The sequence below is a fragment of the Bacillus sp. FSL K6-0073 genome (assembly GCF_038006085.1).
GTDB lineage: Bacteria > Bacillota > Bacilli > Bacillales > Bacillaceae_G > Bacillus_A > Bacillus_A cereus.
In genome coordinates this window covers 1-57,671 of the sequence record NZ_JBBOUN010000005.1, presented here as the reverse complement: position 1 = coordinate 57,671, position 57,671 = coordinate 1, and the positions used below count along the sequence as shown (strand labels likewise).

The window sequence follows — 57,671 nt, the reverse complement described above, 5'->3', positions numbered from 1 at the left end:
ACCAAAGAGAAAACAAATTCTAGAAGCTACTATTAATGCCCAGGTATCTCAAAACTATCAAGATTGCCAAGAGTGGATCAATGAGACCCTACGAATAATGGCTAAAGGTACAAAACACGAAAAAGATGTAAATTGGGCTTTAGAAGTATGCAATACCTATAGAAGTTTATGGATAAATCAAAGTACACATACAAAAGGAGAAATGCAAAATGAACTACACTAAAACTAATATAACTGACGAGAATATTGAAATGTTAAAAACATTGTCCCATCCAATCCGTGTTGAAATTATAACTATTCTTATGAAACATAACACATTGAATGTTTCAGAGCTCGTTAATAAATTACAAATACCACAATCAACAGTTTCACAGCATCTTTCTAAAATGAAAGGAAAAATAGTAGGCTGCGATAGAAAAGGTTTAGAGGTGTATTACCATATAAGTAACCCTATAGTCCCAAAGATCATTGAAATTTTACTACCTAACAATAAATAAATTGACTATGACAGGAGAATTAAAGTATGAACATATTAATAGAAAATCAAAATTCAAATTATTTCTTTGATTTATTTTTCAAAAATCACCCTATAGAAAATGATGTGTTTGTTATTGAAGCAAACGATAAATATTTCTTCTTTGAACATGATACCGTTATTGATATGATTAAAAGTTTCGCACCAAAAGACCAGGATTACATTAGAAGACAGCTACAACTATACAATTACTTAAACCAAGATCTTAGAATCTGCTTAATGCAAATTGCATCTGACTACATAAGACGACTTATAGGAAACCATAAAAAAACAGACTGTAAGATCCTACCCCTACAATCTGTCATTCATTGCAATTAAAGAATATGGAAATCTCTAACGCAATATACGCAAATAAATTATACTATAATCCTATATAACTTGTAACTAAAAGGAGTCGAATATATCGACTCCTTTTTTTACCTATTTCTTAACTTCTGCCCATTTATAGTTAAATTCTCCACCAAAATCATTTGTCACAATACCCTTTACAGAAGAACGTTGTAAATATGATCTGCCTTGCTGATAGAAAGGCGCTACAGCTCCATCTTCTAATAAGATTTTCTCTGCTTGTTTCATTGCTTTCCAACGTGCCTTTTCATCACCAGCAAAATCCATTTTCACTTTATGAATGAGTTCATCATATTGTTTATTTGAATATTTATCAAAGTTATATGTACTATCTGTCGTAAATAAGTCTAAAAACGTAATAGGATCAGGAATATCTGGCCCCCATACATCTACACCTATGTCATAATCGCTACTTAATAACAATTCAATTTGTTGTTTACGTGGCTGCGGTTTAACATTCACTGTTAATCCACTCAAATTCTTTTCAAGCTCACCTTTTAAATACTCTGCATTTCTCTTTGCTAATGCATTGTCACTTGTTAGCAATTCTAATATTACTTCCTCTTTCCCTAGTTCTTCCTTGGCCTTTTTCCAATATTCCTTCGCTACATCCACATCATATTTCACTAAGTTCCCATTCTCTTTCCGGAAGTCTTTTCCGTCCGGTCCTTTTGCGAAATTAAGCGACACAATCCCTTCCGCTGGAAGCGAACCATTGTTTAGCACAGTTTCTGTAAAGGCCTTTTTATCAAACGACTTACTAATTGCCAACCTTGCATACTTATTTTTTAACACTTCGTTTTTTTGGTTCATACGTAAAAACTGCATAGTTACTTCAGAACGCTCTCTGAAGTCAGGGCTATTTCTATATTTGTCTACAAAATCTCCTGTAAGCCCTACACGATCTATTTGACCTGATTCATATAAATTAATTTCTGTTGACTTATCTTTTATAATATCAAAGTTGATTTCGTCTAATTTAACTGTTTTTTCATCCCAATAGCTTTTATTCTTCTTAAATCGAAAACCCTGCTCATGCTTCCAATTTTCTAAAATAAATGCTCCATTATAAATTAACTGGTCCGCTTCTAGACCATATTGATTCCCTTTTGATTTAAAATACTTCTCGTTTATTGGTAAAAATGTTGGAAACGTTGTCAAATTTATAAAGTATGGAACGGGTTGTTCTAATTGTACTTCTAATGTATTATCATCTATTGCTTTTACCCCTAGCTGATCTACAGGTAACTCTTTACTGTTTATTTTCTTTGCATTCTTTATATCAAAAAATAAAAACGAGTATTCTGCCGCTGTATCAGGATTCACAGCTCTTTTCCAGGCAAAAACAAAATCTTGAGCTGTAACAGGCGTACCATTTGACCATTTCGATTCTCTCATGTGGAATGTGTACGTTTTTTTATCTTCACTTACATCATAAGATTTCGCCACACCAGGAATTAATTTATTGTCTTTCCCTAGTATATACAGACCTTCAAACACATTACGCATTACATTCATTGATTCACTATCAGTTGCCTTTGTTACATCCATTGTTGGGATCTCCGCTATATACGGTAAATTAATGGATTGTTTTGTCTCTTTCTTGTCAGTTGCCTTTGCTGTATTTTTAGTCTCTTCCTCTCCACTACAAGCAGTTAATAGAAAACTAGCACATAAAACAGAAGCAACAACCGATGTAACCTTTTTAAACATCTTACTTTCTTCCTCTCTACATGTATGGTTTATATAATTAAATTATCTATATATGGAATTTTACAGAATATTAGAAGAGATTTTCCTCTTCTCTAAACGTACTTCAGAACCTTTTCTCATATATTTTGCATCTAAATAATAAACCTCTTATTACTTTAACACTAAAAACGTAGCACTCTAGGGATTATTGTGTCAATCACTAAAATTAATTTTCTGTATGGTACGTGAAATTATATATACGATATGAAAAAGGCGAGGTAAGTGAATGCTATACCAAAAATAAAAACACGAATAGCCCAGTATCAATTTAGGGCAACTGAACCAGGCAATTTTCACATATGTATTGTTAACAATTTAAAAAACAATAATATCCCTATTGTGACATTTTTTCAAACACTTGATGTATATAGGCGCACCAGGCTATGTATGTGTTGATTATTCGTGGACGATCTCCTGTTCCTTCTCGACTGAATACACTATGATCAGTAGTTTAACCAATCGAAATTTATGCATAAAAAAGTTTCATTTAACCGCATTATAATTATTCTCAATTTTCTTTCGTTTTATACATCTGAATTTTAGATGCGGTAAGTTATGTGTAATTTGATAACACAAATACGTATTATTGTTTATAAATTCGCTTCTACCAACTCTTTTATAACTTGCAACTCCGCCTCCTGCTTGAATTCTTCTAACTTTGCAAAAATAGTTTCTTCCGTGAATTTTATTTCAGTGCCTTTTATTTCTTTCATCCACATTTGAAACATATTATTAGAACGATTCCGTGATTCTTCAAGAATATAGTTTTTATTCTCTTCTAACAAATCATCAAACTCTCTTTCCCATTGCTCATCTAAAGATTTTTGAACCTTTCCAGGAGTTAGACCCAAATGTTCCAATAATCCAACAGCCTTATCTCCTAAAATTAAACGCTCTATTCCATTAACTATTTCTTTTATTTCAGGATCTTTATCCATTTGCTTATATTTAATATTGATAACATCATTATCTTTCACCAAAAAGAACGCCCCCTTCTTGATTAATAGTTCAACATACAAATGTAAATCTCCTATATTAGAATCCCTTTTCAAGATAAATTAAAAACGATCCACAAGAGAGTATTATATAATTTCTCCCTACAAATTCTGCACATTCATTACCAAAGGTACTCATTTCCAAAACATCCACCATGACTTCTTTTTCAAATTAGCTGCCGCTATTTCTTTCTGTGCCGATACAATAGTACGTTTTGCTTCTTGTATCTCTCTGACCATCTTCATAAGATTATCGTCCCTTAACTCTAACCTTTTTTCTATCCTTTCTTCTCGTTCCTTCCGATCTTTCATATCTTCCTTTATTAATCTATTTCTTTCTTTAATGTCCTCTTCAATTAATTTATTCTTTTGATCTATACGATCACCTAGTCTCTTTTCCATTTCTAATAGATTTGCTTGCTGCAACTTATTAATTTCTTCTATCATAGCGCTATATTGTTGTTGAAATTGATATTGCATTTGATAAGGAACTGGATCTGATCCCTGGGACTCCTCCTTCTTATTAGCGATTCCAAACTGCTTAGCAATCATTTTCGCAGCTTTTTCTAAAGTCATACCATCTTGCTTACTCAACTCTACTAACTGTTCAATAAGTACAACGTCAAACTCTGTATATTCCCTTCTACCTCTACTATCCTTTCTTACATCATACCCTTCACGTTCAAGAACATCCGAATACTTTCTAAGCGTGCTACCTTTCACCCCTAAACGACTATAGACCTCACTGCTGGTATATACTATTTCTGCTTCTGACATAGCGCTACGCCACCTCCTATAAGGAGAATTCCATGTTAAAGGGTTAATACCTCTTAAAATTCATCGACGAAGCTCGCACGGTCTTTGCTAGGTTTTGTCGGAATAAAGGAATTTGAAAATAAATAAATTTTTTTAGATTTTCACTTAAAATCTATCGACAGAATGAGTATAATCCCAAACATGCGATAAAAAAGGAGGAAATACTATGAAAAAGAAAAAGGCAAATAAAAGAAAGAACAAATTAAACGTTAAAATTCGTTTTTGGGGATTTGAATTCTTCTTTAAACATACATCTTAACTAAACATTTATATTTAAATTAAGTAGTCAACAAATAGTTTGCGAGATATTGATAACAGGAGATTTACGTGGTTTTTACGCTTCGGTAAGTGGCAATAAAATGCGGTTAGATCCTCTACATACAAAATTAACTTAAAATCTTAACTATCTATTTTTTGTACAAGATTCTCAAAAAAGATGGAGTGAAATCCCAATTCACTCCATCTTTAGCAACAACTTTTTCGTATCTCAATATCAGTTTTAAGGCATTAATTCTGCCATTGTAATACTCCCTGGTTTCTTATAATAAAAAGAAGGAACTAAAGAAGAATATACAGGTCTTCCCTTCTTCTTATTTTTATCATGATAGACTTTAAACCAATACATAATCGGATATTCTCTTGGTTGTATTTTCTCCCCAAAGAGTTCCGATTCCAACATATCATTGACCCTCGTATCAGAGAACTCTACTTCAGGTGTTTGTAGCGCATTAGCATGTTCACTAGGAATATGCTCACAAATTTCCCCTCCACCACTAGCAAGCATGAGAGAATATGAATCGTGTGTAGTACCAAAAACTCTACAGACCATTGGTCTTTTGTTATATACCATGCAACTGCCTTCTGTAATATCTAACAAAGGACAAAGGAATGGAAGTCTCACTGTTTTTGAATATAGATTACTATCTTTCAACATTACATCCTGTCGAAAACTCGCATCCTCTTCTAATCTATTATATAAGTCTGGATGCCTAATTTTTAATAACTCTAAGTCTTCTAAAGATCTTTCGAATATTTTTAAAGAAAATTCCAATCCAATGTTACGCAATTCTTCTAACACTACTTCAAATTCCAACATAGATATAGCAAACACATCGTAACAGCAATTGTAACATCCTTTTCCACATGGATGATTTTTAAATTCCTTATGATGTTCCCTATATTCTGAAATGATGTTATCTATCTTTATATACCTCTTATATAGGTTAGCCACACAACTATCTTGCTCTACATTTGAATGGCACTTCTTTTGCTTTTTACCACTCCCACAAAAGCACGCATCATTTCTACCCAACTTATATTCCCCCTTTTCCCCTTGATTCTATTCCCTTATAACTCCAAACATATCAATTATACACCTTTTTTTAAAAATTAAGAAAAAAGAAAAATTCACAATTAAAGTGTCGTTTTTTGGGGATTTAGGCTCTTTTTCAAATATACTTCTTAATTAAACATTTATATTTAAATAATATTTGTAAAACCTCTTCATAAAGGAACGTAGGTTCGTGTATAATAAGAACAGACGTTCTTTATTTGAGGAGGAATCCCGATGTATGACTATTCAATCCTACCGAATAGAATCATCTTATGTGTTGATTTACGCAGCTTCTATGCTTCAGTGAGTTGCATCAAAATGGGACTTGATCCCATGCATACAAAGTTGGCTGTAGTCGGCGATGTAAATAGAAATGGTTCAATCGTTCTTGCTGCAACACCCCCTTTAAAAGCGTTGGGTGTAAAAAAGATGGCGAGGCTTTACGAGATTCCTCGTCGTAAAGATATTCTAGTTGTAAATCCAATTATGGGAACTTATATTAAATGCTCCAACTACATAACAAAACTAGCTTTACAATACGTTCCTATTGAGGATTTTCACCAATACAGCATCGATGAATTTTTCATGGATATTACCGATAGCATTCATTTATTTGCCAACGATCCATACGAATTCGCTATGAAGTTCAAGCGTGAAATATATGATCATACACGAGTTGAATGCACCATCGGAATTGCTCCTAACCCACTTATGAGTAAGATTGCTTTAGACATTGAAGCTAAGAAGAACAAAAATGGAATTGCTTTTTGGAAGTACGAGGATGTACCTACAAAACTTTGGAGCATACGGCCCCTTAATAAATTTTGGGGCATATCATATAAAACTGAAGAAAAGTTAAATCGAAAGGGAATACATTCTATTGGAGATCTAGCCAATTATCCTCTTAAATACTTAAAGCAGAGCTTCGGCAAGATTGGAGAAGAATTACACTTACATAGTCACGGAATTGACTTTAGTCGTATTTCAGAGAAATATATTCCTGCCACAACTTCTATTGGTAAAAGTCAAATTCTAATGCGCGACTACACAATAGAAGAATTTCCGATCATCCTGCTGGAACATATTGAAGAAGTTTGCTATCGGCTTAGAAGACAAAACAAACTTGCTCAAACTGTTCATTTTTCTATCGGTTATAGCAAAAGTTATACAGGCGGTATTAGGAAAACACATACTTTAAACCGTCCTACAAATCTAACGATGGATATATACCACATGTGTACATACTTTTTACATCAACAATATACTGGCGAACCCATTCGCAGCATAAACATAACCTTAACAAACCTAATTCAAGAAGGGGAAGAACAAATTTCTCTTTTTGATAATGTCACGAAACGAGAACAAGAAGTGAAGTTAACAAAAGTAATGGACGAAATACGCACAAAATTTGGGAAGAACAGTATTTTACGCGGGATTTCCTACACGCATAGCGCTACAGCTAGACACAGAAATACACTAATAGGAGGCCACAAATCATGAATAATGCTAATATGCCAAAGGGAAGAGGAATGATAAAATTCACTCCGTTCGTTAACTCTACTATAATAAAAAGCGAATAGTATGTTTAATATACGAGCCTATTATTCTTTTTTATCACATTATATAATGATTAACTATATGTTAGTAATTTAGTATGTTATGTTTAAAATGTAAGGTGGGTTTTGTAACCGGAGGATAACTTCTATAAGGTAGGTGTAAAAATAATTGTAAGATTCAGTATGAAATCTAGAGGAGGAATTCTATGCGTGTACAAGAGATTTTGCTTGAGAACAGTAAGAAATATATGCTAATTGATGAAAAAGGGATTCCGATTGTTCCAGTAGTAAAGTATCTCAAATATTTGGACAGTACAGGTAAAAGTAGGAATACTCAAAAGACATACTGTTATGCCTTAAAACAATATTTTTTATATTTAAGAGAAACCGAGAAAAATTACAAAGAAATAAAACTAGAAGACTTAGCAGATTTTGTTGGTTGGTTACGTCATCCGTATACTAGTTTAAATGTAGCATCTATTACTCCTGTGAAATCAAAAAAGACTGAAAAAACAGTAAACTTAACCGTTACTGCTGTTACAAATTTCTATGATTATTTATACCGTAACGAAGAAATATCAAAAGACATGAATGAAAAACTAATGCGTCAGATTTATGCAGGAGGAAGAACACGATATAAGAGTTTTCTACATCATATTAATAAGAATAAGCCCTCTATTCGGAATGTATTAAAAGTAAAAGAGCCTCGTAAAAGAATTCAAATACTAACAAAAGAGCAAGTGCGACAAACTTTCACAGCTACTACAAATATACGAGATGCTTTTCTTATTCAACTTTTGTTTGAAACGGGATTACGTATTGGAGAGGCTCTTTCTCTATATTTGGAAGACTTTATATTTGACTACAAAAAAGGACATCGGATTCGCTTGAGGGATCGAGGAGAATTAGAGAATGGTGCAAAGCTCAAAACAGGAGAACGAGAGATATTTGTATCACAACACCTTATGGATTTGTATGATGATTATCTATATGAAATTATTGATGAACTGGATATTGAAACAAACTTTGTCTTTATTAAGCTACGTGGAAGAAATATGGGTAGACCTATGAATTATAGCGATGTAGAATCCCTCTTTAAACGATTGCGAAAGAAAACAAAAATTGATATTCATCCTCACTTGTTACGACATACACATGCCACCATATACTACCAAGAGACAAAGGACATCAAACAAGTACAAGAGAGACTAGGACATGCTCAAATTCAAACAACAATGAATTTGTATCTCCATCCTTCGGACGAAGATATCCGTAAGGATTGGGAAAAAGCACAATATGCATTTAAAATCGATGAAAAAAGCTGAAGGTGGTAAATATGAAGCGAAAACGACAAATAAATATAGGAGAAGTAAATTTTCATGAACGATTGAAGTATGAGCTTTCTAGTTATATAGAAAAAACAATCCAATCTGATGGATCTGTTACCACTAACCGTGTGGACAATCCCTATTTTTTAATGAATAACAATTGGAATATCAAATTTTTAAAAAGTATCCCTCAATTTCGGAAAATGGCGGATAATTACAAGGGGAAACGTCGAAATGTACATTTTCGAATAAATAGTCCAACTGTTAATCTTGAAATAAAATATGTATGGTATCAAAAATTATTCAAAGAACAGTGGGCACTAAGTAGCGGTTTTAATCAAAAAGCCGCACTTTTAACGAAATTATCCATTTTTCTTAACGAAAAGTACCCTTACCTTCCCTCTTTATTTGATTTGGATATGGAGAGGGCTGAACGGGAATGGTTGTTTTGGTTAGAACAACATGGAATTCCCACAACAAAGACATCAAAGACCACAATGTTCGACGAATATACACATAAATCCCCCGCAGCAACCTATTTTCGTATCATTCATTCCAACTTCTTGGTGTTAGCAGATTCGCGTAATGAATGGGAAAAAGATCGTTGGGATGTACGGATATTACATAGCCAATATGGGATATACTACAGCAAAAGTTTAACCGCACATTTTCTTGATTTTACTGGAATAGAACCAATGAAAATAAGACATAGTACCAAAAAGTATATTAAGCAACGTTTAATGGGACGACAAGATCTTTCATTCGCTACAGCAAGAGTTTATTCAAGAACTTTAACTAAATTTTTTTCTTTCATATTTTCATTAGAACCAACATGGAATGATTTGAAAGGTCTCAAACGATCTCACATGGAGCTATATATTCAATGGTTTCATGAAGATACCAAAAATAAAAAAATTGAAAATCCAGAAAGATATATATCAGAAGGTTTAAAGATTATCAGTAAGTTTTTAGGAGATATTCAAAAATACGAATACGACATTGCCCCAACTACAAATGTAAGATTATTAATTTTCCCAGGAGATAAACCAAAAGTGAAAAAAAAGCCCTATGGGCAAATTGATTATATTCCTGACTTTGTACTGGAACAATTATTCGCTCATCTTAACGAACTACATAAAGACATCATACCGGTGGTATGGGTAGCGTTTAAAACAGGCCTTCGCATTTCAGATGTATTAGAACTTACAACAGATTGCCTTGTACAATTGAATGGTAAATATTCTATTGTAACTGATATTGAAAAAACGTTTGTACAAGGTCATCGAATCCCAATTGATGAGGAGCTCGCAAAAATTCTTTCGGTTTTAATTTCAAATTCCAAAGAAAATAGCACACAAGATAATAATCCAGAAAAATACATTTTTGTACGATATCAAGGGATACGAAAAGGTAAGCCCTATACACAAGCATGGATTCGAAAACATTTGAATGAATTAGCAAAAAAGAAAAATATTGTAGATGAAAATGGTGATATCTTTCGTTTTAAGACCCACCAATTTCGTCATACGTATGCTGTAAAGTTATTGAATGGAGGTGCAGATATTTTAACGGTACAGGAATTACTTGCTCATGCTTCCCCCGAAATGACTTTACGATATGCTAAGCTATTAGATGAAACTAAACGAAAAGCATTCGAATCTGTTATAAATCAAGGAGTCTTCAGCTTTGACTTGAACGGTGAGGTACAAAAAATTAATGCTGGTGAAGATATTCCTAAGGATATATTACAAGCACTCTGGCAAGAGCATAAACTAAATGCAATGGATAATCCTTATGGAACGTGTCATGCACGATTAAAAGGAGATTGTCCACATATGGAAGCTCCACCTTGTTTGACATGCAATAGTGGTAGCCCTTGCAAAGACTTGGCTATTGGATTTTCAGAACTGGATATTGAAAAATATGAGTTACACATAAAAACAACAGCAAGAGCTGTAGAAGTAGCTAAACAGCATAATCGTGAAGATATGATTGAAAAGCATGAACGAAATTTACACCGATATCAAAGGATTTTAAACAATATTCGAGAAGGGAATATTATATTTGGTCGACAAAATCGCATAAAACGAAAGTATGGTGTGAAACATGACTAGTTATGATCGTACAGAGCAGTTAAAAGCAATTCATGCATCCAGAAAGGCAATTACTTCTCAAAAGGTTGATGAAGCGATTCAAAGGCTCTTACGAGCCAATCAGAATATTAATTTTAATAGCGTAGCAAATGAGGCAGGTATCGCTAAAGCAACCCTGTATAATAATCAGAAATTTCGTAAACGAATTGAAATCCTACGCCAACAACAAGCGAAAATCCTTACATCGAAACAAATAAAACGTGAGATAAGTGATAGCAATAGAGATGTAATTATTGAATCGTTGAAGCGAAGACTGAAAAAAATGGAAGAAGAAAATAAACAACTGAGAAATCAACTAAAGGTGGCATACGGAGATATATATAAACAGATATAAAAAGATAAAGAGATTTTATTTTTAAAGCACATTTACGAAACTCAGATTTAATTATAATACTTATTTCATACTAGAAATTCTACTATTAGTTAAATCTTTATAGGGTCATATTATTTTATTTCATAATTCGAATACCTTTATTAATATTAGCCCTAATTTTATTTGTGTTTAAATTTCTTGAATAACATATACTGTAACGAAAATATTATATTTTTTACAATGTTTTGTACCTATCATTGTCTTTTGATGAAATTTAGTTTTCGTCAAAAGACAGTTGAAATTTTAAGGGATGATTTAAAAATGAATAGATGGCTTGCTTTAGAATTAGAAAAACTTGTAGAAATTAACAAAACTCCTCATTCTGCAAAATGGCAAACTACGCCACCTTTTTGTTTATTTAATTATGATGGAAAATTATTAACCTTAGCAGGTAACACTAAGAAAGGCCAATTTACTACTCCTTTTTTTATAGTCAAAGCAGTAGATACTAAAAAAAATTGTGCCTTGCTGGAATTATTATTTCCATTTCCGATTATAGAAAATAAACACAACCAAAAATTTCCGCTAAATAAATTTTGCTGTGTGAAAAAATTATTCCATACAAAAAGTAAATTATTTGTAAATCTTGCTGACTTTTGTGGTTTGACTTTTGTAGAAATTCCAGTTTTCGATTATTTGACAAAATCAAGAGTGATAAAAGATAGCTTTTGTTTAGCTTTTTGTTTATCACAAAATTGTCCACCTCAAAACATATGGGAAACAAGCAAAAAACATCTAAATAATATTACCACTATAACAAGTTCTTATAACTATGGAACAGATTCAGAATTACAAATGTTTTTATATACTAAAACCAAAACTTATAAAATGTTTATCCCGAAAGGACATTGTCAATCTCTTACTATATCAGATTTGAAATATATTGAAATTCTCACTCCACAAAAATTTGTCGCGGGTACTATACAAATACAACTTAATTATTGTTATAAGGAAAAATACTATTTCTAAAAACATAACAATTACAAATTATTGTAATTGTTATGTTTTTTATTTTATCCATGTCCACAATCTAAAAAAGGACATACACTATTAATAAATTAATTGGACTATTCATTAAAAAGGAGCGTTTATAAATTGGCAAATAGACTAAATTTCACTGGACCACTTGGATGTTGTGGTATTAGTGGGAAAACAGGCCCCACTGGACCAACAGGTCCTACTGGAGTAACGGGTTCCACTGGACCAACAGGTCCTACTGGAGCAACAGGTTTCACTGGACCAACAGGTCCTACTGGAGCAACAGGTCCTACCGGAGCAACAGGTCCTACTGGAGCAACAGGTCCTACCGGAGCAACAGGCCCTACTGGAGCAACAGGTCCTACCGGAGCAACAGGCCCTACTGGAGCAACAGGTCCTACCGGAGCAACAGGTCCTACCGGAGCGACAGGTCCTACCGGAGCAACAGGCCCTACTGGAGCAACAGGCCCTACTGGAGCAACAGGTCCTACCGGAGCAACAGGTCCTACTGGAGCAACAGGTTCCACTGGACCAACAGTAACCACTAACTCCATGTTTGCCTCTAATACAATTGGTAGCGTTATTAATGTCGCTTTAGGTAGCGCTACGAGTATTCCTCTTCCTAATAATCAAAACTTAGATGGTTTTACAGTCAATGGTACAAATACCACTTTTACAGTGCCTCAATCAGGGAGATATTATATTACTTATCAAATTAATACTACAGCTGCAGTAGGTATTGGTGCTGGTTCAAGAATTTTATTAAACAATACTACTCCTATTCCTGCTTCTATATTAAGACCAGCTCTAAGTGTATCCGCTTTTAACAATGATGTTATAGTTAATTTAAATGCTGGAGATACAATCCAATTACAATTATTTAGTAGTATTCTTTTAGTTGCTACACTTCTGTCGATTGGAGGATCGGTTGGAGCTGCCTTAACAATCATTAGGGTTTCGTAATATGTATCTCTAACAAAACTTCTTTTAAACCGTAAATTTAATTGTCCAAACAAAATAGAAAAATCAAACATATAATAGTGTATCTTGTTCATAAATTTAGGAGGGGTTCATGTTGGCGCAAATAGGAAATTGCTGCACTGAACAATTATGCTGTGTAAATGATGCTGTATGTTGCACTATTATTTTAGATGATACCGGCGGTACCGCTTTACCTATTTGGGATGATGCTACTACTTTTGTAATAAATGGGACAATTATGGTGGAAAATAACGGAACAGTTGGAGTTGGACCAACAGCTGCTCTCACTGTAAACGGAACAGCTGTTGGAGGATTTGTAGTTGCACCAGGTGAATGTAGATCCATTACGATGAATGATATAAATTCCATTGCAATTGTGGGAGCCGGAACAGGTACATCTAGTGTTAAAATTTCTTTCTCGATAAATTATAAATTCTAATATAATGAGAGATAAAAGATGATACATGTTAGTCATGACTAACATGTATCATCTTTTAATTTTCGTGACTTTTAACAAATTAGGTCTTGATAACCTTTCGCAGCAATTCCTGAACAGTTTGCTGGGATACGTGAAATCATCAAGGAGAAAAACAAAGTAACACGGCCGATCTTAACAGATGAAGAAAAAGAACTAATTGAGAACATGTTATTATGTTCCTTATTATCTGAAGAAGAAATACTAATTACATATTATGAGGATGGTTATTTGCTCTCTAGCTATATGACTGTTGTTGATATTGATCCACCAAATAGCGCTGTTATATGTACCGATGCTTTTTATAACAGGATGAAACTGCAATTTTATAATATAATAGATACAAAATAGAATATATTTACGTAAGCACATTTAAACCATTATAAAGGAGTGTACAAAATGCAAGAGGCTCAAATAAGGAAGAGTGCAGCAGGAGCAACTATTCATAACGATATCAATGACTATCCCTATTTAAATATACCAATGATTATTAATGAAAAAGATGGAATGATTTATGAAGTTCTAGGTGCTGGTTTTCACACTAATGATGCTGTAGCAATAATAACAACAGATGATTTTGCTACAACCAGGGTAACTGCGCCTGTTATAACAGTAAAAAACAATGATGGTAGTATTCAATTATATCGCTTACCTTTAGAACTAGAACATTGGGTACTTTCTTGTATGCGTGCTGCTTCAGTAGAAAAAAATCCGTTTCCCTGTAAAGTTGCTTTCGGAATCATCGATACTAAATTTTATGTAGAATTTATATAAAAAAGGTCTGCTTATTCAGCAGACCTACCATCAATTATAGCTTTATATTTTTTTGCCTGTTTCAATGTCCAAATAGGTGTAGAAGCAAGGATCTGGATTGGCTCAGGTAATAATGGTCTTACTTTCTTCCCATCTCGTTGTCGAGAAAACTTTGTGCTTAAACGTGCTTTATCCCAACCTAGTATCTCAGCAAATTCTTTTAAACCAACGAGAAGGGGAATTACTCCCCCAGTTCATCGCTCCACGCTTGATAAAAGCCGCCACCAACTGTTTCAAGTACTTTATCATCCTCTTGTGGGGATATTCCATACCAATATGAGGTTGTTATTACTTCGCCATCTAAAGTTTCAATTGTGATTTTTTCTTGCGTGTAAGCTATACCTTCTTCAGCAACTTTTTTCGCTTCACTTAAACCACTTACTTCAACTTCTTCTGTTACACCAGTATGATAGTTTACAATGTATTTTTCCATTTATAACATCCCCTTCAAAAGTGATAACTTTGTTATCTCTATTATAACAAAAATAGATAACTTTGTTAACACTTCCAGGGTGATTCATTTAATTATTTCCTTCCTTTTAGGAAAGAGCAAATCCATAGCTTCTACCGTTAAAATCCATTCTCCACGTTGTTTCCCTTCAGGCTTGTAGTATTTAACTTTTCCACCCTCAATCAATGCATCTATTAATTTATTATCTTTTCCTCGCTTCAATTTCATTCGCAGCGCTTCTTGTGTAATCCCCCAACGATCACACGCCTCTCTTGGTGTCATAATTTCATTTAGCATAAATAACATCATAACGCCCCCTTTCATTACTTATAAGTAACATCTATTTGAATTATAAGTTACTTATAAGTAACTTTCAACCAAATATAGTTAAAATATGGTACGATTATTTAAAAATATACAAAACTAAGGAGAACCACATGGACAACCACTTAATGTCACTATCTTTTTCTATGGAAGCAAATAAAGGTGTATACGCTTTATTATTAGGTTCTGGTATATCACGTTCCGCTAACATTCCTACAGGTTGGGAAATAGTTGAAGAATTATGTAGAAGAATTATGAAAGTAGAAAAAGCAAACCATAACGATCCAATAGAATGGTATCAGGAGCAATATAAAGAAGAACCCACATATGATAAAGTAATTGAAAAATTAGCTTACACACCTGCTACTAGATTGGGATTATTAGCAGAATTCTTTGAACCTAAACAAGATGATGAAGAGAACACTAAAATACCTACAAAAGCACACAGATCAATTGCAAAGTTGGTTAAAGGTGGGTATATCAGAGTAATAGTAACTACAAACTTTGATCGATTAATGGAACAAGCTTTAGAAGAATTGAATATCGATTTTCAAACTTTACACGATGTATCTAATATAGAAGGAATAAAGCCATTAGTTCATGCGAACTGCACAATTATAAAAGTGCATGGTGACTATAAAGATGTAAGATTTAAAAATGTTGGTCATGAATTAGAAACTTATCATGATGATTTATCAAATCTATTGCAGCGAGTATTTGACGAATACGGAATCATTACATCTGGTTGGTCTGCCGAATGGGATACTGCGTTAAGAAATACTATACAATCTGTAAAGGGTCGCCGCTATTCTTGGTATTGGCATGCTTTCACTGAAAAATTAAGTGATCCAGCAGAGGAACTAATAAAAATTAGAGATGGAATTAAAATAATAGATAGTAATGGAGCTGATAGCTTCTTCAGTACACTTGCTGAAAACGTAGAAAGTATTTCTAAACTTAAAAAAACTAATCACGAAAACATTCAAGTTAAGATAAACAAATTAAAGAAGTATATTACAAATAATTTAGAAATAGAGTTACGTGAAATGATTACAGAAGAAACGCAAAATCTAGTCCAATTTACAAAATCATTTACTCTTCCTGATAACCATACTACCGAAGATAAAAAAGAACATATTGAAATCATTAAAGAAAAAGCACGTACGTTAGCAGTATTGTTATCAATACTTACCTATTATTCAAAAATAGAAACTCATGAATCAATAATCTGTGAAACTTTACAAAGGCTAACTACAGCAAAAAGTACAACTGGAACAGATTTTTATCGTTGTTGTTCTAAATTACCAGCGGTAATCGGGCTATATAGTACTGGTATCGCTGCAACCATGAAGAAAAACTACAAATTATTAAATAAATTATTTACGGAGATTAGAATTAGGACGCACATAAATCGTCCAGAAAATTTCTTGGAATTCACTGGATCATTTGGCTCAATACACATAACCTTTAACGGTTTATATGAAAAGGAAAACCATATTCATCCATTTGAAAAAATGTTTGTGCATCCTTACATGTCTGAAATCTATAACACAAGTAAACTTACGTTTGATGAACAAGAACTGGACGAGTATTACGATACTTTCGAATTATTACTTTCTCTAAAACATCGATATTCAGGAATTAATTTATTTCCAATTGGGCTTTTCGCCAACAAATTTGATATATCACACATTCAACAATTTTTAAAATTAGGTTCGGAAGAGAGTGAAAGTTGGCCAGTATTAGAGTTGTTTGGTAACAGTATAGAAAACTTCAGAAATTCGCTAGAAAAATTAAATGAGTACAGAGTGAAAAGAAGTCATTTTGATATACAGGGATTATTAGCGTACTACCCCATCGCTATAAAATCATAAAACTTATGAATAAATAAAGAACTCTTTTTTAGAGGGTTCTTTATTTATCTAACAAAAATTTCATTATCAATGAATACTAGTAAGTAAATAAACATAAATAGTTATGCCGAAAGGTATACATATAAAAACCAAGTAAATAAAATCTCCAGCAGCTGACTAAAAAACAGAATATTCAATCTTTTATTTTTCAACAACAACTACACCTTGGGATTCCGCTAACATGGTAAAATTATGGAAATATACACTAATAGAATGAGGGGATTAAATATGAATGTGCAAACTGTCTCCAAAGGAGAAATAACAAATCTACTAAACAATTGGTATCAATCCATCATTTCACAACATGTACTAAAATCCACAAATTTCAAGAAAGAAATTGATAGTAAGATTCATCAAATTGAAGAAGACCAAAATATTCTTATCTATTATTCATTACTAGATTTTAGATATAAGTTACTTACCCATGACGTTAAAAACTATAAAGATAGTTTAGAAAAGATAGATTGTATACCTGATCAAGCAGACACCTTCCTAAAATATTATCATAGTTTTTTCAAAGCAATTTATTCAATTAATATAGGAGATTACACATCAGCTAAAGAGCAATACGAAGAAGCTGAAACATTATTAAAGGATATTCCAGATGAACTTGAAATTGCTGAATTTAATTATATGTTTGGTTCTTTCCACTATCATATTTATCAGCCACTACCAGCAATCAAATATACTACAAAGGCAAAGGAATTATTTTCAAAGCATGCAGGGTATGAAATCAAAGTTGCTGCTTGTAATAACACACTAGGTCTTGCTTGTACTTCCCTCGGTCAGTATGAAAGTGCGGAAGAACACTTCCTTGCGGCTTTAAATACTTTCAACAAACACGACGAGGATAAACTATCAGCAAAAGTGAAACATAATTTAGGGTTGTTGTACGCAGATCAAAACCTTTCCGAACTAGCAATAAAATACCTAAATGGGTCACTTGTAAATAACCAAAAAACATTGTTCTTATTAGCGCAGGAGTATTTCAAATTAAATGATAAAAATGCTGTCACGTTGCATATTGAAAATGGATTAAAAATTTCAAACGAAGAGTATAATCATCATTTCAATATTCTAAAAGGATTAAATGACAATATAAGTACAGATGAATTGGAAGAAATCATTTTGGCAGGAATTTGTTATTTTAAGAAAGAAGAGTTATGGAAATACGTAAAAGATTATTCAGCTATTTTAGGCAATAAGTTTTACGATTCAAAATCGTATGAAAAAGCGAGCAAGTATCTACACATGACAAATGAAGCTGATAAAAAGGCTTCAGAGAAAGGAGCTTTAAAATAATGAAAAAATCTCTATTAATTTTTGCTATTATCACAGGTTTTTTATCTTTCAGCTTCAGTAACAATACAAACTTACAATCTGTATCAAAAGAAAAAGTAGATTTTGTTCAATATGCACATGGTGAAACTATTTAACACAATGAAATACTACAAAGTTATGTCATTACCCCTTTACAATGCATAACACAAATAATTATTAACAAAATAAAAAGAACCCATAACGGTTCTTTTTATTTTTGCTTATTACTCTTAAACATAAACCTTATTAATAGCACTACAATTGCAATTATTGTACCTGTGAAACTGAAATTAGAAAATAAGTTTTTACCTAACTTTATTAATTTGATTTCGTAAGTAACAAACGTTCAAATTGTATGTATACCCCAAAATAGAAAACACAAAATATTATTATACCCTTATTGACAGATAAAACCCAAAGTTAACTGTTTGATATTCTAAATTTTCTAATTATTATTTATCAACAAAAAACTCTGAATAACTATACCAATTATTGGTTATCTGTTCTAATCTTTACTTATAGTTCTAATTTTGTAAAAAGAAGGGTGATAAAATGCAAAGTTCAAAATTAAAGTCAAAACTAATTGTAGGTGCTTTAAGTGTTTCTCTAATCACGTCACTACTACCAAGTTATAGCTTCGCTCAAACTTCATATGAAAAAAGTAAAGTTTCATATAAAAAGAGTAATGATTGCAACAAGTGTGAACCGCTTTCTCAAGAAAGTTACAACAACCTTGTTGAAAAATTTGGAGAACCAGTTAATGTCCAAGATACAGACAATGGATTTAAAATTGGAATGGAAATCGCTAAATCTGATCTCGAAGAAAAAGCTATTATTACGGAGTCAGGCCTCATCAAAAACTTTTACACATCAGCTACAGAAGCTGGCGTGAGTGAGGAAGCATTTAATAGCTTTGAATCATCTATTGGACAACTTAATGAGATGGTTCAAAAAGGTGAAATTTCTTTTGGAAACAGCCTATTTGATATTAATTTACCAAGAACAAACCTTTCTACATCTATTAACCAATTGGATATCCAATCGGCAGCAACACCAAGGGGTAGTGTTTATAAATTCAATAACGATCAAGCTATTAAACTCCAAAAATTGATTGCAGGCGGCGCCACTATCGCAGCGATTGCTTCGTATTTCGGAATTCCAGCAATAATAGCTGCGGCATTATCTGCCCTTGCTGCCGGTGCTGGAATCTGTAATTGGAATGGCAGAGGTTTTATCTTCTTATATATGGGGCCAGGCATATTTACATGTACCCCTCTATAACAAATAAAAAAGGTGATTCTTAAGAATCATCTTTTTTATTTGTTATAGATTCAATTTTTTCAGCGTGAAATAGCTTTATATACATTTAGAATACCATGTCCAAGAGACATTTCTTCTTTATCTACACCATATTTGTATAGATATTTAATAGACTCATTAGGACTGTCCTTTAAATTATGTTTATCAATAATTAGTGCTAAAGCACCTGAAACTTTCGGAGCTGCTATAGAATTACCAAACTGATATACATATTCTGCATTTGGAGCCGTAGTTAAAACATGCTCTTTCTCATACATTTTATTTTTGTACCAAAATTCCCCCCCATATTGATGTAGTAATCTATTATCTCCCCCCGGAGCTACTATATCAGTAAATCTATTTCCGTAGTTAGTAAACATTGAAAGAACATTCTCATTTCCTATTGAAGAGACCGAAACTACCCCTGGTAAATCAGCTGGGATATCACGAACTACACCTCTAAAACTTACTTTTTCTAAACCATTTATTTCTAAGTATGTTTTAAAGAAATTATTTATTTGATTTTTATCCCTTACATTCAAACCCTCATTACCAGCTGCCGCAACTACAACGCTACCTGATTTATTTGCAAAATTAACAGCTCTCTTGTAACCTTCAATTTCAGGGAGATCCGAAGTGATTCTCTTACCATTTAAAATATATTCTCCTTCCAAAAGATAGTCCCCTAAACTTAAATTAATTACATCAGCATTGTCTTTTGCAGCTTCAACAATTGCTTTTATAATCCAAATTGTTTCAGCTTCTCTTTCTCCAAAAACCCTATATGCCTTAACACCAACACCTGGTGCTACACCTTTTATCAAACCATTTGCCGCAACTTGCCCTGCAACCTGTGTTCCATGACCCATTAAATCATCTATACGATCCTTTTTTCCATCTTCATTCAACTCTTGTCCCCTAAACCCACCAACAGGAACAAAATTTTTTGAACCACTAAGTACATTGTTTTTTAAATCCGGATGTTGGACATCCAAACCACTATCAATAATAGCTACACTAACATTTTTTGTACCTGGAAATATTTTATAACTCTCTCCATTATTCGTTACCTTTTCCATATCCCATTGGGAAGTTTTTGTATTCTCATTTATAGATACTTGATATTTATTACTCGATTTTAATGTTCTAATTGATTTTCCATATGTCTTTACAAAAGGACTAACCCCAAGTTTCTTCATAACTTTTTCATTAGCCTTCACTTGTACCATTCCAACCTCTTGAACAGAGTAAGTAGTTTCTACATTATTATCATGTAATATCTTTTGAAATTTTCTATATTCTTCCTCGTTTTTTAACAATATGGTGTAATACTCTGAATCCACATTAGAAGCAGAAACATTAACAATATTTATAGGGATAAAAAACAGAAGAACTAAAAACGCACATCTTAATAATTTCATAGTCAAATCCCCTTATTATTTTTAAAAAACAACATAACAACAGCTATAATATACTGTTGTTATGTCTCCAAACCTATATTAAGACTTATCTACCTTTTTCTTATCAATAATTACTGAGAGTACAAGTACAATCACTAACAAGGTAATGATTTGAATATCACTCCCGTCCTTCATAAAAATTGAATAAAAAGTATAAATTACTAACAATATTCCGAAAATCATATTTATAATTCTATGCACAAGCATAACCCCCCCTCTCAATATATATATTCCTAATTTTAACATAATTAGAATTATATTTCCTTGATGTTCAACGTGATAAAAATTTAACCGATAATTCACATATTATATTCCCTTCGCAACCATCCCAAAAGGTACACCTTTTAGGAATACGAAAAACTATTGAAGAATACACTTCAAAAGGTACGAAAAACACTTTTGGCACACTTCAAAATCCAAATGTACCTTTTGGTGTATTTTTGGTATAATTTAAGTTAACTAGATTGAATAATATTAAGATTCTTACTTTGAAAGAGGTTGTTATTTTGTGAGTACAAAAAAATTAGGCTATGTTCGTGTTTCTAGTAAAGATCAGAATGAAGAACGCCAAATTGTAAATATGAGAAAAAACGGAATTGACGAGCGAGATATTTTTATCGATAAAAAAACCGGCAGTAATATGGATAGAGAAAATTATCAAGCAATGAAAAGATATGCTCGATCAGGTGATACAATCGTTTTTGACTCTTTAACAAGATTAGGAAGAACTATGAATGACATTTTAGAGGAATTTAAGTATTACGAGGAACAAAAAATAAATTTAGAATTCTTGAAAGAACCATTTATAAATGTAACTTATAACGGTAATGCCACAAATGATGTCATTCAAAGCGCTATCCAAAAGGCAACCGCAACCATTCTCTCAGCATTTGCTGAAAAAGAACGCCAGGACATAAGGCAACGTCAAGCTGAAGGGATTGCTTTAGCTAAGTCACAAGGAAAGCACTTAGGCAGACCTCGTATACCCATCACTCAGGAATTTATCGATGCTTATAATGAATGGAAAGAAGGAAGAATCACAGCTACAGCTGCTATGAGAAGGAGTGATATAACAAGTAGTTCTACATTCTACAGAGTAGTTAAAAGATATGAGAGAGAAATAACAGATTATAAAAAAATATAAATAGTTATTTTCGAAAGTGAGGATATACACTATACGAAAATGATATCAATAATATTGCACCTAGTAGGTATCAGACACTAAATAAGAAAGGAATGAAAATCATGAAATATTCACTTCAAAAACCATTGAGTTTTTTCACAATACCATTCGCAATGGCTATTCCCTTTACATTATTTATCCTTTGCACCCTAATTTCATTTGATATTGAGCCGACAAAGTTTTTAGGTGACTTTTACTTCAATTTACAGGAATCCATAACTTTATCCGTATGGAACTTGTTAAAGGCTTCATCAATAAAACTTTTAATTCCTAGCTATCTATATTTTCTTGTAACGTGGACACTTATTTATGTTATCTGGAAGTGGATTAAAAAATCTCTATTAAACATAATAAAAGATAATCAAGTTTAATTAATAAACAGTGTGGAACGGTTTAAATTCACACTGTTTATTAATTATAAATGAAAAGTTGAGAGGGCTGATATTCATGCAAATGATCCAGGATACAATACCAGGATTCTCCTCATATTTATTAAGTAAGGGAAGAAAACCTTCAACAATTAAACGGTATATGTATGATGTAGAAAGTTTTATTCAATGGTTGCACCTATCAAAAAGGTTTAACGCGAATGACATTTGGGAATCATTACACAAAAAAGATTTCGAAGCATTTTTTACTTATTTAAAAGATGATCGTAAGTACTCTAACAAAACTATACACCGCATATATATTGTATTAAACAGATTGTATGAATACTTAGATTTACCAAGCCCCATTGAAGGAGTTATTCAAATAGAACCACCTGATCGGGCATTGCGTAAGGAAGATTTCGTTTCTTTCCTGGAAGAAAAACGCTTAAAAGAAGTCATTTCTTCTCTAGAAGGCCTTACAGAAAAACAACAAACAACACGCCCAATGATCTTAGGGCGAAACGTTTCTATTGTTACATTACTCCTGGACTATGGATTATCTTTAAAAGAACTTGTTTCTTTACAAATGCTACATGTTCATTTCGAAAATAACACTTTATCGATTCCTGAAGACTCAATAATAAATAGAATCATTCATTTGAAGGAAAAAGACAAATTACACTTATACAATTACTATAAAACTATCCCTGAACCTGTACGACCTAAATATCACAGCAACGATCCACTATTTGTTGCATTTGATTTTACCCGTGGGACATATCATTGGAGCTACGATCATGACGCACCAAAATTTCTAACTGAAATCTCAATACAAAAAATGATCCGTTTGGAGGTGAAAAGAGCTAATCTCAGAAAAGGGATTGCTGCGCAGCATTTCCGAAATACTTATATTTTAAAGCAGATCCAGGAGGGAAATAGCCCTAAGAAAATTATGCAACGGGCAGGTTTTAAATCTAATTTATCATTAAAAAGATATTATGATTACTATAAACGAACAGAGTCAATTTCAGACTCACACTCTACCCTTAATGTGTAATTTTTACACATCTACAGAAACCAAATAAATATAATGAAAACAGAGGTTAAATAATGACAAAAAACGAAGAAACACATTATATCCATCAATACACTTTACGGGATAGGTCTACTAAATCTATCAAAATTGAATCCTGGCGCTCACTAAAAGATGAGCTGCGAGAACTGGATATAAAACACAGTGACATCTTCCAAATTCAAATGATTAAAATAGACCCAAATAAAAAGTAACATAGCGCTATACAAAACTAAATACTTTAAAGGAGATAATCAATAATGAACCCATTAAAAGATAAGCAAATAACATATTGGCTAGTGAATTTAGGTAATATGTATTACGCTGGTGGCTTATTAAGAAAAAATGAAGATGATTACAATTTCAGTTATGAATTTGTTAACGATAAAACATATGCCTTCCCTTTCTTAGAGAAACATGGCGCTATGAGGATAGCTGAAAAATGTGGTGGAATTGCTGTAGATCACACTGCTACCGGTGAGGAATTAACTATTTTAGAAGATAAAAACGAAAGATATATAAATAGCGAATCCACAGCTCGTTTAGAGCAAGAATTAAATGCCAGGGAAGAAATAAAAAAAGCTGAAGATATACAGACGTTGGAATATGAACTCGAAAAATTAAATCATTCTAAAAATCAACTTCTATAACATATAAAAAAATAAGAATATAGCGCCATGTTTTTATTTTAACGAAAAGAATTGTGTTATAATATTTACAGAACATATGAATAGGATAACAACTACCTGCTTTTGGCAAGTAGCAATTTTATTCACTAAAAAGATCACCAGTTTCCAAGACAGGTGATCTTTTTATATACATTTACTATACTATTTGGGGGATCTATTAGATATTTTAATCCCTTTATGGCTCCTACTTACTACACAGGATTTAATGTTGTTACTTTTTAGGTAATTAACTACTTCGTCAACATCTCTTCCTGTTATTTCTTTGCTATATTCATCAAATTTATTTAATCTATTTTTTATTACAAAAAAACCAAAAGAAATTGATGTCACTATACCAGCAACACATATATCCATAGACATTTCATTTATACCTTCAATCACCATATCTATCCCTCCATTTGTATTTCTTATATACTTCTAACGTTCTACAATTCTTTTAATTTTAACAGGCTTAAATGTATTATGATCATCTATTTGTTCCATTTCCAATGAAACTTCATATCTTTTTCCATTTGCAAAAACAAAACAATTGACCTTATTACTCGTCCAACTATTGAGCATTAATTTCGCTTCCTCTTTTTTTAGTTCTACATCAAAGTTTTTCTTATCTATTTTCAACTCTTTCGCTATCAACTCTTCAGCAATTAATATATTTTTACTATTTTGTTTTTCTTCATGTTCTCTAGCTGGTAAATAAAACGCATATATAACAATAAGAACCGCCAATCCTACAAAACAAAATATGTAAAACAAATCAATTTTATCATTTAAATTTTTATTTCTCGTTGCACTAAAATAATAGCTCAATTTTGTTTTCTCCTTTACACAATCCTCCGTATTACAAACAAATACATATATACATTTATTTATAAAAAAATATTAATTTAATATCTAATTTCCGGATTTCCCCTCACCTGAAATTTACCTACAGTTGTTTTCAACTTATATCAGACCTCTTATTTAATCAATATCTTTTACAAAATAAAACCCTTGTCTTGAAAGTTCTTGAATGCATATTAATTCTCTGATAAACCTATTGTTTAAGTCCTCTATAGTATCACATTTATAGTTACTTAAATCGTCAGGACCCCACAATCTCCACTTTTCTTCATTAGATGAATCAGTAAATTCAGGATTGGTCTCCTCTTTTAAAATCTTAATCACTTTCTCACAAACTTTAATTATTTTAACTGGAGAAACTAATTCTAATACCCCGGAATTTGGTGGATCAAATTCACAATACATTGGTATATCAATATTAAAACTTGAAAAAACCCCGGTTAAATTACCACTTGTTAGATACGTAAGAAGTAATTTATCTCCATCTAGATACCTTATCATGTAATCAAAATCGTTCTCCTCGTGTTTTACTATTTCATATTGTCTAAAGTATTGCCAAGCTACTCCCATAAACTAGTTCCCCTCCTCCAACATGGCGATGTATTATGAAAACGTGAATTGAAATGATAAACGAATATCAAACTTCATCTTCGATTTCTTTTAATTGTTCATAGCATTTAATTTTATCAGGATTATCTATAATTTCTTTCTCAAAAACTTTGTAATTAGCAAGTGGTTTTAGGGTGCCCGATTCAAGGTAAAAGAAGTTTTTTGTAGTCTCTTCACGCAATTCTTTAGCAACGTAATCTGATCTGACCTCTATAAATCTTAATACTAAAATTTCTGGAGATTCCTTTTTAATTTCAACCCCTTGTTTATTTAAAAATGCTGCAATAGAACCAATCTCCCTCTTTATAAGTTCTGCATTTTCATCATCATCTTTTAAATTATTTAATAAATTACGACGGTGTCGTAACCCCCTCTCTAATTGTTCAATAGCCTTTTGAGTGGTTATAATTTCTTTCAATTCACTCATTCCTTTCTCCTATGAAATGTTTCTTACGTATTAAATATCCCCTTTTATAAAACCTTAAAATTATATTCCTTCAAAATTCAAAATCTATTACAATAAAGCTTTTATCCAAAAATCCATATCCCTAAAAATGCATAAGCATAAACCGCAAAAACAAATAAAAAACCTAACACTATACATTTATCTAAAGACATACTTTTATTATCTTTCACTGATCATTTTTCCTTTCTTAATAAAATTCAAATTTCATTAAAATGGTTTCGTTTCACTTTTCAATCGTTATTCTACTGTATCAAGAAATTCTTAATCTAAACTGCTTACAAACTGGATGAAATTTTTATATCTTTCTTTTGTAAGACGCTGCTCTGCTATTTCGACCTTAAAATATAGCAATTCTTGTTGGATCTTATATATATTCTCCATTTCCTTACTTGTAGCAGCAATGAACTCTGTACACTTAAATAACCACTTACTTTTTTCTCTTCTTAAATCCCTAATCAAGACCAAGTATTTCCTATCCAAAGCATCATATAAATTATCAATACTTTTTAACATTAAATTTCTTTTGTCCTTTGAAAACTTTTCATATTCAAGGAGCTTATTCATGCCTTCACCTTCTTTTTTTATAAAATTCAAATTTGATTATGTTTTTTTGAATAGCTAATCTCTCTATTTGAAAAGTAATGACTTTTTAATTTTATTGTGAAAGTTTGTTAATAAATAAACATCATTAATATAAGAAGTACTTAGTTTCTCTATGCGATCTATATTTTCTAAATATTTACCTATTAAAGACTTCTCCATACTTTTACCTAAACTACGCATATTAAAAGCATATGTATTCATAATACATTCCTCCATTTTTAATAGAATTCAAATTTGATTAAACTCTACAGAATAACTCTTTTATTCAATCCTCATTCTTCACTTTATTCTCCATCCACCTTGCTAACTCGCTTAGTTGAATATCTTCTCTTTTAATACCTGTTTCTGCAATATACGGTTCGACAACAAAATTATTCAATTTACTATTTAAATTAATTTCAAGAGGATTCATTGTTGAGGTTTTATTTTCTAGATTTAAATTTATTGTTTTGCCACCAAATTTTTCAATTATTTTATTATAACCAGTCATAACTTTATCCATTACCCCTCTCCATTTCTGCAAAAAATTCAAATTTGATTAAACCCTATTATCTAATTCAGTAGGATTCAAAAATCAGCGCAAAAAACATAACTATAGAAATGTTATAACTTCTCCTGGTTCATTAGTATATTCTCTTAATTCTTCTAAACTTGTTATTTCTCTTAATTTAATATTTACCTCTTCGCTATCCGTACTGTAATATTCTGCAACCGTTAATTCTGCTAAATATTCATTTTCTTCATAGACAATTCCTCTAGAATTATGTAATGAATAAACATAAACACCCACTTACTACACTCCTTTTATATAAATTTCAAATAGTAAAATATTTACCTTCAATTTATACTTATTCAACTATTTTTCGAATTCTTATATTTTCTCACTCTTTCTCCTTATCTTCTATTTTAAGCAAGAGGACAAATATTATTGCTGCAATACTAGAAGTAACCCCACAAACCGTCTTTATCGTTTCATATGTAGCTACTAAAGATAAACCAGCTAACCCACTACTAGTAACAAGTACTCCTAAAAATAAGGCTTGCATTCCCTCTATTTTCTTTGAAACTGGTCTAGTCTTGATTCTCCTCATGCTATAAGATCGCCTCCTTTTCTAACAACTTAGCATTCTCCGTCACAAAAAAATACAGGTCTTTCACACTTATTACAGATATAACTAAATTTTGATGTTCTAACAATTTTATTTTTAAAGGTTTGATCAAAATTGTAGCCAACAGATTCATAATCCCACTCCTGGTAGTATTCTTCTAGTCTTATAATGTGACTGGCCACTTTTGTTAAAACAACATTAATGAAGGAAGCTATAGGTGTTTTGTTTAATTCATTTCCGTCTGGATAATCACTTAAGCAAGTAATAAAACTCCACTCTAATCCCTGTAGATCTGTAAAGTAACTTCTATCAGTTGACCAATGACCAGGATCTACCTCAAGATGTAATTCTCCATACATACTTGAGCTTAAGTCCGTATTAGTAGAAACAGTAATAGCATTCTTAGAAAAAGGTACGTCCGTACTTCCTTTAACTTTGTAATACTCTTTTAGGAAAGGATACTTAATAATTGCTTCTTTCCAATGTCCATTATTAATTAAATTAACCAGTTCTTTAAACTCTTCTTTAATAACTACCTTACCACGTAGAGCCGTATACTTAGTTGACATACCCTCAACTCCTTCTACAAAATGTTTATTGTGATTGAGGTTGCTCCTGTAAGGATTGCGCTTCCATATACCGCAATAGCTACTTCATCAGTTTTCTTCCAAAACAAATATATCCCCGTAAAAATACAAAATGATATGAAACTAACTACACATAGAACCGCAAATAGTCCTTGAATCCACATTAATATTTCTTTCCCTTCTTTAAGAAAATTACTTTTCTCAATTTAATAGACTCTATAATTTTATTTCTTTTTTGTTTCGAACCAAAAAACGCTGTAGAAATCTACTTTAAACTGTTCTTGACAACCTACACAATTCATTACGAATTCTCCTCCTAGATCACCAACCTCTAAATAATCATGATAATCCGAATGGATATATTTACAATATGGACACTCTATATATTCTGCTTTGTGCATTTACTTATTCCTCTTTTCTTTACATTCATAGAAAGTGCTATAAAACATGACAGTTTCATACAAAACTTTCTATTTTTCATTTTTCATTCCCCTAATTCTATTTCTTTGACAGCGGCTACATCTTCCCAATCAATTAAACATTCTCCTACATTAGATGGTTCAAAAACAGTAATAGCTAAACTTTCATAAGTTTTTTCTTTTACATAACACTTGCATTTAAAATACTCATTGTCCCCTCTCCTTTTGATGAAAGTTTCTATTTCGTATTTCTTACCTACTTCAAATAGGTTCATAATCAGTTGTGATCTACCTTTACGTTCTAACTCATCATAATCTCTACGCACATCAAAAGCTTTTGCTACATCAGTTTCATAAGGTGTTCCTTTAACCATTATCGATAACATTCTAAGCATAATATTATCTAAACGCTCTTTATTTTTCGCCCTATGTGCATTTGATGCAAGCTCAATCAATAATTCTTCCCCTTTTGTCTCGCATGTAGCTGTTTCAATTGGTACTTCATTATAATTATTGATTAGATCTTTAGAGCCATTTAGCGTATTAATTGCATTTACCAGCCTTGCTACTTCTATATTTTCTGAAACTAACCATTCTTTTGACCCTATATAAGTTTTATTATCAACTGTAAACCAATCACAGCCAGCATCATCTATTACTTTTCCGTTTTCTCTTGTGGCATCCAGTACAATTTCCCACATTTGTTCTATTAATAAATCTTTTTCGGTTTTATAAATACTTTTCATGATTATTCTCCCCTCTTAATAAAATTCAAATTTGATTAAACCCTACTAACTAATTCAGTAGGCTTCAAAAATCTGTGCAAAAAGCATAACCATAAAAATCAAAAATATCAAAAAATAGACACATGAAATTCGCATATCATCTCTATTCATATTTACTCCTCACTTAATACAAAATTCAAATTGTATTAAAATAGTGATTTAATTAAACAAATACAGCACACACATAAATAAGATTATTCCACAAAAAATCGCTGTTCCTATAAAGAAGAATTTAGTCCAAAAATCTAAAAAATCCCAAGCGGATGAATATTCCTCTATATCCTTATTATCATCTTTCATTATTGTCCTTTCCTACCTTTCCTATTTACTAATCGAATCGCTCACATTTTTTATACATTCTTCAATTCGTGTAGTTGATATTATTATCCCCTCAAATCTACGCTGTTTTAAACTATATAAAACTTTAATTGCCTTATATAGTTCCTCCTTAAGAAAAGTAGTATCACGTAAACGAAGCTTTCCAGGAATATTATGAATTACACTACTAATATTCTGTACCCAAAAACACAATTCACTTCTAATAGATTTATTAAAACTTGAATCCAAATCTAATGACCTTATAGCAAGTATGGAATCTTCTAACACACAATAACCTAATTCAAACAATTCCTCTTCTGTATGTATATCTAGCACTTTACTTAATTCAGGAACATCTTCTACTAGTTCATAGAAATTATCATTGTTAATCCTTTTAAAAAACTTCACTACAATCCCTCCACAAGATATATAAATAAAAATTAGTAAGAAGCAAAAAAATACTATTACTTCACCTGGCCCTTGCGCGATTCTCCTTCACCATCATGCTATATTAAATTCTTCGAAATGTGTAAATGTGTATTTTTACACATTTACACATTTACACATTTTTTATATGTTAACGCTATTATACACCCATTAAATCAGCATATCAACATTAAATGTACACATGTGTACATTTACACATTTACACATGTGTAAAAAATTTGATGTAAATAAAAAAGACTTCATATAATTGAAAAGTCTTTTTTACTAGTAATAACTATATATTTCTATCGCAATAACTTTAACTAGCTGCCACTGTTGAGGTAATATCATAGGTATCAATTATTATCCCTTTTTCTTGAGAATACTTCATAATCATCTCACTAATTTCTTTACTAGGAAGACCATTGTATTTCCCTTTTGCTTGTACCAATTTCAACTTCTTACCATTATCCACTTCTAAACAGTGTGTTACAGTATTTGTTTCCTTATCTTCCATCAATACTATAAACAATTCTTTCTTTATAGCGTATGAAGAATATGAACCTACACATATCCCTAATTTAGATCCTACATCTACTAACTCATGATTACTTTTTGCTAGTTTAAAATGATGTGTTGGTGTATCGAACTGTAGTTTCTCTTTTTCAGTTTTAGTATATTCTATATTAATACATTTATTTTGAATTTTCTTATAGTCCTTTGCTAAAGTATCATGGAATGATTTTAATGTTTGGAACGGCGGTAACTGATAGCCAGGAATCTCTTTACAAAGTTCCTTTTCCATCTTCTCAATATCCCTAATGTAAGAAAAAATATCAATCATTCCATACGGATCGTTACTATCAACTTTTATTAGCTGTAGTAACTCCTTAGCATATTTCTTCTCATTTACAAAATGCTTTTTGACACTTAGAAAAGCTGATACATATCTCTTTTTAAATAAATTATCTATAATAGTTTCACTGAAATAATCCGCATCTCCAGAATCGCTTAAATACTTCCTTTTTAGTAAATCAGCTAAAAAATAATGTCTAATATCTACATTTTCAAACAAAATTGCTGCCATTCTATACATATAAATCAAATTAGGATTTTCCAATAGAATTTTCCGTTCTTTTTTTGTAATTCTCTTATCGGTAAGCCACTCCAACACTTCTATTTGTCTAGTAGGAATTAAAGAAAGTTCTTCTCGTTTCCCTCTAGCTTTCTTTAATTCTTGTCGGAACTTTATGTTTAGAGTTAATTCTAAAGGTAATACACCTAATTGTGGATACCTTAAATAGAAGGGGAACTGACGAATTCCTGATACTTTTTCCAAATTGAACCACGAAGGTACTAAACCCTCCCTGAATTCTTTCCATGCTGGATCTTGTTCTATATACTCTAAATGCGACCATATCAAGCCCCATTTTCTTGGGATACATCCATATGTTATATTTGCTATTTTATTATTTTGGGGATTACTTGCTTTTCTTACTAAATAAGTTTGTTTCGTAATTTTATTATGAGTTACATTATATCTATACAATACCGACATTTTACGCATTTTAAGTTTATTAAAACTGAATTTTAAAATATGATGATAAAAAGCGCAGCTAAATACCACTTTCTCTTCGTAATCAAAAACCTTACTATACACTTTCGTAATATATGTATCTGATTTATGTAATTTTATAATTCTTTTTTTACAATGTGGACAGGAATATCTATGTCTGCCTGATTGTACTTCAACTGCTTCTGATATTTCATTACAGTCGGAACAGTATACCATCATTTTCCCTTCACAATTTTCAATATCAAAAGTTTTCCAACGAAAACTACTTTTAAAAGGATTTGCATGAATAATATTACTACACATTTTTTGTACCTCCTATATACAAAAAAGGACTCCATAAGTAGCTATGAAGTCCTTTTTTAAATAATTGCTATAGCGCCATGTTAATTAACTAAAAAGCTTGTTGCCAAAAATACAAATGCATTATATGAGATATGAGCTAACATTGGTACTTTCAAATCTTTGGTCTTTTCGTAACTCCATGCATATAAACAACCATTCACAAAGTAAGGGAAGAAAAACCAATCAAAATGAACTGCTGCAAAGATACCGTTAGCAATAATAATCGCTGTTGTTCGATTGATCTGCTCCAATAATTCCTCTAATCCAAGTGGCAAAATCTTTCTAAATAAGAATTCTTCTATCACAGGAGCAACCAATACAGGTATCAATACATAAAAGAGATTAATTTCTATCTTTTGATTTACATTCGCCACATTTCCAGTTCCAATTGATAGACTAGCTTTTATGTAAGAAAAAAGCATACTGGATAAAATAGCTAGTACAGTTGCTATTAATACCCATTTGATCTTTTGTAACATTACTTGTAAATTCAAAACGCTTCTCCCCTGACTTTCTATGATTCTCAATTCTCTATCCTTCCACTACCATTTAGCTTCAGATACCCATCAAATTCTTTACCTGATTTCCCTTTCATTCCTTTGCTATTATAAGTCGAGATCCTCCAAACACGACTTAGTAATAATGAAGTTCCTTCATCCAAGTTTCTGCCGAGTAGGTAGTCAATACTAATCTTCTCGCTATGTACCTCCCCGTACTCAACTTCAATAATTTCTCGTGCTTTTTGCGTAAGTGTGTCTGCAATAGAAACCAAATTTTCCAGTCGTGGATTTTTGAGACCTAACTCCCAATTTTTCACCATCTGGTTCGAAACGCCGAGTGCTTCCCCAAGAGATTTTTGGGTGAATCCTAATAATTTTCTTAATAGCTTTAAATTTTTCATACTTTATGATTCAACCCTTCCTAAAAATTCATTAATTTCATATTGTTACTTTTTTTATACAACTGTTTCACTGTATTTCTTTTGTCCTTGTATAAAAAAAGGTCTTTACTGACAAAATGCATAATCATTGCATTTTTGAATGAGTAAAGAACTTTTTTATCTATTTACATCCTGGTTATTTTTTTGCTGCAAATTCAAGATCCAGTCTCCCCGATGCTGTAAGTTTCAAGTAACCATCGAACTCTACCCCTGATTTCCCTTTCATTTTCTTGATTAATCCTGTTTTTTTACCTTCTAATAATTTCTTTGCATTTGGTTCTGAAATTTTCTTAGTTAAATATTCTCCTGGAATTGAGAATTTACATCCATCTTTATAACCGCTGCACCCATAAAAAGTTTTACGATTTACAACGTCCTTCCCACATTTCGGACATTTACCAACCGTATCTTTTGATTTCATTTCTTGAATTTTATTATCTATTTTCAGCCCAGCAATGGACTTTGTAGCCCCTTCAATTAGATCCTTTGCAAACTTACTAGTTTGACTAACAAACACATCCTTAGAGCCTTGTTTTTTACCAATTTTACGCAAATATCCTTCCCACTTCGCTGTCATTTCAGGTTTTGCTAACAAAGTTCCCTGGACCGATTGGCAAAGTATTTCTCCTTTCGGTGTAACATTTACCTTATTACGTTTTACTTCTATATAACCTTGATTTTTTAGTGTTTCTATAATACCGGCGCGAGTTGCTTCCGTACCCAGCCCCTCTACTTCTTTAAGAATATCTTTACTTTCTTCATCTTCTACTGAAGAACCACACGTTTTCATCATAGTAATCAATTGACCCTCTGTATATGGTTTAGGTGGAGTAGTTACACCTTCTTTTGATTTTACTAAACCCTGGACAAATCCACCTTGCTTAACTACAGGTAAGATGGATACTTTCTCTTGATCGTCCTCTTCCTCAATTTTATCCGTCACATACAACTCTTTCCATCCTAATGATTTTTCCGCCTTTCCTTTTGTGGTGAACAACAGGCCGTTCAAATCACTTGTTATAACTGTCTCTTCATACAAATAAGGCGAATGAAACATGCTTAAAACACTTTTTAAAACTTCTATATATAAATTTCTCTGTTTATCCGTCAATTTTGCAATTGTTTCTTTTGAAGGAACATTTTTGGTTAATACAATTGCATAGTGTTCCTGGACTTTCTTATTATCGACATATCGCTTATTTGCAGTTAATGAATGCGGTTGGAAATTTACATCTAAAATTGATTGATAACCGTTCAAATTATTCTTTAAATACTCAAATTCAGCCTCTGTAATGTAATTACAGTCTGTACGGGGATATGTTACTAATTTCGCTTCGTACAATTCTTGAATTCCCTTTAAAACGTCAGCTGGTGAATACTTATATTTTTTGTTGGCCAAAGCTTGTATAGAAGAAAGAGAGAATAGTTTTGGTGCTTCTTTTTGTTTTGGTTTTACTTCTACAGATGTAATCATGCCTTGTTGACTACTTTTTTCAGAAAGACTATGTTGCTGCAGCAAGCTCATTAATTCTCCTTTAGTAGCAAATCTCTCTTTATAACGTCCCATGTATACACCGTTTGGAGAAGTAAATTGTGCTTCTAATTCAAAGAAAGGCATTGGCTTAAAGTTTTGGATTTCTTGTTGTCGCTTATTAATCAAACACAAAACCGGCGTTTGTACACGCCCCACGCTGAAAGACCCTTGAACGCCCCTTTGACGTAACAATAAAGTATATAACCTGCTAGCATTCATTCCTATAATCCAGTCGCTAATTTGACGTGCCTGCGCTTCATGGTACAAATCTTCTTTTTCTACTCCTGGCTTTAAATTTTGAAAGCCTTTTTGAATTTCATCTACTTCTAGGCTGTTGATCCATAGGCGCTTAATCTTTTTATTTATGCACCCCGCTTGTTGAATAATTAACCTTGCAATCAATTCTCCTTCTCTGTCGATATCTGTCGAAATGTGTATTATTCCCGCTTCTTGCATTAGCTTTTTCACAATATTAAACTGTTTTCTTCTATTTTGTTTTACCTTATAAACATATTTTTCAGGTAAAATAGGAAGTTTTGTTATATCCCAATCCTCCCATTCTTTCTTATAATCTCCTGGTGCATTTAACTCTACTAAATGACCAATTGCCCAAGTTATATTCCCTCCAGTTGGTAATAAAGAACATGGCGGAACATAGAAATAGCCATCTTTCTTTTGAACATTCGGAAAGGCTTCAGAATAGGCTTTTGCTTGCGGTGGTTTCTCTGCTAGGATTAGTACTGACATGTTTTTACTTCCTCTCATTATTTAAATTTTATATAAAAAAAGGAGCAGCATTGATTATGCTACTCCCTGAAAAAATCGCGAATGTGAGTATATGTGTATTTGTGTAAATGTGTACATGTGTATTTGTGTACATTTACACAAATTACTTAAATAGCGATGTATCACTATTTTGCCCTTTAAATTATTCAATTTTCTCTAGAAATTAAGCAAAAATCTCCATGTTAAAGGAATAAGGAACAGATGTGAGATAAATATCATTAAAGAATATTTATCTTTCCATTTTAGGTTTACACTTTTTCTAAAAATAAAGTTTAACAACCAAGAACCAAAGAGTGTAACAAGAACTTCAAAACCAATAATAATCCAGTCTAATACAAGATGATCTTCATAGGGATTATCACCAGCCATAACAAGAACAAATAAAATCGGGTATGCAGCAATATAAACTAGCAAATACGATGAAAAATATAAGATATATTTAATAAGTAATTTCCTGCCCATAATATCGCTCCTTATAAACTTTTTTACCACTTCTACAAGCTATTTAACTTCACAATATAAAAAGGACAACATAGCGCTATGTTGTCCTTTTTATCTCTCACGCCCCATTTGGCGCATATATGCTATTTGTCTAGCTTGATCCTTTTCTTTATATTCCTGGCACTTTTCTTCTAATTTAGAGAAGTCACAGCAAACTCCTTTTAAAAATTTCTGTTTATGTGAAGGCTTACCTTTTACAGTCACATCTTTATATACTTTTTCTACTTTATTAGAAACACGATCCATATTGTCTTTTAAAAATAAATACTGTTTTAACATCAAATTACCGTATTTAGGATCTGTCTCCATTTTTTCTGCTATATCAATTTCCTTACATTCCTTTTCAGGGACTGGAATCATATTATTGACCAATAAAACTCCAATTCGCTTCTCAGGATTATCATTATCAAATAATTTTACACTGACCTGGCTATTAAAATTTTTATCATTACGTGATGTTAGAGGTACAAAATAATCATGGCCATTAATTTTTTCCAAGACACCTACATATGGTCTACTATGCTTTTCATCTTTATTAAAGGGTACTTTACTGTCTGTTTCTCTTAGATAGTCTATATATTTAGTTGAAATAGTATAAAATTTAGGATTATCTTTATTAGCCAAATTTCTTCTCCCCCTAAAAGCAAAAAAAGTAGGAAGAAAACTCTCCCTACTTTTAAAATTCTTTTTTTGTGCCTACTACGGTAAGGCTACACCAATTTTTTGGTACTCACTACGGTAGAGTTACACCAATTTTTTCGCGCCTACTAAAGTAAGGCTACTCTAATTTTGTACTCTTATTATATGCAATTCACTAATAAAAATCAACATTTTCAACTTCATTTTAAAATTTCACTTCTTTTATCTTTCTCTGCCCATTTTTTGTAAATAAGCAGTTAGTCTTCCTTGTTCTTCTTGTTTAGCTATACGCTTGCATTCATCGTTCCAATCCCATTTTTTTGCTTCCTCCGGTGCTTTAGGATATTCAGGTTTAAATGCAACAATACTGCCATCATTTTTCTCATATCGAAAATGTATCAAACGTTCCACAAATGCTTTACCTGCTTTGTCATTGTCTACACATAAAGAAAGACTATCAGGAGCATCACCAATTCGCTCCTGGCTTTTCATATAGTAATTAAATATCACTTGTGGTTTAAGTCCCTCCATACTAACCAAATGTGTATCTTTAAGATCCTTTTTATGTAGTGATACGTAACTCAGTAAATCAATTGATGACTCAAAAAACTTTAAATTTCGGGGTTCACCATTTAATACATTAAACCCATAGTTAGCTGTAGAGTTTTTTTGGGTATTTTTCCATGTTCCACGTTTGTACTTATCTGACTTAACGACTCCTTGCTCTGATCCACCCATCACTGCTCCTGTTTCACGGTCTTTCCATAAAAACAATACATTATTGTACTTATCTTGCTTAATCAAGCCTTTATTATGCAATGCATCTACTACTTGAGGATCAATCTTCCTATCGTTAACCAGGTACTCTTTTGCTCGGTCGAAATTAGATACTTCTTTTTTAGAAAATTGTTCATAGTCATAAGGTTCACTTACGTATTTAACCTCTGAAGCCTTTTCATAATCTTTTTCCCCTTCGAGTAATCGCTGCATAGCTCCTGGGAAAGATGCTCCTTCAACTTCCTGAACAAAATTTATAACATTACCATTAACACCTCTACTGTTCCAGTAGAATTGATTTTTCTTTCTATCAATGATTAGACTGTCATGATCTACAAGTCGGTAATAACGCTCGCTGTCGCTCTTTACAGGAATACCATTTTGCATACAATAATCAACAATATCAAGTGCTGCAGCTTTTTCAATATCTTCTTTTGTATATTTTTTTGTATTTTTTGTTTGATCTTCCAAAGCGATTCCTCCAATAAAAAAAGACCTTGTATCATTCACAAGGTCTTTTCTAAATTTTTCTTTTTTCTGCTCTAAAACGTTTTTTAAATCATTTTTATAATTGTTGTTTTATACTAAACATCACCTCCTTTTTCGTTTCTAATGAATAAATTTCACTACTCAATCAAATAATGATTTAAAAGCTCCTAAGATTTCTGAATTCCCAGGTTGAAAGCTTGCTATTCCATATGAATAAAGCTCATATACAACCACTATTGTGCTAATCATTAAAATTAACTTCTCAACAATACCGTTATAGCTGTAATAAAATACATTAAAACCACTTTGGAAATTTTTATTTGATAATGGCAGCAACCACTTAATACCTTTTTTAGAGAAACTATCTTCCACCAAATGTAGAAAATAACCAGCAAATATGCACATACCATTTGTAAATGATAAAGGTGTCATTCCTACTGCAAATAAAATAGGAATCAACACTAGCACTAATCCAAATAGCGAATGTGTGATTCCTCTATGACCAAATACCGTATTCATAAGATCTGATACTCCACGTGTTCTTCGGCCGATCCATGAATGCTGTTCATCTATATCAGGCAATAAAGCCCCAAAACTAACCGCTATAACATTTCCAACCGTGAGGTTGCCTGTTGAAGCTAAAACAGGCAGAGCAACTGCTAGGCTCGTTGTAAGGTGAGTTTTATACTTCATTTGTACTTACACCTCTTTCAGTAGTTAATAGTCTCGACCATTTCTTTGTCGTATCATATGTTGTCTTCTTGCCCGTTCTCTGTCCTGGGATACATGTGAATGCTCTTCATGATGAACTGTATCTTTTCCAAGATATCGTTTCCCTGCACTAGTATTAACTTTCGATTCTTTTACCTGCATAGCGCCATGACCTTTCTTCACCGATCCAACCGTTTTAGCTGATTCCATTTGATAAACCTCTTCTTTTACTTCATCTTCATAATCATTCGAAATTCCATCTAATGGATTAAAACGAATGTCTCCATCTTGATAATTTTTCTCCTCAATATATTGAATCGGAGCAATTTTATTTTCAACCTCTTCATTCATTACTTCTTTGTGAGCTTCTATAATAGAATGATTTATACTTTCAATCGCTTCAGATATTGAATGAGTAAAATCAAAATTACATTGATCCTCATCCACAAATTCAGAAATGCACTCAACTTTCATATTTTCATGTTGATCAACAGTTACTTTTGCAACAAGCGTTTTTAAAAATTCTTTTTCTTCCAAGTCATCTTCATAATGTGGTTTAATTTCATTTTTAATCACTTCTAATTTCCCATGCTCTTCTTCAGTACCAAATTTATCAACTATTGTATTTAATTCACCTAAACTCAAAATCATATTTGGCTGGATATCTTCTATAAATTTACCATCTTCAGAAAGATGAATCTTGTAACCTTCCCACCGTTTTTGTGTATTAATTGCTGCTATTTGAGAGACATCACTCCAATGATCAGCAAAATTCAATCCAACATTATTAGAAACAGAACGCTCGGCTTTCCCCTGGATACGTTCGAGAATTTTCTGTTTATCCTCTACTGTATTTACTGTAGGGTTCTCATCCAACATATCTTCAGAATTAGATAGACTTTTTGCAGACTCCTTTGGTAAATTCATTTCTAACTTTTTATTATTGATTTCTTTTCCCACTTCATTTTGTAATTCTGAAATTTTTTGATCTATTGTATTAATAAATGTTCTTGCTGTTTCATGAACACGTTTAATAGATGAATCCTTCTCTTCAAAGTCTTGATCACCTTGCACCCATTTACTAATATAAGGAGCTGTACTATCCACAATATCAATACCGTAATGATTACAAATAACATGTGAAGTTAGTTTTGTTTCAAATTCTACTGTTAAATTATCCTTATTGTCCTTCCCTTTTTCACTTTGTAATTTTTCATTAACTAAGTCTTGAATAACTTTAGGTACTTTATCTATTTGAAGAATATCTGTATTTTCCACAAGTAATCCACTTTCAATTTTTTCTTTTTTAGCCGCTTCCTTAATACCAGCTATCAACATATCTTTATTCTCTTCTGATACCTCAAAGTTTAGTTGGCGGTTCGGAAATATTCTTTTCAAATCATCCATATTAGCGGTTGTTTGCGAAATATCTAAAGCAGTTTTTTTCAAGTAGTACGTTATATCTTTCTTTACTTTCAAGTCCCCCACCTTAACTTGTCTCTTCTGTTCTGATGTTAAGTCTGTAACAAGGACTTCTTGTTTCGTTTTTGGATCTCTTACATATTCTTTTATACGTGGATGAAAGATCCCCATTTCTTTTTCTCCATCTTTTAAAGAAAAACCAGCTTTTTTAAAAGTTTTTAAATTGGCACACACATATGCATTAGGGAATTGCGATTTTATTACTTGCATGTTTCTAGCTGAATAATTACTAAATCTGGCCATAAACTCAGCTAATTCCAACACACCTTCTTCTGATGAGTAATATTTCTCTATATCTTGAAGAACCCTTGCCATAAAGTTCTTTGTTTCTTCTTCAGCACCAAAACCACTTATATTATCCTCATAAAACATCCTCAATCACTCCTCTCTTCCCGAATAACGATTTATCTTTCCATTTGCTGCGTATATACCATACGTGCCATTCTTCTTGCTTCTTGCTTATTAGCAGCACCTGTATCTTCATCTTGTTCTGCTTCTTTAGAAGAAAAATGGTCAACCTTATCCTGTTGAATCTCACCAATTACAGTAGGATTTACTGTTCTTAGTTTTTCAGGATTAGATTGACCTTTTGTTTGTTCATATTCATTTATTTCTTGCTGCAACGCTTGTTTAACTTCATCCGATAAATCTCTTTTTTCATTTAAAATTTGCTCATATGGAGATTTGTATCCACCGTCACCTAAATCTAATCGATCCATCGTAATAACTTCTATTCGATTAAAATATTTATCCATTTCTTTAGGAAGAATTAAGTGATAACGGGTTTTTTCAAAGGGAACGTATTCACCTTTCTCCTCTGCCTTTTTAGATTCGGCATCTATTTCTGCAATTCGTTTACTCATCATTGCATTCGCTTCACCAAAAGGAATTGCTTTATTTGTTTCTAAATCTGCTTCAGACCGTTGTATAACAACCATAGGTTTCTTAATTGCATTATGATCTAGCGCTATAAAGTTCTGCTGATTCGCCTTATTAAATTCTTCAATAAACTCTTTATCATTTAATTTCTGGGCATTTTCTACATCATTATAAGCTTTACCCCTTTCTGCCCTACCACGTAAAGCATCTACAGTTACTATTTCCTCTTCAGTACTCTTTAAAGCGCCATAGCGTACTAAATATACATCCTTAACCTCACCATTACTTTGCTCCATATTCTTTTCCATCTCCTTTTCCATCTCCTTTTTATTCAAATCAACTTAATAACTGATTATGTAGACATCAATATTATGATGATTAAACTTTTCACATTCAGCTTTAATGTATTTTAAACATTCTTCTTTGTCATATCCCCCTGACCCACTACCAATCAGTGGTATTGCTATAGATTTATATTTTCGATTAATTAAAAGTTTTATAGCATTAGAAGTTGACTCCCTAATAGAATACTCTGTAGCTTTCCAAAACGTATTTATTCCAGCCACGTGTATTAATGCTTTACACTTTAATGTACCTGGTGACGTTATAACTGCTTCACCTAATTTTAATAAACCTTTCCGTCTAAGTTCCTTATATGGTTCACTTCCTGATTTATTAAAAATAGATTTTGACACCCCTGAAGTTCCCAATAAAAAACGTGGAACAAAATTTTTATTCCACGCATTTACTATTACATCAACCTTAGCTTGATAAGTGGTAATGTCACCACTTTTAATAAAGATCCTCATGATTTATCGCCTTCTAATATTTATTCCCGTTACAATTTCTAAAGGGCTAATTTAAAATATACCTTTTCGTAAGTTTGTTTCCCTTTGTTCCAAGATAAAATCCAATCTTCTAATGATCCCGAATAGACTTCTTTAAATTTTACAATTGGATTCTCCATGAATCCTTCAATTGTAATTCCAAAACCTTTATTACAAGTTGATTCCCCCTCATTTTTCTTCCACAATTCAAATTCTGTAATTTTGTATTTCTTAGCAAAATCAATAACCGTTTCCAGTATCCAATCCTCATTTACTTCTTCTGTTATTGCTCTTTCAAAATCAACTTCGAAACAATCACCATAATCATCTTCCCTTGTTAGAAAATGAGTTTCACCCTTTTGTATATATTTTTCTATTAATCTTCTATTCTCTTCATTTCGACTAAATCTCACGCTTGAAACAATCGAATAATAAATTTTGTTACTCATAAAAATACCCCTTTCTCAACTTAATTCTTCAAAAATTTATTCATCCCATGATAGATTCCAATCTTCTAATGATCCTAAATAAACTTCTCGTAATTTTATAGTAGGATTCTCCAGAGATCCCTCTAAATAAATTCCAAAGCCAATTTCATAAGGACCACCTTCACCATATTTCTTCCACATTTCAAATTCTGTAATTTTATATTTCTTCGCAAACTCTATTACCTTTTCAAATAACCATTCTTCATCAATTTCTTTACTAATATTATGTTTATATGTAACATCAAAACAAGCTCCATAATCACCTCCATGATCCTTAAAGTTAGCATCCCCTTTTTTCATAAACTCTTCTATAATTGCTATATTTTCATCTTCCCAATTTAATCCTGCACTTGAAAGAATATTATAGTAAACCTCAGTTACTTTGTTTTGTTTAATTGCTTCTTTTCTCTTTCTTGTTTCCCAACGATCCATATTTTTATCCGCAGCAAAATAAGAGTGTTTTTCCATAGGAAAATGTGTTAAATCTGCTTTATCACAAAACAAGAACTCATCTTCATAAACATCTACTTTTGATAGGTCTGTCTTTATTTCAAACTGTTTTAACTTTGTATTTCTGCTTAAACATTGATCATTGGAGAAAAGTTTCCCTTTATGTTCTCCAAACTGGAAACTCAAATCAATTTTATGTGTAATCTTTTTACGCTTTCCAACAAACCAATTTAGCTTAACCTCTATATGGTTATTAATTAGCTCTTTTTTATTTTTAACCCAATAGAATCCATGCGAAATAATTCCATTATCCTTTTCAACACCTGCAACAACATAACGTTTATTAGGATATGGCCTATTAAGAACTAACGTATTTTGAATTTCAAGACCCTCAATTTCCAATCTGACAGGTGCATGAAACCATGCCTCCGGTAAAAATAATTTAGGAGCAAAATGAAATATAAATTCATCATCCTTTAAATTCTCACTCTTAATTCCTGATAAATACTCATGAAACTCCACTATTTCATTTTCATATTCGCTGTTATACGGATTGTTTATATATGTTTTTTCTATCTCTGAAATAGGATGATCCCCCCTCCAATACAAATATTCTATTTGTTTAGGATCGAGTTCTAACTCCCCATATTTTTTAAACAGTTCGTTTACTTGTTTATTGAATTTCATAAAATCGGCTGAATAATTATCAGTGTAAAATGCTCTAAGGAAATCAGTCCCTTCTTTAGTACGCTTCAATTCTTTTATTTCTTTTTCATCTTCTCTGGTCCAAGATATTAAATTCCGGTTAATACCTTCTTGTACAAGCTCCCCAAAAGAGATTCCTCTTTTAGAATATACATTTAATCCTTTTTCCTTAATTTCCATATTAGTTAAACCTTTTCTTAGTTTACGAAAACAACCTAATACCCTTTCCATAACAACCTCTTCTGTATTTATACCGCGTTCCATAATTTCGCTTAATAAGTACCCTAATGTTTTATCTTGAATTTTTGTATGCATCTCTAATCCTCCTAAAATTTTAGATAAATAAAAAATAGATGTTTTAAGAACATCTATTTTTTTAAATCAATATTCCATTTCTTGTTGTCTTGCAATACGTTGTTGTACAAGTTCATATTCTCTTTCGGCACGCCACTTCGTTAAATCATCATTTATTGCTGCTCCAATATTTCGAACATCTTTCTTACGAATTACCGGTGGTTTGTACTTAGAATAATTACTATACTCTCGCCTTTTTGCTGACCGCCCCCTTTCATATTTCTTTTTTATCTGTTCATTTTTTTGCTGAAATTGATACAATGGATTTTCTTCATATGGTTTCTTTTTCTTTAATTCTTTAAGTAAGGAATTTCCCATACGTTTATACATATCTTTCATTTGATTCTTAGCATAATCTTTATCTTCTCGTTCGGATTCCCCATATAGACCTTTTTGGAAACTAGATTCTTTTTCTACCGCTTCTTCATATTCTTTAAATAGTGGATTGTCTTTCATTAACAATCCTGTTAACTCATCAATTTTATTCCTAGTTTCTTTCGGCATTTTTTTACTGCCATATGTCCAATCTTTTTTATTAATAGGCAATCCATCGTATATCTCTTGCAATAAAACAACCTCTCTATTTTGCTTCCTTTCTTTCGATCCTTGAAACTCTTCTTTTATTTCTTGTACTAACTCATTTCTTAAATTGGAGATACGACTTAATTCACTTGTACGATCTACTAGGGAATTCGCAAAGGTAGTTTTCATGTGATCTAACGTACTTTGTTTTCGTTTCCCTTTCGGTTCATAATAAGTTTTCCCGTTCACTACTTTTGTTACTAACTTTCTTCGATTCTCTTTTTCTACAGTACCAAAATGAATATGGATATGCTCTGTATTCCGATGAATGGATGCAAACCAGAATCCATTACTTTCTTCAATTTTTTCATCTTTAAATAGCTGATCCATCATTTTCTGACTCGCATTTCGAATACGGTTTTCATCTAAGATATCTGTTTTAGGATCATATAATTTTTGTGTAATTAAAAAGTCTGTATCAAAAGAGATAACATCCTGGTAGTAAACACTTCCTTTATTTTGCGCCTTTCCAACTAACTCTTTTATATCCTTTAAATCATTTTGTGTAATTACATTTTTTTCTTTTGAGAAAACACCTGGTAAAATTCCTTTCACTTCTTTTTCTAATTCCTGATTATTTTCGTTACTATTAGGGGATAAATCCTCAATATGTTTATTTAGTAGATCCATTTCTTCTTTTTCTGTTTTATTGAGTTTCTTTTTGCTTTCTAGTGCATACTTTCTTCCCATATAACTAACATACTTTTCAAAATCATTTGTCGTATTAAAGCTATCAGGGGAAGTTAAAAGTACTTGTGCTTCTGCTTCTTTTTTAGAAATTTCTTTGCTACCCTTGCTTGAATATGTACTTCCAATTTCCATATCAAAAGAATCAATTGCATTTTCAAGACGATTTAATTCCTGTAACTCTGTATTTGTTAAAGTATGCCCATCCTTTAAAAGTGCCTTCTTTCTCGTACAATAGTCAATGTACGTTGTGAAGCTTTGTTTTTTAGGAATTGTATATTGTGACGTTAAAATAATACCTGGTGACTTTCCCATAACTCGTTACTCCTTTTTATCATTCCAATTCTTCAAGTCTATGTTCAGGTATTTGCCCCCACTCTATTTCTTCATTAATAAACTTTCCAAACCTCCAAATCTTTTTATGCGGCTTATCGTTTATTAATAATATTTCTTCATTATCCTTAACCATAGGTAATCTTTTTTCTGTTATAGATGATGCTTTTATTTCTTTCTGCATTTCTTTTTCTTCTTGTACTTTAGGTTCCCTTCTTGATTCCATTGGCTCTCGTTTTAAAGTTCGGGAGAACTTCCCTTCCGATTTTCTAGTAACAGAAGATGCAATTTCACTTTTCACTTCTAGTTGTAAATCTTCTATACTTAAATCACTACCTAATCGTGAAAGAAGTTCTATATTTAATTTAATTAACACATCATTTTGTATTTGCATCGCTTTCATTGATTGCACTATTTTTTTATTATCTTCTTTTAAAAGTGATAGATCATCTATTCCTTTCCCTTTCCTCATTTTTTGATCTAGCAGCACAATTCCATGCCGTAAGGCATCCGCTTCAGTCGAATACTCAGGATACTGCTTCATAAAATCTTTAACTATATCTTTGTGGATTCTATTCCCACGAAAGCGAAATGTTTCCTCAAAAGCAATCCTAGCCATTACTCATTCAACCCCTATCCATTCTGTCCTAATACCTTAATTAATTCATTTGTAGCATCTATATATTCTTGTAACTTATCCTCTTGCCTTTCTAAAGAAACAGAAACATTATTAACAGCTTCATCAAATTTATCTTCTTTATTTCTTTTATATTCTCTATCAAAGTGTTCTCTAAAAATTTCGTTAATGTATTCCCAACGATAGTAACGTCTTCCAAGTCTTTTACTTATTTGCTTACACCTTTCATCAATTTCCTTTATATGATTCGGATTAGCATTCCGAACATGAATTTCCATATTGTCACCTGCTTTACAATACAAAAAGAACCTAATTCATTGTAGAATTAAGTTCTTTTTTATTTATTCATTATTCCACGTATCCAAATGCTAACGGTGAACCCGTCAGTTCAATATGTGATAACTTATTTCCTTTTGCTTGCCTACAGTATTCTTTAATTAATAATTTTCCTTCTTCAACATTTAGCTTTTTATAAAATCCACTATTTGTATCATCAATGAAAAAATCAATTATTTCAACATCATTAAATAATTCATTAGGATCTATTCTAGTAATTAATTCTTCTTCTTGTAAGTTAATTCTTGCGGACAGATAATCCGTTACACCACCAATACAATCCTCTTCAAATTCAAATGTATTAAATTTAATTGTGGCAACTAAACAATACTCTGATTTCGAACCATTATAAGTAAAGCCAAACCAATTAAATGCATATGAGTATGCAATTTTTTTATTTTTATCCTTACTATCTTCTATATATTTAGCAGTTTCTTCGGCAGATTTTTTTTCATTATGATCAACATCATCTAACTGACTCAATTCATTAATTGCTCTCCAATAGGATTTAATTGCCGACATTGCATCTTCTTCAGTTGATAAATTTGCTAACCAAACATAATCTTTCTCTTCATATTTTCTTAAATCATATTTTGTTAATGCTTCATCATATGTTCCCTTTTCTTTCATTGATTCAACTTCATTGCTACTTAACTCTCTCCACAAATAAAAGTTATTTCCACCCCTGTGATCTATCAAATAATTTGATACTTTTACTTTACATCCCTTAAATTCTTCTTGAGGTGGAATGATGATTTTTTCAAAATACTCCTCATTCTTTTCCTTCTTTTTATCATTAAATACTTGATTAAGTTTCTTCATATCTTCTAGCAACCCTTCTATATTTAAATTCATTAGTTCTTTTATTTCATCCCAATACTTACAAACAATAAGCTCCCAATTCCAAAACAAATGTACATCTATAAATTCTTCAAAATTACCATCTGCCGCTACAGGATGTTCTTTATACTCAACCGCTGAAAAGTATTTGCTTAGCAAGAATGCTATATCACTTTCACTAATCCCCCAACTTTTCTCTATATCAAAAGCAAGGCCTTGAAGATAAGCGATTACTACATTTAATTTAAAAGCATCTAATGAAATTTTCACGAAAGTGGATTCATTATTAGCATCCTTAGGATCATCATTAAAAGAAATTTTATATAAACGCATTTCACTATTCGGCAAATATATATTTTTTTGATCTTTAATCATTTTAATTTTACGCCTTACGTTCCACTCGGCGATTTTATAGATATCATTATGTTTTAAAATCACTTCTATACGATGAATATCTATCTCTTTATTAGGTACTCTTTCAATCTCTCCCCACTCATATTCAAAGAATGAGACCCCACATAGGCCTACAACATGAAAATAATTATGTTCTTTTAAATAATCCCTGCAAAGAATGTACTTCCCTTCATTTTCACCTTCATGAAAATAAAAATAATCATTTAGATCTACTTCATTAATACTTTCCAGTGCATATTGGGCGGTTGAAAGTGCTTCTTCCTCATCTTTTGCTATTACATACGCAAAACAACGATGAACATATATTTCATATATCTTGTCCACTTTATCTTCAACTCTCTCTCCTATTCTAGTTACTCTAGATCACCTTTATCTTCTAGCAATCAGATAAAGGCTCTACCAAAAGCAAAGATTAAAAAAAGAGCATAAGGAAACCCTATCCCACTTTGAGGTCAAAGTGGTGAAATAGGCTGTGCCTATTGGGTTTCTAAAGCTCTCTAACTGGGATGTCAAAAACGCACCTGTGGGGCGTTTTGAGTCCTTTTATCATCTATTTGTAGGTCTCTTTGAGACCTTTGTAGTACGTTTTGTGTCCGTTTAAAAAGTACCTTTTTATATAACTTTTTTCTTTTCATTCAACAGCTCAATTTTCTTTTCTTTCATTTTAATCTCTTCTTTAAATCCATCCATTTCCTTTTGATGATTCTTAATTTTTGAATCATTTGAGTTCATTGTATTTTTGGTTTTAAGTTTTTCATCTTCGGTCTGGTACTCCATTTCTTTTGTTAACTTATCATTTTTTATTTTTAATTGTTTAATAGCAGATTCTTTATCATGAATCTTCTGTTGCATTTCTTTAATTTCTTCCCTTATAGATTTTTGTGAGAATGCAAGATATTCTTTTTCGTAATAGATCTGCGATTCCTCTTTTAGATCCTCATTAATTAGTTTTTCCTTCTGTAAAATATAAGTTTTTAAACTTCTATCTTTTATATCATCTGCATCAGATTGTAATTCTGGATGAATGTATTCAGGCTTAACAATAGATGAAACTACACCGAAATCTTCAGGTATGTTCTCACTAATCACAACAATATAGTTATCACTAGCACGATAAATTTTTGTTTTCACATCATTTTCTTTTTGCTTAATGTATTTATTCTCTACTTTGTATTTCATGTTACTAAGAATTTGAGGGTCATTATCCGACTTTAATTCATAATCAATTCGCAACGTTTTATTTGTAGGATTGTATTCTTTTTTCACAACTGAAATCTTCACCATCGTTGATAGGCTTTGATATTCTCCCATTTTCATTTCCTCAAACTTATATGTTGCTCCGCTAAAGGCAGGCGAAATACATAGTACAAAAAACATTGCTACAAAACTTCCCAGGGTTAACATATATGCTCTTCTTTTCGTATTTGCAGGTTTTCTTCCTTCTTTTTTCGCTCCAAATTTTAAATGCATACTGCTTCTCCTTTCTTACTAAATACTTTCACTTGTACTCTTACTTCCTCATGAATATTTTCTAATTTATAGTTTGTATATTTCTTTTTCCCTCTATGATCCATGTCATATTCACGAACAATTAGCCAATCAAATTTATTACCAGGATTATAATCAAACCAATCAATTGCTATTTCTTGATAATCATTTTTCCTCTTCCATAACTTAATAATTATATATTTCCCTTCTTTTGAATAATCATGATTCGGTTTTAATTCACTCAAAAGCATGACATATACCCCTTTCTTTTAGATTATTAGATTACACTTTAATAAAACAATAAAGATCCCTTGTATTACGCTTCCTTTCATACAGGGGATCTTTATATATTATTTTGGAACTTATCTACTTAATCGGTATGGACTATAATCCACTACTTTAATTTCATTTCCTTGCTTCTCTAATGTAATTCTAATTAAGCTTTTAATCTTAGTTTGTTTGTTTTCTAGACCTTCAATTGTGTAATCTACATCAATTAAAACACTACATTTTTTTGAAATATCTCCATTTGAATCAACAAATAGAGCAGTTTGATTAATAGTAGATTTAAAGTTTGGATCTCCTAGATCTTCTGTTTCAGGAGCTACCATATCTACTACTTTTTTATCTGTCATTTTTAACAAGTTGTCTCTTCTCTCGTTCTTATTTTTTACGGAGTAATTCAAATACGCATGAATAAATTGTTTAGATACCTCTTTATATTGATTTTGCAAATCTATTAAAGGATTCGTATTTTCTTTATTTGAATCAGCAGCATTCGTATTATTTTTCATGCTTACTTGTTCCATTTTCGCTTTCAATTCACCTATTGTTTTGTCCTTTTTGGCAATATCGACTTGATATTTTTTATCTTTCTTATCAAATTCCTTCATTGCGGTATAAATAAAAACCCCACTAAAAGCAACTGAAACACTTAGTAATCCTGATAAAATTTTTGAAGTCATATTCATTTATTACGCACCCATTTCTTTTTTATTTTGGAACTACTCTTCTAATTCCTGCATAGTATTTTTGCCATCCTGGTGATGTAAATTGGTGATATCCTATCCCTGCATTTTCAGAATCATACATTGTATTTGCATCAACATATATCCCTACGTGACTCACATGATCTGGCCCACCGTATGTTCCTTTGAAAAATACCAAATCACCAGGTTGTGCATCTTTCGGATCAACTTCTACAGTTGCATAGTATTGTTCTGATGCTGAACCATTTAAATTAACCCCTGCTGCCCTAAATGCCCAAGACGTTAATCCACTACAATCAAATCCCTGCGCAGGAGTTTTACCACCCCAAACGTACGGGTTTCCATTATATTTTAAAGCTTCATCCATTATCTTTTTAAAGGTCTCTGACCCATTTACTGGTGCAGTCCCTGGTGCAGTCCCATTATCAAAACTTAAATATTGCTTAACCATTTCTGCATAATAAAAGTTACCGCCATTTATATAGCGATAACCACCATTGTAAGCAACTGCTACAGCTTGACTATATCCAATTCTTGTTCCATTTTTATTTCCACCCGCAGGAGCAACAACTGTTAAAGAATAATAATCAGCAGTTTCTAAGGAGTGCGTTTTATTATTTAATGCTAACCAATGTACATAATTACGTCCAAAGTTATATGTTTGTACAATGGCTAATAAATCATTAATCCCTAACATTTTTGCATCATCAAATGCTCCCTTTAAATGCATAACACCATAATAAATAGAATCCTTTGGATTAGAAATTGTGTTCATTTTCCAACCTTGTGACTCACTTGACTGCATAATATCAGGTAGTTTTTCTGAAATACCATTACTCTCCACCATGATGATTGCTAACACATAAGGAACTAACTCAGGTACTCCTTGAGCTGCACATTCTTTTTCGACCATCTCTTTCCAGCGCATGACTTCTGGTGGTAAGTTTTGTACCGATGCAGTACCACTTATACCACCACTAGAAGTACCCGTTGAGCTTGTCCCTCCTCCTAAAATCGCCGCACCTATAATAAATATCACCATTACCGCTGCAAAAATAGCTATTCCTGTAGATCCACTAAATAAACCAACTAACCATTTTAACCTCTTAACTTTTTTATATTTTTCTAGTAACGTTTCCTGTGTAGCTGCCATATTATTGACCACCTTTAAAACGTTCTAGTTGTTTTTCATCTGGATCGAACATTACATTATATGTCTCAGTTGAACTAACTTGTACAATTGCTTCTCCTCGTTTTAATTCAGGTAAAATTCGAAACTCTGATTCTGTTAAACTCTCACCTAGAACACTTTTTAAGGTTTCTAATACGGAGTTATCCATATTTAAAAATATCTTATATTGAGTTAATTCAAAGATTGCTTTCATGTCTGAAACATCCACATTACTTCCTGGTGGTGGTAACATTTCTTGTGGTGATTGTGTTGCAAAGAATATACCTGCAACGAATTTACGCATTTCACGTTCAAATTCCAAAACATAATTATTAGCAAATTTATTTCGAGAATTTATAACATTATGGCACTCATCTAAAAACACCATAAAATATATAATATCTTCAATTGGTAAATTCTTTTCTTCTCGTAAATATTTCATTCTACGACCATTTTTTAATGCATGACTCCAAATTAAAGTTAATGCGGTAAATAATTGACAGTTAAAGATTGGTCTGTCTAATTTTGATATACCATCTATATCAAAGAATACAATTTGTTCATCTTCAAAGTTTTCAAGAGTTGTATGCCCATTAAACATATCTCCATACACATGAACCATATCATGTACTTGCATTTTAAGAGTTTCTAAATCTCTATGACGTTGTGGAGTAGCATCTTTTTCTAGTTCAACTTCATCCAAATGCGCAAGGAATTCTTCCATAATAGGATAACTAGTTGGTGGTAATCCTGTTATTTTAAACGGTTCTTTAGAACTAGATGGGATCAACTTACATTCGGTATAGAACTCTAAAAGATACCTACGAAACTCTTGTATAATCGTTTCAGTTACATCAACATTTAAGAAACGATACATATTTGTAAGCTTAGATAAATGTTGTAAGAATGATCCTCTTTCATCAACCGCACCTGTATTAGTAATTTTTGTTGCAAATACTTCTAAGGGATTTATCATCCCTGTTTCCACACCATCTTCACCTTGTGCCCCACTTAAATCAATTATCTTACCACCTTGTTGTTGAACAATCGTGTAATAATCTCGCGCTTTATCAAATCCACGAATAAAACAATCCTTTCCAAGTAGGCCCTCTAACAACTGTTTTAGTAATGTAGATTTACCTGCACCCATTTTCCCAAAAACAAAACCACTAAACGATGTTCTAGTACCTGTAGAAAAAAATGGATCTAAAATAAATGCTCCACCAGTATTTGTTTGTCCTAAATAGATTCCTCTTGGATCTTTTAAATCTTGGTGATGAAACGGTATACCATATCCAATGTTTTCTGAAGGCAGCGGATTACCACTTTTCGCTCCCAAGTATTCAATTTGTTGATCATAACTTGCAAACAATGTTTGCCACTCTTCTTTTTGTTTAAAAACATACACTTGTGCTTTATAGTTTTGACCTGCAATCTCTTTTTTCAAATCACCAATTCGCTTCTCTAATTGTTCTAAAACTGGATCATAAATAAAAATTCTTACTTTTACCAACTTAACTATTTCACCTTGTTGCGTTATAGCACGTGCAAACAACTTTAAATTTTCTAACTCCCAATTTGCATCATCACGATCAGTTGAACGACGTTCTGACGTCACACGATCTTTTAACTCAGTGATAGAACGGTTAATATCTGTAAGAACCTCTTGTTTATTAGCAGTCGCTACATCCAAACTTGATAGCGTATCTTTATTGTTCATTAATGCTGTTAACCATAAAGGAGGAATTTCTTCTGCCAGAGAATAAACATTTAAACAAGCTACATAGCAATCTCCTTGAGCTATATATCTTTCATTAAATTTAATGCCCCCTTGTGGCTGCACCCTCTGAATAAATTCTAAATCATAACCCGCACTACGATATTTTTGTTGTTCTTTTTTCCCTAGTTTCACCATTAATATTTCTCCTCCTACATTTCCGAATTCATGTTTTGCAGCTTAAATATTAATTTTTCAACTTCTTTTGCCTTCATATTCTGCAAATCAAATTGCCTTCCACCGTAACGCTTCATATCTTTTACGTTCTTTATTAATTCTTTTTCGTTTTCCCCATAAACAACAATGAAGAAGGCCAATTCCTTTAAATTCTTTTCTACCCAAAGTACCCTATTTAAATTTTCAACTGCCAATGAATACCGTTGATACCATACTCGCTCTTCTTCATTAGTCACCCCCTCTCTATTCATCCTTCCTTGAAATCGTATCGCCATGCGTTTCCAATAAACTTGTTGTTCTGTTGTTTCTGTTGAATATGTTAAAGATAAAATTTTAAATGGCTCATGATAGACCCTACACAAACTAGTTAGTTGGTTCATAAACCGCTTTAAATCCTCCTCATTCATAGAAAGTAAGTCCGTTGTTTTTACCTTCAAATAGACTTGCAAATTATCTTTACGATCCACTAAAATTCCCGTTTTTCGCTCAAGTCGTTTATAAGGAGCTACATCAACTATTGATGCATCCGTATTTTTAAAAGAAGCAAAAATTGTTGAGATAAAACCTTGTTTTTCATCACCTTGTTCTGAATTTATCCGTTTCTTCTGATTCGTTTTCTTGGGTTCAGCTACCGCAACTTTCATATTCATCTTTCCTTTCATGAGTTAAAAAAAGAGAGTGCTATATAAGCACTCCCTATTACTCTTATTTCTTTTTCGTTTTACTACTGATTGTATTTACTTCAATTGGATGGTAATTTTTATTATCCATCTTCAACATATCTAAAATAACCATCATATTTCTATTTGTAGGACTGCTATGCGGTTTTATACACAAGAACAATCCAAATGTACCCATTATCACATAAAACATAATCCTTCCAAATACACCAACCGGAAATAGATTCGGCATATAACTTGCTAAGAACAACATAAAACCAATTATTCCTGCATCAATGAGATAGAAAAAAGCTATTTTAATTTCTTGCTTTGTATTCTTTGGATTACGCATCATGTCTCATCACTCCCTTTGTTACGTCATGAATTTTATTTTTTCCCCTTATTGTTACAAGACTTATACTCTCTTATCATACTTTTAATAAATAGGTTCATAGTTTCAAACATTTTACTATCGTTTTCAATACGTTCTTGTATAAAAAGTGGGTACTTTTCAAACTTAGCGTAATATTGTTTTACTGGATGTTTCTCAGGATAATATTCAATATCATATTCATAAGCACGCAAACCATAATAATCACGCACACCTTTAGGATTCAAAATGTGCATGCATAAAAGTGATTTATAAATTATTTCCTTTGCTTCTACAGAATGAGTTAATTCATTAGCCAAATATTTTTCTGTATAACTCGGAAATTTGTGTACACAAAAATCAAATATTTCTTCTTCCTGTGTTGTAAATACCATCCTTTGTTTTCTTTTCCAACGTATAATTGCGTAAATAGTTCCTCTCACAAAGCAATATACCCATATTGCTATTTGTAAAATCCATACCCCCACAATTAATACAAATAAAATCCCAATAATCCATTTCACTAAAGTATGATCTAAAGACCATAAAAACCATTTCTTAATAAAGGGCTTGTCATATATTAGCCAACTTAATAAGGCAGGTTTTACTATAATGCGCAGTAAAGGATCAAATTCAAGAAAGATATGCTCTGAAGGATCTAATTGCATATCTCTCCAAAGCCCTCCATTATAAGCAATAAAACATATCATATATACTACAAATGAAAGTGTTGTTGTAAAGATAATTTGCATTACAAATTGATTATTTAATATTTCTATTAGGAACTCTTTCAATATTATCTACCTTCCGAATTATACTTTTATACTTTTATAATTTTTTCGTTCTGCTAATATATATTAGCCTTGCTTACTTAGGCATCTGTTCAAGTACTTCATCAATTAATCTCCAAAAATGTTGCATTGTGATTTTAAAATCAAATTTAATGCTCAGCTGCATTCCAGGTGATAAATTTTGAATTCCATTAAAGTAAGATCTAGCAAGATGATCCTCAGGTAATGTATTCAATAATTCTTCATAATTACAGAGTTCTTCATATCGTAAAATCGAATCTTTGTTTAAAATGTCATAACTAACTGCCAATGATAATACCGACTTGTATAATTTCATTCTTGCTGCAGCAAATAATGAATCTGTATTTTTCAATTCTTCTTTCTCATAAAGTTCATATAATTCTACACCTAAATCAAAGAACTCTTGTTGCTCACTGTTTAATTTCATTTCTTATTCTCCTTCCTAAAAGTTCTACCTAGAATTTCTAAGAGCCTTAAATCCCTCAAACAATATATATGTAATTAAGACTATGAGGTATAAACTACCTGAAACATCAATAATTTCTTGTCCACTTAATACATAATGTTCATTTTCTATTCCAAATAATTTTTCACTGAAAACAATTGTCTTGAAGGGAATATACTGCATAGCTCCTGAAAATTGTAATCCCCAAATAATCAAAAGGATCATTAGGATGCGAAGATATACGCTAACTAACACTCTTGAAAATCTACCTAATATTTTTAGTCCATCAAACAACGGTCGATATGAATGGTTTAATGACAGTTTCTTTCTACTTTCGAAATCTATATCGTTCACTTCGAAAAATTTAAATGATTTTCGGGGCACTTCTATAATCCCTTGTTTAATGCAAATTTCTTTTGCTTTTCTCCACCCTAGTTTTTTTATCAAATATGAATCTGGATGAAAAACCTCTAACCAACATGATTTATTATTCATTAGAAGATGGTGTCCCCATAAATAAGCTAAATCTATAGCTTGTTCTTTTTCATTTAGATCAGTGAATTGGGGCACAATTAATGTATTAGAATTTCTTTCAACCCCATAACCCCTACACTTTTCTTCAAAATCATACATTCCCTTTAAATATCCAGCTGTAAATGGACGTATTAAAGAAAAAGAAAAACTTTCTTTTATTTCTATACCCTCTTCTACCATTAAACTTAATATTTTTTCTTTGGGTGATTGCATCTCTTTTTTCTGTGACAATTTCGTTCCACCTCTCTTTTTAAAAAATACGCCCCTCTTTCTTTTTCCACTTTAGTAATCTAAAAATCTGTTTAAAAAAAGTTGCGATCATGCTTAACACAATCGCAACTCCTAACATGCAGATAGCAAATAACCAATTATTCATTTTATTATCCCTTCTGCTTACCTTTTATTTTCGAACACTCTTTTGCCAACTTGTTATTTGAATATAGATTAAAAGAAAAATATATCAGAAGAAAAAAAGCAACGATGTAATGATATAACTGACTTAATTCAAAACGAATTTGAAAAGCTAAAATAGTAGTAGCAATTACAAATCCTGCTAGCGTTATTAAAATACTACATTCCAATTCTCTTTGTTTCATTTCAAAATAAAGTCTTCTTTTACTTGCAATATCAATCACTCTCACTAAAAATCCCTCCTCATCTTATTTTTGATTTAATCTGTTTGTGCGATTTCTAGAGCTTCCTCTTTGTCGTAATCCCGAACCCCTTCTTTCCTTCACATTAACATTCTCTTGAACATTCACATCACGCTGAACCGTTGTAGAATCTGCTCTTACATCCCTATTTACTGTTCCACTTCCTTTTACATTGTCCTGGATATTCACATCACGCTGAACCGTTGTAGAATCTGCTCTCACATCTCTATTTACTGTTCCATTTCCTTTTACATTGTCCTGGACATTTACTTCACGTTGGACTGTTGTAGGGCTTGCTTTCACATCCCTATTTACTGTTCCATTTCCTTTTACATTATCCTGGACATTTACTTCACGTTGGACTGTTGTAGGGCTTGCTTTCACATCCCTATTTACTGTTCCATTTCCTTTTACATTATCCTGGACATTCACTTCACGCTGGACTGTTGTAGGGCTTGCTTTCACATCATTATTTACTGTTCCACTTCCTTTTACATTGTCCTGAACATTCACTTCACGCTGGACTGTTGTAGGGCCTGCTTTCACATCCCTATTTACTGTTCCATTTCCTTTTACATTGTCCTGGATATTTACTTCACGTTGGACT

At 31.9% G+C, this 57,671-nt stretch carries 67 protein-coding genes and 2 pseudogenes (1 of these 69 running past the window's edge); 19 read left to right on the top strand and 50 right to left on the bottom strand.

All coding sequences use genetic code 11. From position 1 onward, the window contains the following. The 3 genes in view from MHB52_RS36060 to MHB52_RS36050 are tightly spaced (at most 26 nt apart) and all read left to right on the top strand, a layout consistent with a single transcriptional unit that may run on beyond the window. Positions 1–223, top strand: partial view of a hypothetical protein gene (locus tag MHB52_RS36060; protein ID WP_061664806.1) — the 3' portion only. The gene continues 8 nt to the left of window position 1, outside the view; only the last 223 of its 231 coding nucleotides appear in the window; the start codon falls outside the window, past its left edge; the stop codon is at positions 221–223. Continuing rightward, entirely contained in the window at positions 210–497 is a 288-nt protein-coding gene (locus MHB52_RS36055) for an ArsR/SmtB family transcription factor (protein ID WP_061664805.1), read from the top strand. The genes MHB52_RS36060 and MHB52_RS36055 overlap by 14 nt, the downstream gene beginning before the upstream one ends. Positions 498–523: 26 nt before the next feature. After that, positions 524–853: a hypothetical protein gene (locus tag MHB52_RS36050; RefSeq protein ID WP_061664804.1), complete on the top strand. Its 330-nt coding sequence runs from the start codon at positions 524–526 to the stop codon at positions 851–853. Positions 854–955: 102 nt separating this feature from the next. Here MHB52_RS36050 and MHB52_RS36045 read toward each other — a convergent pair whose 3' ends face one another. The 4 genes from MHB52_RS36045 to MHB52_RS36030 form a co-directional block, all read right to left on the bottom strand. After that, on the bottom strand, positions 956–2,596 hold the full coding sequence (locus tag MHB52_RS36045) for a peptide ABC transporter substrate-binding protein (RefSeq protein WP_061664803.1): 1,641 nt from the start codon (positions 2,594–2,596) through the stop codon (positions 956–958). A 629-nt stretch (positions 2,597–3,225) separates the two neighbouring features. Then, on the bottom strand, positions 3,226–3,612 hold the full coding sequence (locus MHB52_RS36040) for a hypothetical protein (protein WP_061664833.1): 387 nt from the start codon (positions 3,610–3,612) through the stop codon (positions 3,226–3,228). Positions 3,613–3,765: 153 nt separating this feature from the next. Then, on the bottom strand, positions 3,766–4,407 hold the full coding sequence (locus MHB52_RS36035) for a DUF3967 domain-containing protein (RefSeq protein WP_061664802.1): 642 nt from the start codon (positions 4,405–4,407) through the stop codon (positions 3,766–3,768). Positions 4,408–4,945: 538 nt separating this feature from the next. After that, a complete protein-coding gene (locus tag MHB52_RS36030) occupies positions 4,946–5,758 on the bottom strand; it encodes an SEC-C metal-binding domain-containing protein (RefSeq protein ID WP_061664801.1) in 813 nt (270 codons plus the stop codon). A gap of 255 nt (positions 5,759–6,013) precedes the next feature. Between MHB52_RS36030 and MHB52_RS36025 the strand changes: the two genes are divergently transcribed. The 9 genes from MHB52_RS36025 to MHB52_RS35985 all read left to right on the top strand — a co-directional run bounded on the left by MHB52_RS36025 (position 6,014) and on the right by MHB52_RS35985 (position 14,397). After that, complete coding sequence (locus MHB52_RS36025) at positions 6,014–7,279, top strand: Y-family DNA polymerase (RefSeq protein ID WP_061664800.1); 1,266 nt, start codon at positions 6,014–6,016, stop codon at positions 7,277–7,279. A gap of 262 nt (positions 7,280–7,541) precedes the next feature. Then, the gene (locus tag MHB52_RS36020; RefSeq protein ID WP_001265872.1) at positions 7,542–8,660 is read left to right on the top strand and encodes a tyrosine-type recombinase/integrase; all 1,119 of its coding nucleotides are present in this window, start codon (positions 7,542–7,544) and stop codon (positions 8,658–8,660) included. An 11-nt stretch (positions 8,661–8,671) separates the two neighbouring features. Continuing rightward, positions 8,672–10,777 (top strand): tyrosine-type recombinase/integrase, encoded by a 2,106-nt coding sequence (locus MHB52_RS36015; protein ID WP_000824133.1) that lies wholly within the window; start codon positions 8,672–8,674, stop codon positions 10,775–10,777. Next, a complete protein-coding gene (locus MHB52_RS36010; RefSeq protein WP_000205101.1) occupies positions 10,770–11,150 on the top strand; it encodes a DUF6262 family protein in 381 nt (126 codons plus the stop codon). Before MHB52_RS36015 ends, MHB52_RS36010 begins: the two co-directional genes overlap by 8 nt. Positions 11,151–11,450: 300 nt before the next feature. Further along, positions 11,451–12,158, top strand: a complete 708-nt coding sequence (locus MHB52_RS36005) for a CotZ-related putative spore coat protein (protein ID WP_001082942.1) — start codon at positions 11,451–11,453, stop codon at positions 12,156–12,158. A 126-nt stretch (positions 12,159–12,284) separates the two neighbouring features. Continuing rightward, positions 12,285–13,130, top strand: a complete 846-nt coding sequence (locus tag MHB52_RS36000; protein ID WP_144557202.1) for a collagen-like protein — start codon at positions 12,285–12,287, stop codon at positions 13,128–13,130. 112 nt (positions 13,131–13,242) lie between these two features. Continuing rightward, positions 13,243–13,587, top strand: a complete 345-nt coding sequence (locus MHB52_RS35995; protein WP_017562367.1) for a DUF3992 domain-containing protein — start codon at positions 13,243–13,245, stop codon at positions 13,585–13,587. A 105-nt stretch (positions 13,588–13,692) separates the two neighbouring features. Further along, complete coding sequence (locus MHB52_RS35990) at positions 13,693–13,974, top strand: YolD-like family protein (protein WP_340769342.1); 282 nt, start codon at positions 13,693–13,695, stop codon at positions 13,972–13,974. A gap of 48 nt (positions 13,975–14,022) precedes the next feature. Beyond that, on the top strand, positions 14,023–14,397 hold the full coding sequence (locus MHB52_RS35985; protein ID WP_061663988.1) for a hypothetical protein: 375 nt from the start codon (positions 14,023–14,025) through the stop codon (positions 14,395–14,397). A 220-nt stretch (positions 14,398–14,617) separates the two neighbouring features. Here MHB52_RS35985 and MHB52_RS35980 read toward each other — a convergent pair whose 3' ends face one another. Further along, positions 14,618–14,869, bottom strand: coding sequence for a hypothetical protein (locus MHB52_RS35980; protein WP_061663989.1), 252 nt, complete (start codon positions 14,867–14,869; stop codon positions 14,618–14,620). Positions 14,870–14,953: 84 nt separating this feature from the next. Next, positions 14,954–15,193, bottom strand: coding sequence for a helix-turn-helix domain-containing protein (locus MHB52_RS35975; RefSeq protein WP_000898271.1), 240 nt, complete (start codon positions 15,191–15,193; stop codon positions 14,954–14,956). A gap of 131 nt (positions 15,194–15,324) precedes the next feature. On the opposite strand from MHB52_RS35975, the gene MHB52_RS35970 reads away from it, so the two are divergent. The 4 genes from MHB52_RS35970 to MHB52_RS35955 all read left to right on the top strand — a co-directional run bounded on the left by MHB52_RS35970 (position 15,325) and on the right by MHB52_RS35955 (position 19,725). Then, positions 15,325–17,085, top strand: coding sequence for an SIR2 family protein (locus MHB52_RS35970; protein ID WP_061663990.1), 1,761 nt, complete (start codon positions 15,325–15,327; stop codon positions 17,083–17,085). 267 nt (positions 17,086–17,352) lie between these two features. Further along, the gene (locus MHB52_RS35965; RefSeq protein WP_061663991.1) at positions 17,353–18,426 is read left to right on the top strand and encodes a Rap family tetratricopeptide repeat protein; all 1,074 of its coding nucleotides are present in this window, start codon (positions 17,353–17,355) and stop codon (positions 18,424–18,426) included. After that, the gene (locus MHB52_RS35960; protein WP_000749279.1) at positions 18,426–18,560 is read left to right on the top strand and encodes a hypothetical protein; all 135 of its coding nucleotides are present in this window, start codon (positions 18,426–18,428) and stop codon (positions 18,558–18,560) included. Before MHB52_RS35965 ends, MHB52_RS35960 begins: the two co-directional genes overlap by 1 nt. 436 nt (positions 18,561–18,996) lie before the next feature. Further along, positions 18,997–19,725: a hypothetical protein gene (locus MHB52_RS35955; protein WP_061663992.1), complete on the top strand. Its 729-nt coding sequence runs from the start codon at positions 18,997–18,999 to the stop codon at positions 19,723–19,725. Positions 19,726–19,784: 59 nt separating this feature from the next. Here MHB52_RS35955 and MHB52_RS35950 read toward each other — a convergent pair whose 3' ends face one another. Then, positions 19,785–21,164 (bottom strand): S8 family peptidase, encoded by a 1,380-nt coding sequence (locus MHB52_RS35950; RefSeq protein ID WP_061663993.1) that lies wholly within the window; start codon positions 21,162–21,164, stop codon positions 19,785–19,787. Positions 21,165–21,242: 78 nt separating this feature from the next. Beyond that, positions 21,243–21,404, bottom strand: a complete 162-nt coding sequence (locus tag MHB52_RS35945) for a hypothetical protein (RefSeq protein ID WP_170957380.1) — start codon at positions 21,402–21,404, stop codon at positions 21,243–21,245. A 307-nt stretch (positions 21,405–21,711) separates the two neighbouring features. On the opposite strand from MHB52_RS35945, the gene MHB52_RS35940 reads away from it, so the two are divergent. The 3 genes from MHB52_RS35940 to MHB52_RS35930 all read left to right on the top strand — a co-directional run bounded on the left by MHB52_RS35940 (position 21,712) and on the right by MHB52_RS35930 (position 24,479). Further along, a complete protein-coding gene (locus MHB52_RS35940) occupies positions 21,712–22,347 on the top strand; it encodes a recombinase family protein (RefSeq protein ID WP_000104865.1) in 636 nt (211 codons plus the stop codon). Between the two features lie 486 nt (positions 22,348–22,833). Next, a complete protein-coding gene (locus MHB52_RS35935; protein ID WP_061663995.1) occupies positions 22,834–23,814 on the top strand; it encodes a tyrosine-type recombinase/integrase in 981 nt (326 codons plus the stop codon). A 275-nt stretch (positions 23,815–24,089) separates the two neighbouring features. Beyond that, positions 24,090–24,479 carry a hypothetical protein gene (locus tag MHB52_RS35930; RefSeq protein WP_061663996.1) on the top strand — a complete coding sequence of 130 codons (390 nt, stop codon included), beginning with the start codon at positions 24,090–24,092 and terminating at the stop codon, positions 24,477–24,479. Positions 24,480–24,659: 180 nt separating this feature from the next. Here the strand turns inward: MHB52_RS35930 and MHB52_RS35925 are convergent, their stop codons facing one another. From MHB52_RS35925 to MHB52_RS35720, 42 genes and pseudogenes are all read right to left on the bottom strand, one after another. Continuing rightward, complete coding sequence (locus tag MHB52_RS35925; protein WP_061663997.1) at positions 24,660–24,902, bottom strand: hypothetical protein; 243 nt, start codon at positions 24,900–24,902, stop codon at positions 24,660–24,662. A 33-nt stretch (positions 24,903–24,935) separates the two neighbouring features. After that, positions 24,936–25,325, bottom strand: a complete 390-nt coding sequence (locus MHB52_RS35920; protein WP_061663998.1) for a hypothetical protein — start codon at positions 25,323–25,325, stop codon at positions 24,936–24,938. A 153-nt stretch (positions 25,326–25,478) separates the two neighbouring features. Further along, a complete protein-coding gene (locus MHB52_RS35915; RefSeq protein ID WP_061663999.1) occupies positions 25,479–25,928 on the bottom strand; it encodes a hypothetical protein in 450 nt (149 codons plus the stop codon). A 67-nt stretch (positions 25,929–25,995) separates the two neighbouring features. Next, positions 25,996–26,394 carry a hypothetical protein gene (locus tag MHB52_RS35910; RefSeq protein ID WP_061664000.1) on the bottom strand — a complete coding sequence of 133 codons (399 nt, stop codon included), beginning with the start codon at positions 26,392–26,394 and terminating at the stop codon, positions 25,996–25,998. A 300-nt stretch (positions 26,395–26,694) separates the two neighbouring features. Further along, on the bottom strand, positions 26,695–26,997 hold the full coding sequence (locus MHB52_RS35905; RefSeq protein WP_061664001.1) for a hypothetical protein: 303 nt from the start codon (positions 26,995–26,997) through the stop codon (positions 26,695–26,697). A gap of 63 nt (positions 26,998–27,060) precedes the next feature. Next, positions 27,061–27,237 (bottom strand): hypothetical protein, encoded by a 177-nt coding sequence (locus MHB52_RS35900; RefSeq protein ID WP_253703489.1) that lies wholly within the window; start codon positions 27,235–27,237, stop codon positions 27,061–27,063. Between the two features lie 64 nt (positions 27,238–27,301). Further along, the gene (locus MHB52_RS35895) at positions 27,302–27,538 is read right to left on the bottom strand and encodes a hypothetical protein (protein ID WP_061664003.1); all 237 of its coding nucleotides are present in this window, start codon (positions 27,536–27,538) and stop codon (positions 27,302–27,304) included. Between the two features lie 90 nt (positions 27,539–27,628). Further along, positions 27,629–27,826 carry a hypothetical protein gene (locus tag MHB52_RS35890; protein ID WP_061664004.1) on the bottom strand — a complete coding sequence of 66 codons (198 nt, stop codon included), beginning with the start codon at positions 27,824–27,826 and terminating at the stop codon, positions 27,629–27,631. A 91-nt stretch (positions 27,827–27,917) separates the two neighbouring features. Continuing rightward, the gene (locus MHB52_RS35885) at positions 27,918–28,127 is read right to left on the bottom strand and encodes a hypothetical protein (protein ID WP_016099569.1); all 210 of its coding nucleotides are present in this window, start codon (positions 28,125–28,127) and stop codon (positions 27,918–27,920) included. A gap of 29 nt (positions 28,128–28,156) precedes the next feature. Continuing rightward, positions 28,157–28,714: a hypothetical protein gene (locus MHB52_RS35880; RefSeq protein ID WP_061664005.1), complete on the bottom strand. Its 558-nt coding sequence runs from the start codon at positions 28,712–28,714 to the stop codon at positions 28,157–28,159. A 242-nt stretch (positions 28,715–28,956) separates the two neighbouring features. Then, positions 28,957–29,133, bottom strand: a complete 177-nt coding sequence (locus MHB52_RS35875) for a hypothetical protein (protein ID WP_170925381.1) — start codon at positions 29,131–29,133, stop codon at positions 28,957–28,959. Positions 29,134–29,216: 83 nt separating this feature from the next. After that, positions 29,217–29,897: a hypothetical protein gene (locus tag MHB52_RS35870; RefSeq protein WP_061664006.1), complete on the bottom strand. Its 681-nt coding sequence runs from the start codon at positions 29,895–29,897 to the stop codon at positions 29,217–29,219. A gap of 360 nt (positions 29,898–30,257) precedes the next feature. Beyond that, positions 30,258–30,662, bottom strand: coding sequence for a hypothetical protein (locus MHB52_RS35865; protein WP_061664007.1), 405 nt, complete (start codon positions 30,660–30,662; stop codon positions 30,258–30,260). 337 nt (positions 30,663–30,999) lie between these two features. Beyond that, positions 31,000–32,559: a PcfJ domain-containing protein gene (locus MHB52_RS35860; protein WP_061664008.1), complete on the bottom strand. Its 1,560-nt coding sequence runs from the start codon at positions 32,557–32,559 to the stop codon at positions 31,000–31,002. A gap of 80 nt (positions 32,560–32,639) precedes the next feature. Next, entirely contained in the window at positions 32,640–33,077 is a 438-nt protein-coding gene (locus MHB52_RS35855; RefSeq protein WP_080451648.1) for a CPBP family intramembrane glutamic endopeptidase, read from the bottom strand. A 44-nt stretch (positions 33,078–33,121) separates the two neighbouring features. Next, entirely contained in the window at positions 33,122–33,499 is a 378-nt protein-coding gene (locus MHB52_RS35850) for a helix-turn-helix domain-containing protein (protein WP_061664010.1), read from the bottom strand. A 175-nt stretch (positions 33,500–33,674) separates the two neighbouring features. Next, complete coding sequence (locus MHB52_RS35845; protein ID WP_061664011.1) at positions 33,675–35,819, bottom strand: type IA DNA topoisomerase; 2,145 nt, start codon at positions 35,817–35,819, stop codon at positions 33,675–33,677. A gap of 195 nt (positions 35,820–36,014) precedes the next feature. Continuing rightward, positions 36,015–36,320, bottom strand: coding sequence for a hypothetical protein (locus MHB52_RS35840; protein WP_061664012.1), 306 nt, complete (start codon positions 36,318–36,320; stop codon positions 36,015–36,017). A gap of 90 nt (positions 36,321–36,410) precedes the next feature. Then, positions 36,411–36,983, bottom strand: coding sequence for a type III toxin-antitoxin system ToxN/AbiQ family toxin (locus tag MHB52_RS35835; protein WP_061664013.1), 573 nt, complete (start codon positions 36,981–36,983; stop codon positions 36,411–36,413). Positions 36,984–37,220: 237 nt separating this feature from the next. Next, on the bottom strand, positions 37,221–38,246 hold the full coding sequence (locus tag MHB52_RS35830; RefSeq protein WP_061664014.1) for a DUF3991 and TOPRIM domain-containing protein: 1,026 nt from the start codon (positions 38,244–38,246) through the stop codon (positions 37,221–37,223). Between the two features lie 159 nt (positions 38,247–38,405). Then, positions 38,406–38,957, bottom strand: coding sequence for a metal-dependent hydrolase (locus MHB52_RS35825; protein WP_061664015.1), 552 nt, complete (start codon positions 38,955–38,957; stop codon positions 38,406–38,408). Between the two features lie 24 nt (positions 38,958–38,981). Then, on the bottom strand, positions 38,982–40,829 hold the full coding sequence (locus MHB52_RS35820) for an ArdC-like ssDNA-binding domain-containing protein (RefSeq protein WP_253703491.1): 1,848 nt from the start codon (positions 40,827–40,829) through the stop codon (positions 38,982–38,984). 32 nt (positions 40,830–40,861) lie between these two features. Then, positions 40,862–41,653, bottom strand: a pseudogene (locus MHB52_RS35815) (LPD25 domain-containing protein); the annotation flags it as partial. A 24-nt stretch (positions 41,654–41,677) separates the two neighbouring features. Further along, a complete protein-coding gene (locus MHB52_RS35810) occupies positions 41,678–42,145 on the bottom strand; it encodes a macro domain-containing protein (protein WP_061664016.1) in 468 nt (155 codons plus the stop codon). A 38-nt stretch (positions 42,146–42,183) separates the two neighbouring features. Further along, positions 42,184–42,612, bottom strand: a complete 429-nt coding sequence (locus MHB52_RS35805) for a DUF5514 family protein (RefSeq protein ID WP_061664017.1) — start codon at positions 42,610–42,612, stop codon at positions 42,184–42,186. A 36-nt stretch (positions 42,613–42,648) separates the two neighbouring features. Next, positions 42,649–44,121 carry a DUF5514 family protein gene (locus MHB52_RS35800; protein WP_080451646.1) on the bottom strand — a complete coding sequence of 491 codons (1,473 nt, stop codon included), beginning with the start codon at positions 44,119–44,121 and terminating at the stop codon, positions 42,649–42,651. Between the two features lie 66 nt (positions 44,122–44,187). Next, on the bottom strand, positions 44,188–45,744 hold the full coding sequence (gene mobP2 / locus MHB52_RS35795) for a MobP2 family relaxase (protein WP_061664018.1): 1,557 nt from the start codon (positions 45,742–45,744) through the stop codon (positions 44,188–44,190). A gap of 19 nt (positions 45,745–45,763) precedes the next feature. Further along, positions 45,764–46,381, bottom strand: coding sequence for a hypothetical protein (locus tag MHB52_RS35790; RefSeq protein ID WP_061664019.1), 618 nt, complete (start codon positions 46,379–46,381; stop codon positions 45,764–45,766). 14 nt (positions 46,382–46,395) lie between these two features. Continuing rightward, a complete protein-coding gene (locus tag MHB52_RS35785) occupies positions 46,396–46,677 on the bottom strand; it encodes a hypothetical protein (protein ID WP_000402461.1) in 282 nt (93 codons plus the stop codon). Positions 46,678–46,747: 70 nt separating this feature from the next. Then, positions 46,748–48,313 carry a hypothetical protein gene (locus tag MHB52_RS35780; RefSeq protein ID WP_080451647.1) on the bottom strand — a complete coding sequence of 522 codons (1,566 nt, stop codon included), beginning with the start codon at positions 48,311–48,313 and terminating at the stop codon, positions 46,748–46,750. A gap of 288 nt (positions 48,314–48,601) precedes the next feature. Beyond that, positions 48,602–49,459, bottom strand: a complete 858-nt coding sequence (locus MHB52_RS35775; RefSeq protein ID WP_053514449.1) for a hypothetical protein — start codon at positions 49,457–49,459, stop codon at positions 48,602–48,604. Further along, on the bottom strand, positions 49,450–49,728 hold the full coding sequence (locus MHB52_RS35770; RefSeq protein ID WP_000926956.1) for a DUF5513 family protein: 279 nt from the start codon (positions 49,726–49,728) through the stop codon (positions 49,450–49,452). Before MHB52_RS35770 ends, MHB52_RS35775 begins: the two co-directional genes overlap by 10 nt. A gap of 111 nt (positions 49,729–49,839) precedes the next feature. After that, positions 49,840–50,448, bottom strand: coding sequence for a hypothetical protein (locus MHB52_RS35765; RefSeq protein ID WP_053514448.1), 609 nt, complete (start codon positions 50,446–50,448; stop codon positions 49,840–49,842). Positions 50,449–50,470: 22 nt separating this feature from the next. Further along, complete coding sequence (locus MHB52_RS35760; RefSeq protein ID WP_042596223.1) at positions 50,471–51,619, bottom strand: bifunctional lytic transglycosylase/C40 family peptidase; 1,149 nt, start codon at positions 51,617–51,619, stop codon at positions 50,471–50,473. A gap of 1 nt (position 51,620) precedes the next feature. Beyond that, positions 51,621–53,552, bottom strand: coding sequence for a VirB4 family type IV secretion system protein (locus MHB52_RS35755; protein WP_061664020.1), 1,932 nt, complete (start codon positions 53,550–53,552; stop codon positions 51,621–51,623). Positions 53,553–53,566: 14 nt separating this feature from the next. Beyond that, positions 53,567–54,235, bottom strand: coding sequence for a hypothetical protein (locus MHB52_RS35750; RefSeq protein ID WP_053514445.1), 669 nt, complete (start codon positions 54,233–54,235; stop codon positions 53,567–53,569). Positions 54,236–54,296: 61 nt separating this feature from the next. Beyond that, the gene (locus MHB52_RS35745; RefSeq protein WP_061664021.1) at positions 54,297–54,605 is read right to left on the bottom strand and encodes a DUF5592 family protein; all 309 of its coding nucleotides are present in this window, start codon (positions 54,603–54,605) and stop codon (positions 54,297–54,299) included. A gap of 32 nt (positions 54,606–54,637) precedes the next feature. After that, a complete protein-coding gene (locus MHB52_RS35740; RefSeq protein WP_061664022.1) occupies positions 54,638–55,414 on the bottom strand; it encodes a hypothetical protein in 777 nt (258 codons plus the stop codon). Between the two features lie 73 nt (positions 55,415–55,487). Next, complete coding sequence (locus MHB52_RS35735; RefSeq protein ID WP_061664023.1) at positions 55,488–55,859, bottom strand: hypothetical protein; 372 nt, start codon at positions 55,857–55,859, stop codon at positions 55,488–55,490. 24 nt (positions 55,860–55,883) lie between these two features. Then, positions 55,884–56,642, bottom strand: a complete 759-nt coding sequence (locus tag MHB52_RS35730; protein WP_061664024.1) for a hypothetical protein — start codon at positions 56,640–56,642, stop codon at positions 55,884–55,886. A 149-nt stretch (positions 56,643–56,791) separates the two neighbouring features. Then, positions 56,792–57,052 carry a hypothetical protein gene (locus MHB52_RS35725; RefSeq protein ID WP_061664025.1) on the bottom strand — a complete coding sequence of 87 codons (261 nt, stop codon included), beginning with the start codon at positions 57,050–57,052 and terminating at the stop codon, positions 56,792–56,794. A gap of 18 nt (positions 57,053–57,070) precedes the next feature. Next, a pseudogene (locus MHB52_RS35720) lies at positions 57,071–57,671 on the bottom strand (pLS20_p028 family conjugation system transmembrane protein); the annotation flags it as partial.

Coding starts and splice junctions, on each gene's coding strand:
- MHB52_RS35775 (WP_053514449.1), bottom strand. CDS start 49,459: ATGCATTTAAAATTTGGAGCGAAAAAAGAAGGAAGAAAACCTGCAAAT.
- MHB52_RS35825 (WP_061664015.1), bottom strand. CDS start 38,957: ATGAAGTATAAAACTCACCTTACAACGAGCCTAGCAGTTGCTCTGCCT.
- MHB52_RS35970 (WP_061663990.1), top strand. CDS start 15,325: ATGGACAACCACTTAATGTCACTATCTTTTTCTATGGAAGCAAATAAA.
- MHB52_RS35800 (WP_080451646.1), bottom strand. CDS start 44,121: ATGCATACAAAAATTCAAGATAAAACATTAGGGTACTTATTAAGCGAA.
- MHB52_RS35925 (WP_061663997.1), bottom strand. CDS start 24,902: ATGGTGATTGAAGGTATAAATGAAATGTCTATGGATATATGTGTTGCT.
- MHB52_RS35885 (WP_016099569.1), bottom strand. CDS start 28,127: ATGAGGAGAATCAAGACTAGACCAGTTTCAAAGAAAATAGAGGGAATG.
- MHB52_RS35915 (WP_061663999.1), bottom strand. CDS start 25,928: ATGGGAGTAGCTTGGCAATACTTTAGACAATATGAAATAGTAAAACAC.
- MHB52_RS35895 (WP_061664003.1), bottom strand. CDS start 27,538: ATGGATAAAGTTATGACTGGTTATAATAAAATAATTGAAAAATTTGGT.
- MHB52_RS36045 (WP_061664803.1), bottom strand. CDS start 2,596: ATGTTTAAAAAGGTTACATCGGTTGTTGCTTCTGTTTTATGTGCTAGT.
- MHB52_RS35845 (WP_061664011.1), bottom strand. CDS start 35,819: ATGTCAGTACTAATCCTAGCAGAGAAACCACCGCAAGCAAAAGCCTAT.
- MHB52_RS35980 (WP_061663989.1), bottom strand. CDS start 14,869: ATGGAAAAATACATTGTAAACTATCATACTGGTGTAACAGAAGAAGTT.
- MHB52_RS35745 (WP_061664021.1), bottom strand. CDS start 54,605: ATGATGCGTAATCCAAAGAATACAAAGCAAGAAATTAAAATAGCTTTT.
- MHB52_RS35870 (WP_061664006.1), bottom strand. CDS start 29,897: ATGAAAAGTATTTATAAAACCGAAAAAGATTTATTAATAGAACAAATG.
- MHB52_RS36025 (WP_061664800.1), top strand. CDS start 6,014: ATGTATGACTATTCAATCCTACCGAATAGAATCATCTTATGTGTTGAT.
- MHB52_RS35785 (WP_000402461.1), bottom strand. CDS start 46,677: ATGGAAATTCATGTTCGGAATGCTAATCCGAATCATATAAAGGAAATT.
- MHB52_RS35960 (WP_000749279.1), top strand. CDS start 18,426: ATGAAAAAATCTCTATTAATTTTTGCTATTATCACAGGTTTTTTATCT.
- MHB52_RS35850 (WP_061664010.1), bottom strand. CDS start 33,499: ATGAAAAATTTAAAGCTATTAAGAAAATTATTAGGATTCACCCAAAAA.
- MHB52_RS35880 (WP_061664005.1), bottom strand. CDS start 28,714: ATGTCAACTAAGTATACGGCTCTACGTGGTAAGGTAGTTATTAAAGAA.
- MHB52_RS35900 (WP_253703489.1), bottom strand. CDS start 27,237: ATGAATACATATGCTTTTAATATGCGTAGTTTAGGTAAAAGTATGGAG.
- MHB52_RS36050 (WP_061664804.1), top strand. CDS start 524: ATGAACATATTAATAGAAAATCAAAATTCAAATTATTTCTTTGATTTA.
- MHB52_RS36010 (WP_000205101.1), top strand. CDS start 10,770: ATGACTAGTTATGATCGTACAGAGCAGTTAAAAGCAATTCATGCATCC.
- MHB52_RS36005 (WP_001082942.1), top strand. CDS start 11,451: ATGAATAGATGGCTTGCTTTAGAATTAGAAAAACTTGTAGAAATTAAC.
- MHB52_RS36035 (WP_061664802.1), bottom strand. CDS start 4,407: ATGTCAGAAGCAGAAATAGTATATACCAGCAGTGAGGTCTATAGTCGT.
- MHB52_RS35855 (WP_080451648.1), bottom strand. CDS start 33,077: ATGTTACAAAAGATCAAATGGGTATTAATAGCAACTGTACTAGCTATT.
- MHB52_RS36055 (WP_061664805.1), top strand. CDS start 210: ATGAACTACACTAAAACTAATATAACTGACGAGAATATTGAAATGTTA.
- MHB52_RS35840 (WP_061664012.1), bottom strand. CDS start 36,320: ATGGGCAGGAAATTACTTATTAAATATATCTTATATTTTTCATCGTAT.
- MHB52_RS35935 (WP_061663995.1), top strand. CDS start 22,834: ATGCAAATGATCCAGGATACAATACCAGGATTCTCCTCATATTTATTA.
- mobP2 (WP_061664018.1), bottom strand. CDS start 45,744: ATGGGAAAGTCACCAGGTATTATTTTAACGTCACAATATACAATTCCT.
- MHB52_RS35965 (WP_061663991.1), top strand. CDS start 17,353: ATGAATGTGCAAACTGTCTCCAAAGGAGAAATAACAAATCTACTAAAC.
- MHB52_RS35905 (WP_061664001.1), bottom strand. CDS start 26,997: ATGAATAAGCTCCTTGAATATGAAAAGTTTTCAAAGGACAAAAGAAAT.
- MHB52_RS35930 (WP_061663996.1), top strand. CDS start 24,090: ATGAACCCATTAAAAGATAAGCAAATAACATATTGGCTAGTGAATTTA.
- MHB52_RS35985 (WP_061663988.1), top strand. CDS start 14,023: ATGCAAGAGGCTCAAATAAGGAAGAGTGCAGCAGGAGCAACTATTCAT.
- MHB52_RS35810 (WP_061664016.1), bottom strand. CDS start 42,145: ATGAGGATCTTTATTAAAAGTGGTGACATTACCACTTATCAAGCTAAG.
- MHB52_RS35910 (WP_061664000.1), bottom strand. CDS start 26,394: ATGAGTGAATTGAAAGAAATTATAACCACTCAAAAGGCTATTGAACAA.
- MHB52_RS35750 (WP_053514445.1), bottom strand. CDS start 54,235: ATGAAAGTTGCGGTAGCTGAACCCAAGAAAACGAATCAGAAGAAACGG.
- MHB52_RS35765 (WP_053514448.1), bottom strand. CDS start 50,448: ATGAATATGACTTCAAAAATTTTATCAGGATTACTAAGTGTTTCAGTT.
- MHB52_RS35805 (WP_061664017.1), bottom strand. CDS start 42,612: ATGAGTAACAAAATTTATTATTCGATTGTTTCAAGCGTGAGATTTAGT.
- MHB52_RS36015 (WP_000824133.1), top strand. CDS start 8,672: ATGAAGCGAAAACGACAAATAAATATAGGAGAAGTAAATTTTCATGAA.
- MHB52_RS35860 (WP_061664008.1), bottom strand. CDS start 32,559: ATGTGTAGTAATATTATTCATGCAAATCCTTTTAAAAGTAGTTTTCGT.
- MHB52_RS35770 (WP_000926956.1), bottom strand. CDS start 49,728: ATGCTTTTGAGTGAATTAAAACCGAATCATGATTATTCAAAAGAAGGG.
- MHB52_RS35760 (WP_042596223.1), bottom strand. CDS start 51,619: ATGGCAGCTACACAGGAAACGTTACTAGAAAAATATAAAAAAGTTAAG.
- MHB52_RS35735 (WP_061664023.1), bottom strand. CDS start 55,859: ATGAAATTAAACAGTGAGCAACAAGAGTTCTTTGATTTAGGTGTAGAA.
- MHB52_RS35950 (WP_061663993.1), bottom strand. CDS start 21,164: ATGAAATTATTAAGATGTGCGTTTTTAGTTCTTCTGTTTTTTATCCCT.
- MHB52_RS35955 (WP_061663992.1), top strand. CDS start 18,997: ATGCAAAGTTCAAAATTAAAGTCAAAACTAATTGTAGGTGCTTTAAGT.
- MHB52_RS35975 (WP_000898271.1), bottom strand. CDS start 15,193: ATGTTATTTATGCTAAATGAAATTATGACACCAAGAGAGGCGTGTGAT.
- MHB52_RS35755 (WP_061664020.1), bottom strand. CDS start 53,552: ATGGTGAAACTAGGGAAAAAAGAACAACAAAAATATCGTAGTGCGGGT.
- MHB52_RS35790 (WP_061664019.1), bottom strand. CDS start 46,381: ATGGCTAGGATTGCTTTTGAGGAAACATTTCGCTTTCGTGGGAATAGA.
- MHB52_RS35820 (WP_253703491.1), bottom strand. CDS start 40,829: ATGTTTTATGAGGATAATATAAGTGGTTTTGGTGCTGAAGAAGAAACA.
- MHB52_RS35875 (WP_170925381.1), bottom strand. CDS start 29,133: ATGCACAAAGCAGAATATATAGAGTGTCCATATTGTAAATATATCCAT.
- MHB52_RS36020 (WP_001265872.1), top strand. CDS start 7,542: ATGCGTGTACAAGAGATTTTGCTTGAGAACAGTAAGAAATATATGCTA.